The organism is Aggregatibacter sp., assembly GCF_057314075.1.
Genome location: NZ_DBHLAR010000004.1, coordinates 173,014 through 230,684 on the forward strand (window position 1 = coordinate 173,014; position 57,671 = coordinate 230,684).

Annotated in this window: 49 protein-coding genes and 1 other RNA gene (2 of these 50 only partly in view); 38 read left to right on the forward strand and 12 right to left on the reverse strand. The window is 41.7% G+C overall.

The window, feature by feature from the left end:
• Positions 1 to 713 carry the 3' end of a glycogen/starch/alpha-glucan phosphorylase gene (locus ACO5E4_RS02540; RefSeq protein ID WP_485861973.1) on the forward strand. The gene continues 1,753 nt to the left of window position 1, outside the view, so only the last 713 of its 2,466 coding nucleotides appear in the window; its start codon lies off the left edge, out of view; its stop codon occupies positions 711 to 713.
• Positions 714 to 889: 176 nt separating this feature from the next.
• Here the strand turns inward: ACO5E4_RS02540 and ACO5E4_RS02545 are convergent, their stop codons facing one another.
• Entirely contained in the window at positions 890 to 1,498 is a 609-nt protein-coding gene (locus ACO5E4_RS02545; RefSeq protein ID WP_314955293.1) for a VTT domain-containing protein, read from the reverse strand.
• A 215-nt stretch (positions 1,499 to 1,713) separates the two neighbouring features.
• Between ACO5E4_RS02545 and rplY the strand changes: the two genes are divergently transcribed.
• The 12 genes from rplY (at position 1,714) to ftnA (ACO5E4_RS02605) (ending at position 19,694) form a co-directional block, all read left to right on the forward strand.
• Positions 1,714 to 2,001 (forward strand): 50S ribosomal protein L25, encoded by a 288-nt coding sequence (rplY, locus tag ACO5E4_RS02550; protein WP_048750356.1) that lies wholly within the window; start codon positions 1,714 to 1,716, stop codon positions 1,999 to 2,001.
• Positions 2,002 to 2,133: 132 nt separating this feature from the next.
• Positions 2,134 to 2,715: a hypothetical protein gene (locus ACO5E4_RS02555; RefSeq protein WP_048750357.1), complete on the forward strand. Its 582-nt coding sequence runs from the start codon at positions 2,134 to 2,136 to the stop codon at positions 2,713 to 2,715.
• A 220-nt stretch (positions 2,716 to 2,935) separates the two neighbouring features.
• Positions 2,936 to 5,266, forward strand: a complete 2,331-nt coding sequence (locus ACO5E4_RS02560; protein WP_485861974.1) for an autotransporter outer membrane beta-barrel domain-containing protein — start codon at positions 2,936 to 2,938, stop codon at positions 5,264 to 5,266.
• A 159-nt stretch (positions 5,267 to 5,425) separates the two neighbouring features.
• Complete coding sequence (locus tag ACO5E4_RS02565; RefSeq protein ID WP_485861975.1) at positions 5,426 to 7,738, forward strand: autotransporter family protein; 2,313 nt, start codon at positions 5,426 to 5,428, stop codon at positions 7,736 to 7,738.
• 117 nt (positions 7,739 to 7,855) lie between these two features.
• Entirely contained in the window at positions 7,856 to 8,734 is an 879-nt protein-coding gene (locus tag ACO5E4_RS02570) for a D-alanyl-D-alanine carboxypeptidase family protein (RefSeq protein WP_485861976.1), read from the forward strand.
• 135 nt (positions 8,735 to 8,869) lie between these two features.
• Positions 8,870 to 10,192: a chromosome partition protein MukF gene (gene mukF, locus ACO5E4_RS02575; RefSeq protein ID WP_485861977.1), complete on the forward strand. Its 1,323-nt coding sequence runs from the start codon at positions 8,870 to 8,872 to the stop codon at positions 10,190 to 10,192.
• Positions 10,193 to 10,280: 88 nt separating this feature from the next.
• Positions 10,281 to 11,021 (forward strand): chromosome partition protein MukE, encoded by a 741-nt coding sequence (gene mukE / locus ACO5E4_RS02580; protein ID WP_485861978.1) that lies wholly within the window; start codon positions 10,281 to 10,283, stop codon positions 11,019 to 11,021.
• Entirely contained in the window at positions 11,021 to 15,514 is a 4,494-nt protein-coding gene (mukB, locus tag ACO5E4_RS02585) for a chromosome partition protein MukB (protein WP_485861979.1), read from the forward strand. The genes mukE and mukB overlap by 1 nt, the downstream gene beginning before the upstream one ends.
• 75 nt (positions 15,515 to 15,589) lie before the next feature.
• Complete coding sequence (locus tag ACO5E4_RS02590; protein WP_485861980.1) at positions 15,590 to 16,462, forward strand: EamA family transporter; 873 nt, start codon at positions 15,590 to 15,592, stop codon at positions 16,460 to 16,462.
• A 14-nt stretch (positions 16,463 to 16,476) separates the two neighbouring features.
• Positions 16,477 to 17,901: an exodeoxyribonuclease I gene (sbcB, locus tag ACO5E4_RS02595; protein WP_485862072.1), complete on the forward strand. Its 1,425-nt coding sequence runs from the start codon at positions 16,477 to 16,479 to the stop codon at positions 17,899 to 17,901.
• A gap of 793 nt (positions 17,902 to 18,694) precedes the next feature.
• Positions 18,695 to 19,180: a non-heme ferritin gene (gene ftnA / locus ACO5E4_RS02600; RefSeq protein ID WP_314955315.1), complete on the forward strand. Its 486-nt coding sequence runs from the start codon at positions 18,695 to 18,697 to the stop codon at positions 19,178 to 19,180.
• Positions 19,181 to 19,196: 16 nt separating this feature from the next.
• Entirely contained in the window at positions 19,197 to 19,694 is a 498-nt protein-coding gene (gene ftnA / locus ACO5E4_RS02605; RefSeq protein WP_314955316.1) for a non-heme ferritin, read from the forward strand.
• 60 nt (positions 19,695 to 19,754) lie between these two features.
• Here ftnA (ACO5E4_RS02605) and ACO5E4_RS02610 read toward each other — a convergent pair whose 3' ends face one another.
• Positions 19,755 to 19,925 carry a hypothetical protein gene (locus ACO5E4_RS02610; protein WP_314955317.1) on the reverse strand — a complete coding sequence of 57 codons (171 nt, stop codon included), beginning with the start codon at positions 19,923 to 19,925 and terminating at the stop codon, positions 19,755 to 19,757.
• A 107-nt stretch (positions 19,926 to 20,032) separates the two neighbouring features.
• Between ACO5E4_RS02610 and fnr the strand changes: the two genes are divergently transcribed.
• Entirely contained in the window at positions 20,033 to 20,806 is a 774-nt protein-coding gene (gene fnr / locus ACO5E4_RS02615; protein ID WP_314955319.1) for a fumarate/nitrate reduction transcriptional regulator Fnr, read from the forward strand.
• A 116-nt stretch (positions 20,807 to 20,922) separates the two neighbouring features.
• On the forward strand, positions 20,923 to 21,855 hold the full coding sequence (uspE, locus tag ACO5E4_RS02620) for a universal stress protein UspE (protein ID WP_485861981.1): 933 nt from the start codon (positions 20,923 to 20,925) through the stop codon (positions 21,853 to 21,855).
• A 164-nt stretch (positions 21,856 to 22,019) separates the two neighbouring features.
• Here uspE and topA read toward each other — a convergent pair whose 3' ends face one another.
• Complete coding sequence (gene topA / locus ACO5E4_RS02625; RefSeq protein ID WP_485861982.1) at positions 22,020 to 24,626, reverse strand: type I DNA topoisomerase; 2,607 nt, start codon at positions 24,624 to 24,626, stop codon at positions 22,020 to 22,022.
• 98 nt (positions 24,627 to 24,724) lie between these two features.
• On the opposite strand from topA, the gene ACO5E4_RS02630 reads away from it, so the two are divergent.
• On the forward strand, positions 24,725 to 25,621 hold the full coding sequence (locus tag ACO5E4_RS02630; RefSeq protein WP_485861983.1) for a LysR family transcriptional regulator: 897 nt from the start codon (positions 24,725 to 24,727) through the stop codon (positions 25,619 to 25,621).
• 46 nt (positions 25,622 to 25,667) lie between these two features.
• On the opposite strand, the gene ACO5E4_RS02635 is transcribed toward ACO5E4_RS02630, so the two are convergent.
• From ACO5E4_RS02635 to pepN, 3 genes are all read right to left on the reverse strand, one after another.
• Positions 25,668 to 26,504 (reverse strand): PHP domain-containing protein, encoded by an 837-nt coding sequence (locus ACO5E4_RS02635; protein ID WP_485861984.1) that lies wholly within the window; start codon positions 26,502 to 26,504, stop codon positions 25,668 to 25,670.
• 8 nt (positions 26,505 to 26,512) lie between these two features.
• Positions 26,513 to 27,532 carry a quinone-dependent dihydroorotate dehydrogenase gene (pyrD, locus tag ACO5E4_RS02640; RefSeq protein ID WP_485861985.1) on the reverse strand — a complete coding sequence of 340 codons (1,020 nt, stop codon included), beginning with the start codon at positions 27,530 to 27,532 and terminating at the stop codon, positions 26,513 to 26,515.
• Positions 27,533 to 27,608: 76 nt separating this feature from the next.
• Complete coding sequence (gene pepN / locus ACO5E4_RS02645; protein ID WP_485861986.1) at positions 27,609 to 30,218, reverse strand: aminopeptidase N; 2,610 nt, start codon at positions 30,216 to 30,218, stop codon at positions 27,609 to 27,611.
• Between the two features lie 152 nt (positions 30,219 to 30,370).
• Here pepN and purE point away from each other — a divergent pair, with 152 nt between their 5' ends.
• The 4 genes from purE to ttcA all read left to right on the forward strand — a co-directional run bounded on the left by purE (position 30,371) and on the right by ttcA (position 34,873).
• Positions 30,371 to 30,868 (forward strand): 5-(carboxyamino)imidazole ribonucleotide mutase, encoded by a 498-nt coding sequence (gene purE, locus ACO5E4_RS02650; RefSeq protein ID WP_442538885.1) that lies wholly within the window; start codon positions 30,371 to 30,373, stop codon positions 30,866 to 30,868.
• 140 nt (positions 30,869 to 31,008) lie between these two features.
• Positions 31,009 to 32,097: a 5-(carboxyamino)imidazole ribonucleotide synthase gene (purK, locus tag ACO5E4_RS02655; protein WP_485861987.1), complete on the forward strand. Its 1,089-nt coding sequence runs from the start codon at positions 31,009 to 31,011 to the stop codon at positions 32,095 to 32,097.
• 89 nt (positions 32,098 to 32,186) lie between these two features.
• Entirely contained in the window at positions 32,187 to 33,377 is a 1,191-nt protein-coding gene (locus ACO5E4_RS02660; RefSeq protein ID WP_006718228.1) for an amino acid aminotransferase, read from the forward strand.
• A 563-nt stretch (positions 33,378 to 33,940) separates the two neighbouring features.
• Complete coding sequence (ttcA, locus tag ACO5E4_RS02665) at positions 33,941 to 34,873, forward strand: tRNA 2-thiocytidine(32) synthetase TtcA (RefSeq protein ID WP_485861988.1); 933 nt, start codon at positions 33,941 to 33,943, stop codon at positions 34,871 to 34,873.
• A gap of 114 nt (positions 34,874 to 34,987) precedes the next feature.
• Here the strand turns inward: ttcA and ACO5E4_RS02670 are convergent, their stop codons facing one another.
• The 6 genes from ACO5E4_RS02670 to rnpB all read right to left on the reverse strand — a co-directional run bounded on the left by ACO5E4_RS02670 (position 34,988) and on the right by rnpB (position 40,899).
• Complete coding sequence (locus tag ACO5E4_RS02670; protein WP_485861989.1) at positions 34,988 to 35,470, reverse strand: C40 family peptidase; 483 nt, start codon at positions 35,468 to 35,470, stop codon at positions 34,988 to 34,990.
• Positions 35,471 to 35,536: 66 nt separating this feature from the next.
• A complete protein-coding gene (locus ACO5E4_RS02675) occupies positions 35,537 to 35,833 on the reverse strand; it encodes an integration host factor subunit alpha (RefSeq protein WP_006718254.1) in 297 nt (98 codons plus the stop codon).
• Positions 35,834 to 35,836: 3 nt separating this feature from the next.
• Positions 35,837 to 38,227 (reverse strand): phenylalanine--tRNA ligase subunit beta, encoded by a 2,391-nt coding sequence (gene pheT, locus ACO5E4_RS02680; RefSeq protein ID WP_485861990.1) that lies wholly within the window; start codon positions 38,225 to 38,227, stop codon positions 35,837 to 35,839.
• Between the two features lie 19 nt (positions 38,228 to 38,246).
• On the reverse strand, positions 38,247 to 39,236 hold the full coding sequence (gene pheS / locus ACO5E4_RS02685) for a phenylalanine--tRNA ligase subunit alpha (RefSeq protein WP_109128593.1): 990 nt from the start codon (positions 39,234 to 39,236) through the stop codon (positions 38,247 to 38,249).
• Positions 39,237 to 39,479: 243 nt separating this feature from the next.
• Entirely contained in the window at positions 39,480 to 40,349 is an 870-nt protein-coding gene (gene htpX, locus ACO5E4_RS02690; protein WP_296027350.1) for a protease HtpX, read from the reverse strand.
• A gap of 161 nt (positions 40,350 to 40,510) precedes the next feature.
• Positions 40,511 to 40,899, reverse strand: an RNA gene (gene rnpB / locus ACO5E4_RS02695) — RNase P RNA component class A.
• A gap of 124 nt (positions 40,900 to 41,023) precedes the next feature.
• Between rnpB and ACO5E4_RS02700 the strand changes: the two genes are divergently transcribed.
• The 18 genes from ACO5E4_RS02700 to ACO5E4_RS02785 form a co-directional block, all read left to right on the forward strand.
• On the forward strand, positions 41,024 to 41,959 hold the full coding sequence (locus ACO5E4_RS02700; protein ID WP_485861991.1) for a KpsF/GutQ family sugar-phosphate isomerase: 936 nt from the start codon (positions 41,024 to 41,026) through the stop codon (positions 41,957 to 41,959).
• Positions 41,959 to 42,513: a KdsC family phosphatase gene (locus ACO5E4_RS02705; RefSeq protein ID WP_485861992.1), complete on the forward strand. Its 555-nt coding sequence runs from the start codon at positions 41,959 to 41,961 to the stop codon at positions 42,511 to 42,513. The genes ACO5E4_RS02700 and ACO5E4_RS02705 overlap by 1 nt, the downstream gene beginning before the upstream one ends.
• A 30-nt stretch (positions 42,514 to 42,543) precedes the next feature.
• Positions 42,544 to 42,924: a hypothetical protein gene (locus ACO5E4_RS02710; protein ID WP_485861993.1), complete on the forward strand. Its 381-nt coding sequence runs from the start codon at positions 42,544 to 42,546 to the stop codon at positions 42,922 to 42,924.
• Positions 42,925 to 43,114: 190 nt separating this feature from the next.
• Entirely contained in the window at positions 43,115 to 44,662 is a 1,548-nt protein-coding gene (gene trpE / locus ACO5E4_RS02715) for an anthranilate synthase component I (RefSeq protein WP_485861994.1), read from the forward strand.
• Positions 44,663 to 44,672: 10 nt separating this feature from the next.
• Entirely contained in the window at positions 44,673 to 45,257 is a 585-nt protein-coding gene (locus ACO5E4_RS02720) for an aminodeoxychorismate/anthranilate synthase component II (protein WP_485861995.1), read from the forward strand.
• A 181-nt stretch (positions 45,258 to 45,438) separates the two neighbouring features.
• Entirely contained in the window at positions 45,439 to 45,831 is a 393-nt protein-coding gene (locus tag ACO5E4_RS02725) for a tautomerase family protein (protein WP_314956652.1), read from the forward strand.
• A gap of 11 nt (positions 45,832 to 45,842) precedes the next feature.
• Positions 45,843 to 46,844, forward strand: coding sequence for an anthranilate phosphoribosyltransferase (trpD, locus tag ACO5E4_RS02730; protein ID WP_485862073.1), 1,002 nt, complete (start codon positions 45,843 to 45,845; stop codon positions 46,842 to 46,844).
• Between the two features lie 34 nt (positions 46,845 to 46,878).
• Complete coding sequence (trpCF, locus tag ACO5E4_RS02735) at positions 46,879 to 48,309, forward strand: bifunctional indole-3-glycerol-phosphate synthase TrpC/phosphoribosylanthranilate isomerase TrpF (protein WP_485861996.1); 1,431 nt, start codon at positions 46,879 to 46,881, stop codon at positions 48,307 to 48,309.
• A 294-nt stretch (positions 48,310 to 48,603) separates the two neighbouring features.
• Positions 48,604 to 49,752: a hydrogenase 2 small subunit gene (gene hybO / locus ACO5E4_RS02740; protein ID WP_485861997.1), complete on the forward strand. Its 1,149-nt coding sequence runs from the start codon at positions 48,604 to 48,606 to the stop codon at positions 49,750 to 49,752.
• A gap of 1 nt (position 49,753) precedes the next feature.
• Positions 49,754 to 50,794, forward strand: a complete 1,041-nt coding sequence (gene hybA, locus ACO5E4_RS02745) for a hydrogenase 2 operon protein HybA (RefSeq protein ID WP_485861998.1) — start codon at positions 49,754 to 49,756, stop codon at positions 50,792 to 50,794.
• Positions 50,787 to 52,013 carry a Ni/Fe-hydrogenase cytochrome b subunit gene (hybB, locus tag ACO5E4_RS02750; protein WP_485861999.1) on the forward strand — a complete coding sequence of 409 codons (1,227 nt, stop codon included), beginning with the start codon at positions 50,787 to 50,789 and terminating at the stop codon, positions 52,011 to 52,013. The genes hybA and hybB overlap by 8 nt, the downstream gene beginning before the upstream one ends.
• Positions 52,013 to 53,722, forward strand: coding sequence for a hydrogenase 2 large subunit (gene hybC / locus ACO5E4_RS02755; RefSeq protein ID WP_485862000.1), 1,710 nt, complete (start codon positions 52,013 to 52,015; stop codon positions 53,720 to 53,722). The genes hybB and hybC overlap by 1 nt, the downstream gene beginning before the upstream one ends.
• Positions 53,722 to 54,246 carry a HyaD/HybD family hydrogenase maturation endopeptidase gene (locus tag ACO5E4_RS02760; protein ID WP_485862001.1) on the forward strand — a complete coding sequence of 175 codons (525 nt, stop codon included), beginning with the start codon at positions 53,722 to 53,724 and terminating at the stop codon, positions 54,244 to 54,246. The genes hybC and ACO5E4_RS02760 overlap by 1 nt, the downstream gene beginning before the upstream one ends.
• 91 nt (positions 54,247 to 54,337) lie before the next feature.
• Positions 54,338 to 54,847 (forward strand): hydrogenase-2 assembly chaperone, encoded by a 510-nt coding sequence (hybE, locus tag ACO5E4_RS02765; RefSeq protein WP_485862002.1) that lies wholly within the window; start codon positions 54,338 to 54,340, stop codon positions 54,845 to 54,847.
• Between the two features lie 30 nt (positions 54,848 to 54,877).
• Entirely contained in the window at positions 54,878 to 55,153 is a 276-nt protein-coding gene (gene hybG, locus ACO5E4_RS02770) for a hydrogenase maturation factor HybG (protein WP_315542159.1), read from the forward strand.
• Between the two features lie 343 nt (positions 55,154 to 55,496).
• Positions 55,497 to 55,763, forward strand: a complete 267-nt coding sequence (locus ACO5E4_RS02775; RefSeq protein WP_230621320.1) for an oxaloacetate decarboxylase subunit gamma — start codon at positions 55,497 to 55,499, stop codon at positions 55,761 to 55,763.
• A gap of 16 nt (positions 55,764 to 55,779) precedes the next feature.
• Positions 55,780 to 57,570, forward strand: a complete 1,791-nt coding sequence (gene oadA, locus ACO5E4_RS02780; protein ID WP_485862003.1) for a sodium-extruding oxaloacetate decarboxylase subunit alpha — start codon at positions 55,780 to 55,782, stop codon at positions 57,568 to 57,570.
• Between the two features lie 10 nt (positions 57,571 to 57,580).
• Positions 57,581 to 57,671, forward strand: partial view of a sodium ion-translocating decarboxylase subunit beta gene (locus ACO5E4_RS02785; RefSeq protein ID WP_485862004.1) — the beginning only. Its footprint extends 1,214 nt past the window's final position; the window shows 91 of its 1,305 coding nt (coding positions 1–91); it begins with the start codon at positions 57,581 to 57,583; the stop codon falls past the right edge of the window.

Genomic DNA, 57,671 nt, shown 5'->3' on the forward strand with positions numbered 1-57,671 from the left:
GGCAACCTCGTGTGTTTATCTTAGCCGGTAAAGCGGCATCGGCGTATTACGCAGCGAAACAAACCATCCATTTAATTAATGATGTGGCGAATATTATTAATCACGATACCCGTTTGGGTGGCCGCTTAAAAGTGGTCTTCATTCCAAACTACAGTGTTAGTTTGGCTCAATTGATCATTCCGGCTGCAGATATTTCTGAACAAATTTCTTTAGCCGGTACAGAAGCCTCCGGTACCAGTAACATGAAATTTGCGTTAAATGGTGCATTAACCTTGGGGACATTGGATGGGGCGAATGTTGAGATTTTGGAAAATGTCGGCAAAGACCACATCTTTATTTTCGGCAACACCGTTGAACAAGTCGAGAAGTTACGTCGTGATGGTTACCATCCATTTGATTTTTACCAAAATGATGGAGAACTGAGAAACGTTGTAGATCAAATCATTAATGGGTACTTTTCACCGAATGATCCAAATCGTTATCAGCAACTATTACAGGGTTTACAATATCACGATTTCTACCAAGCGTTTGCGGATTTCCGTAGCTATGTAGAAACCCAAAAAAGGGTAGATGAAAAATATAAAAATCGTGATGCATGGATTGACAGCACGATTCAAAATATCGTCAACATGGGGTATTTCTCTTCTGACCGTACCATTAAGGAATACGCTGAAAATATTTGGCACATTAAGCCATTAAATCTCGAGAAGTAGTTTCCCGATAAAATAAACCCCATTCGAATTTGAATGGGGTTTTGTTTTATGGGGTTATAAAGTTAAAGAGAATACGTTTTTTATCCTTACTCATAAATAATGGACGTGATTTATTCGCTCTTTCGCAGCTATTAACAAACTAACATCCAAAATTCTTGAGATTTTGTGACCGCACTTTATGCTTTTTTGCTGACCTTTTTACGTCCTTTGCGCCATTTCCAAACCAAGTAGAGTGCCAAAAGCGCAATTAAAATATAAATAATGGATTGTCCTTTCTTGATTTGTTCATGTAGCCAATCTAAGTTACTTGCCCCCAAATCTCCTAAATAAACCCAAATAGGCACAGAAATAATGGCGGCAAAAAAATCTAATAAAAGAAAGCGAATAAAACTCACGCGACGGGTAATGCCGGCAACCATATAAATGGGGGCGCGTAATCCCGGTAAGAAACGGGCTACAAACAAAACGCGATTACCATATTGTTCAAATTTACTCCGAACCATACGTAAACGATCTAAGGTTAAAAAACGGCGAATAGGGCGGAAACGTAAAATTTTCGTGCCATAAATACGTCCCAACCAATACATCGTGCTATCACCCAAGAGGACGCCAAACAAGCTCACAACCAACATAATATGCACATTGGTATAACCCAAACCGGAAATAACACCACCGGAAACTAAGGTAATGTCTTCCGGAATCGGCACGCCAAAACCACAAATAATCAAAACAAACAGCACGGCAAAATAACCGTAATCACTAAAAAAGCTAATTAAAAATTCCATCGAATACTCTTTAACTCTATAAAAAATAACGCTCTATTTTAGCCCGTTTTTTAGCCTGATATCTAGGAAAATTAACAAGATTTTCGTTTGCTTTAGCGTCACAAATTCATTATAATGCAGCACCTCAAAGTTCATGCTTTGAGCAAATTTTATGGAAATCGCTGGGTCGCCTGCGATTTTTTAATTTTAATCTTTACAATAAAGAGAACATAAAAATGGCATTTAAATTTAACGCTGAAGTTCGTACAGCGCAAGGTAAGGGTGCGAGCCGCCGCCTGCGTCATAACGGTCAAATTCCTGCTATCGTTTACGGTGGTAGCGAAGCACCGGTTTCTATCATCTTAAATCATGATGAAGTTAACAACGCTCAAGCACACGATTCATTCTATTCTGATGTGCTCACCCTAGTTATCGACGGTAAAGAAGTTGCAGTAAAAGTACAAGCAATGCAACGTCACCCGTTCAAACCAAAATTGGTTCACGTTGACTTCAAACGCGTTTAATCATGAAAAACTCCGAAATTCTCGGAGTTTTTTTATATTTAAATATTGAACGAATCATTGCATGCTATGTCTAATGCCCCGTCTTTTGCTCGTAATAGAGTAATTTTCATCAACAATTAATAAGGATTTTTCATGAACAAATTTACAAAAATTAGCGCTACCGCATTATTGGCTCTTTTCTTAACAGCTTGCGACAAACCGGCAGACAAAGCACCAGAAGCGAAACCGGAAGCAGCACAAACACAAGCCGCATCAGAAGTAAAAGTAGATGAAAAGGGTGATTATCAAAAATTAGTCGATTGGAACAAGGCACAAGAACAAACACAGTTACAATCACAACAAAAATTCCAACAAGATTTGGTGGCTGCAGTTCAAGCTCAAGATGAGAATAAAGTGAAAGAAGCGATTGAAACATTTAATCAATCAGTAAAAGATACAATTACAAGCTTAGATGCATTAGATGTAAAAGCCGAATCAATTAAATCTATCAAAGAGCAAACCAAAAATGTATTAAGCTTGGCGAGTGGTTTATTGGTTGATCAAGCTAATATGAGTTTCACTAACCCGACACAAACACCGGAGCAACAAAAAGCTTATGCTGAAAAAGCTGAAGCATTAAGAAATGCGATGGCCGAGTTACAAAAACAAAGTATCGAATTAGAACAAAAATTTAATCCTGCACCGGTCGCAGCACCAGCACAAGACGCCAAATAATATTCTGACTTATTTATCTAAAAATAAATTGCCTTATTGTTCCGCAGTAAGGCGATTTTTTATATGAAATATACCTTGAAAAATTACCGCACTTTTTTGATTTAATTAGAAAAGCGTGGTGAGTTTTTTGTCAGTTTTTTCGAAACAATTCTTTGATTTGTGTTGGGGTATATGCCGTGCTAAAATTCGAGCCCTGTTTAATTAAAAACGAGGATATAAAATGGAATTCAAACTAAATAAACTTACATTAGTTTTATTATCAGCTCCGCTTATTGCTAATGCGAGCATCACTCATAACGGAAGTGAATATAATCTTCTTCCTTCTAATCTGGCTACAAATATAACCGATAATCAAGAGCACACTATAAATGGGCCTTTATCTATTGGGGAAGGTGGTCGAACAACCCCAACCGGACAAGCCAATGGCGAAATGACCATCGACAATGGTTCCAAATTAAACTCTACAGATGCAGTTTATATTGGGAATCAAAACAATGACGGTTTCGGTGGTAAATTGACTGTCACTGGTGCTGGAAGTGAATTAAATGTAGGCGGGGTATTAAATATCGGTAACTACAGTAATGCGAATCTCTCTATTTTAGAGGGTGGAAAGGTGACCTCAACATTTCATGGTGCTCCTAACGCGCCTCACTTTTGGGGATGGTTTCTTCATAATGGAACGGCTCGAACAGCGATTAACACATCAATTGTTATTGATGGTGAAGGTTCAGAACTTTCTTATCATAAAGACTCATTAATTCGTGTAGTGGGCGGAGGTCACAAGGCAACAACCCTCGATTTGTTGATTTCTAATGGTGGTAAACTCAGCACAGGTGTGTTGCAATTAGAATATGGCACAGCCAATATCCAAATTGGGAACAAAAGTAAAGGTGGAACGCTAGATGTTAGACGTTTTGCTATTGGTCGTGCAGATGTAAAATTCACCTTTGACCAAAATGATATGTTTAATTTTGCCTCTATTATTCATACTCATCCATCCCTGGCAGAGTCTCATGTTAATTTCGTACAAAGTGGTTCTGGCACAACCTTATTTGCACCAATAAGCATGAAAAATGTAAATTCTAAGGTAGATATTACTGATGGTACATTAAAAGTCGGTAGAAATAATGCCTTCGGTGATGATTCTGTTACCACTGAAGTGAATATTGGTGAGAAAGGTACATTAGCGTTAAACAATTTTAATGCCTCTGTTAGCACCATTAACAATCAAGGTACACTTGATCTTACTTCAGATAATGCGGATAAAAAGCTTACTGTTCGTGGCGACTACAGTGGTAACGGTAAACTATTAGTAAAAACAATTTGGAATAATGCTAATAACTCTTCTGATGTGCTAGATATTCAAGGCACTGCAACAGGTAATACCGTTGTTTCTACCTTAACCGGTTTCATTGAAGGCGATGTGCTTCGTCAAGCGAATAGAGATATTTATTCTGCAGATGTAGTTAAAGTTGCTGATACAGATCATTCAGGCACCTTTACCGGCACAGCGAAAACAACTAATGCAGGTGAGGCACAATTAGCTAAAAAAGATGCTAATACTTATGCATGGACCTTAAAAGCACTCGATCAAAATATTTATATTGAGCCAGCTACTGCTTATATTCAAATGCCTCGTGTCAACATGGAATTAGGTTATAGCGTGTTGGATACCTTACATCAACGTCGTGGTGAAATTAGCCAATCGCCAAATTCTTCCGTTTGGGCGCGTGTTTCCGGTAAACGTTTAGAAACCGAGGGTCGTACCCGTTTAGACGTTGACAGCTCACAATATGTCGCACAAGTGGGTTATGATTTTAACCGTAGCGAAATGCAAAATGGTCTGCCGCAATCTCTAAGTGGGGTATATTTTGCTTATTCTCGTGCAGATAGCCGTTTCTACGACCAATATCGTGCTGAAAACGGCGTTGTAGCTGCGGATAAATATACCGGTAAAGGTAAAACAACAGCAGCAAACATCGGTGTATATCACTTATACCGTGCAGTAAATGATGCTTACGTGGATACAGTGGCTCAATTCTCTTACTTAACTAACAAATACAATTTTGTATCTAATCCAGAAGTAAGACAACATGGTTGGAGCGGTGCACTATCTGTTGAGGGTGGTCACAGCTTTGCATTGGGCAACTCCAACTGGCGTATTGAACCTCAAACCCAATTGATTTACCAACGCTTAAAACTTCAATCGTTCTATCATGATGCAGATCGTCGTGTTGAACAAGGTACTGATAACAACTTACGTGGACGTATCGGTGTGCGTTTAAGCCACAGCAAAGACTTCCAACGTAACCCAACCGTGTATTTTGTTGCAAACGTATGGCATGATTTTGTTACTGCAAAATCTGTCTTAATCGGTGACACCAAATATAACGAAAATGATGCCCGCACTTGGTTAGAGGGTGGTGCAGGTTTAAATGTGCCATTCGGTAACCACGCTATTCATGCTGATCTTCGTTTAGAACATTCTCTAGGCAATAAAGGTAACCGTTCCGGTGCGAAAGCCGTGTTAGGTTATAGCTACGCTTGGTAATTCAAATAACAAATATATAAAACAAAAACCACCTTCTTCTGAAGGTGGTTTTTTATTAGATGTTTTGGTTCTTATAATATGGTTGCTAATTTGTTTCAGCAATAAAAAAGTGATATGATCGCGCCCCGTCTTAATTCTGAGACAGAGAGGAAAAAAACTATGAAATTTAAACTTAATAAACTTACGTTGCTTATATTAGCCGCGCCATTGGCTGCGAATGCAAGCGTTACTTGGTCAGGGACTAATGACGGAATTCCGGAAACCCTTGGGAAAGTAAACCCAGATACGGTTAACGGCTTAGTTCAAGTTGGTAGTGGTAATGGTAATGAAGGTAATCTTAGAATTGATGGGGGCTCTGTTGTAAATATACAAGGGACATTACATATAGCCAACCATCGCCAGTCTAAAGGAACTGTTGTCGTTGACGGGCAAGGCAGTAAACTCATTGTAACCAGTGATGCCAATAATCCAATGAATATCGGTAACTTTGGTAGTGGTAATTTATATGTTTCCAATGGTGGGCAGGTAATCGGTGAATTTGAAGGGACTGAACCGACACCTCACTTTTGGGGATGGCTTCGTGATACCCCGGAAGATGTCACCAATACGGTAATTTCAGTTACTGGTAAAGGTTCATTGCTTCAGTACCCGAAAAACGCCGAAATTCGTGTTGCCGCAAGTGATTGGAGCTCTAAAACCAATACTGTTAATGTATTAGTTGCAGATGAAAGTAAACTTACTGCGGGGACATTAAGAGTAGGAAATGGTACAACCAACATCCAAATTGGTGATAACAACAAAGCAGGCACGTTTGATGTAGAAAAAATTAAACTTGAAGAGAATCCTCAAAAGGTCAAATTTGATTTCGCACAAACAGATGATTTTAACTTCACGCCTGAAATGACCTCAGCTTCCCCTACTACTAAGATTGTTGACTTTGTTCAAAGAGGGAGTGGCACCACTTTATTTGCCCCAAGAAGTATGAATAAAATTAATTCTAATATAGGTATTACAAACGGTACATTAAAAGTTGGTAGAGATGATGCCTTTGGGGATAATTCCGTTACTAGTAATGTTAATATTGGTGAGAACGGTAAATTAGCATTAAACAACTTTAATGCAACAGTGACCAACCTAAATAACAAAGGTACGCTTGATCTCACTTCAGATAATGCAAATAAAACCCTAACTGTTGAAGGCGACTATCATTCTGATGGCGGTAAATTAATCGTGAAAACGACTTGGAATAATAACAATAGTAGTAGTTCTGATACTTTACATATTAAAGGTAAAGCAACAGGCCATACCGTTATTTCAACCCAAAATGGTTTTATTGAAGGAGATGTACTTCGTCAAGCAAGAGAGAATATTTATTCCGCAGATATCATTAAAATTGACAATCCGAATCATCAAGCAACCTTTAGTGGTACAGCTAAAACCAGAAATGCTGATGAAGCGCAGTTAACCAAGAAAAATGGCACAACTTATGCTTGGACCTTAAAAGTACTTGGTCATGATATTTATATCGAGCCGGCCACCGCGTATATCCAAATGCCTCGTGTCAACATGGAATTAGGTTATAGTGTGTTGGATACCTTACATCAACGTCGTGGTGAAATTAGCCAATCACCAAATTCTGCTGTCTGGGCGCGTGTTTCCGGTAAACGTTTAGAAACCGAGGGTCGTACCCGTTTAGATGTTGATAGCTCTCAATATGTCGCACAAGTAGGTTATGACTTTAACCGTAGCGAAATGCAAAATGGTCTGCCACAATCTCTAAGTGGTGTATATTTTGCTTACTCTCGTGCAGATAGCCGTTTCTACGACCAATATCGTGCTGAACACGGTGAGATTCTTGCAGATAAATATAGCGGTAAAGGTAAAACCACTGCGGCAAATATCGGTGTATATCACTTATACCGAGCACCAAATAATGCCTATGTGGACACAGTGGCTCAATTTTCTTACTTAACTAATAAATACAACTTTGTATCTAATCCGGCAGTAAGACAACATGGTTGGAGCGGTGCACTATCTGTTGAGGGTGGTCACAGCTTTGCATTGGGCAACTCCAACTGGCGTATTGAACCTCAAACCCAATTGATTTACCAACGCTTAAAACTTCAATCGTTCTATCATGATGCAGATCGCCGTGTTGAACAAGGTACTGATAATAACTTACGTGGACGTATCGGTGTGCGTTTAAGCCACAGTAAAGATTTCCAACGTAACCCAACCGTGTATTTTGTTGCAAACGTATGGCATGATTTTATGACCGCAAAATCCGTTTTAATCGGTGATAAAAAATATGGCGAAAATGACGCCCGCACTTGGGTGGAAGGTGGCGCAGGTTTAAATGTACCATTCGGTAACCACGCCATTCATGCTGATCTTCGTTTAGAACATTCTCTAGGCAGTAAAGGTACCCGTTCCGGTGCGAAAGCCGTGTTAGGTTATAGCTACGCTTGGTAATTTAAATAACGAATATATAAAAACAAAAACCACCTTCTGTTGAGGGTGGTTTTTTATTTAATCTGACTTTGAAAAACTGATAGAATAGTGCTGTTGCTTACTTCTTTGAATCATCCTATGTTATCAAAAACCTTGCCTTTATTATTTTTGCTACCCACTGTTGCCGCTGCGCAATCTTATGTTGTGTATGATTTTACCCACAATAAAATATTGGAAAGCAACTCTGCCCATAGCGTACGCCCCATTGCTTCTGTGACCAAACTAATGACAGCAAATGTGTTTTTGGAACATAACAAAAATGCCCGTTGTACGGCCTCAATTACTGCTGAAGATACGGACTACATTAAAGGCACAAGTACAAAATTGCCCAAAAACACGCCGATATCTTGTAATGAATTATTGAAAGCCATGCTGGTACATTCCGATAATTATGCCGCGCACGCTTTATCCCGTTCAGCCGGCATGAGCCGTTCGCAATTCATCCAAAAAATGAATGAAAAGGCGAGAATACTCGGTATGACATCAACCCGTTTTATCGACAGTTCCGGTTTATCTAATGGCAATGTGTCCAGCGTAATGGATTTGGTGAAACTGGCTAAATATTCCTTAAATAAGGCGGAAATTAAACGTCTTTCCAATATTTCGTCCACCTATATTCAAACAGGAAAGCGCAATATTTTTGTGAAAAACACCAATAAACTCGTGCGTGACGAAATATTTAGTGCAGCGATCAATAAAACCGGCTATATCCGTGAATCAGGATACAATTTGGTGTTCGTCAATAAAGTGCCTTGTAATCGAGCGACCATCGGCGTGATAAGCCTCAATAATGTCTCTTCAGCATATCGTTCCAGTTTTACTAAAAGTAAATTGGAAAAATACGGTTGTACCGCATTAAATAGCAAAGTGCTGAGAGATTTTGTCGAGGATATGCAGTATGAAGAAGGCTATGATGAAGAAGGCATGAACGAGTTAATTAAAAAACTCGCGGGTTAAATTCAAAGTTATAATTTACCTAAAAAAAGCATTATTTTTTTGACCGCACTTTCCATTTTCAAGCTGTTAGAAAAGGCAAATTCCTGTATAATTCCCACAATTTTTTGTTGAAATTAACCTGTTGTGAGATCCCTCATGCTTGACACATCACAAACCATTCCCGAACTGGTCTCCTGGGCGAAAGAACGTGAGTTTTCCTTAAATTTGCCGACGGAACGTTTGGCATTTTTATTGGCGATTGCCATTTATAACAATGAATGTTTTGACGGCGAAATGTTAGAAGCTGATTTAGTCGATATTTTCCGTCACATTTCTACCGCCTTTGAACAATCTCAAGAAACAATTGCCGTTCGCGCGAATAACGCGATTAATGAACTGGTTAAACAACGTTTTCTTAACCGTTTTAGCAGTGAATTTACCGAAGGTTTAGCGATTTATCGCTTAACGCCGTTGGGTGTTGGTGTATCCGATTATTACATTCGTCAACGTGAATTTTCAGCCTTACGTCTTTCCGTTCAACTTTCCATTGTGGCCGATGAAATCCAACGTGCCTCTGATGCCGCTGAAGAAGACGGTGATGAGCATTATTGGCGTCGCAATGTGTTTGCGCCGTTGAAATATTCCGTTGCAGAAATTTTTGACAGCATTGATTTGTCACAACGCGTAATGGATGAAAATCAACAAAGCATTAAAGAAGATATCGCCGCCTTGTTAACCAAAGATTGGCAAGCCGCAATTTCCAGTTGTGAACAATTATTAGATGAAACCTCCGGCAATTTACGGGAATTACAAGACACCTTAAATGCTGCCGGTGACAAATTACAGGCGCAGTTATTGCGTATTCAAGATTGTGTGATCGGTCGCCAAGAATTGTATTTTATCGAACAATTAATCATTGATTTGCAAGCCAAGCTAGACCGCATTATCAGTTGGGGACAACAAGCTATCGATTTGTGGATCGGCTACGACCGCCACGTACATAAATTTATCCGTACCGCCATTGATATGGATAAAAATCGTGTCTTTTCACAACGTCTCCGCAATTCTATTCATCATTATTTCGACAACCCTTGGTTCTTGTGGACAGCGCAAGCAGAGCGTTTAGTTGATTTGCGCGATGAAGAATTAGCGCTGCGTGAAGAAGATGCCTTGGGCGAATTGCCGGAAGAATTACAATTTGAATCTTTAGCCGATATTCGCGAAAAAATCGTCGAACACATGCAAGGCTTATTAATTGATTACCGCGAACAAAATCTCCCGATTAATTTAAGTTTAATGTTGAAGCAACAATTAGAAAATTATCCATTGGCACAACATTTTGATGTGGCGCGAATTATCGTGGATCAGGCTGTGCGTTTAGGTATTGCAGGCGATGACTTGGCTGGTATCTATCCGCACTGGACAGAAATTAACGATTACGGCGCAGAAGTTCAGGCGCATATCATTGATAAATATTAAAAGTGCGGTCGAAAACCTACGCGTTTTTAAGTCGTCTCTATCGCACGAACAAGACAATAACAGAGCAATTCAGTTAGAGAAAAAAATAATGACAGACAACCTTCAAGATGTAATTTCACCGAAATTGGCAGCTGCCATTGCCAACCCGTTATTTCCCGCTGTGGACAGCCAGTTGCGTTCCGGCAAACATATCGGCACAGAACATTTAGATAACCACGCTTTTTTACTTGATTTTCAAACGGAACTGGATCTGTTCTATCGTCGCTATAACGTCGAACTGATTCGTGCCCCGGAAGGTTTTTTCTATTTACGCCCGAAAGCGACAACACTCATTGCCCGTTCTGTGTTAACCGAATTGGAAATGTTAGTGGGTAAGGTGTTGTGTTATTTGTATTTAAGCCCGGAGCGACTAGCTCAACAAGGTATTTTTAGTACTCAGGAAGTGTATGACGAATTGCTGAATTTAGCGGATGAAAGCAAATTGCTAAAAGCGGTGAATCAACGTTCTAGCGGTTCCGATTTGGATAAACAAAAATTGGCAGAAAAAGTGCGTGCGGCAATCGGTCGCTTGCGCCGTTTAGGCATGATTTATACCGTAGGCGAACCAAACAGCGGAAAATTTACCATTTCTGAATCAGTATTCCGTTTTGGTGCGGAAGTACGTGCCGGTGATGACCCGATTGAAGCACAATTACGCTTAATTCGCGATGGTGAAGCGGCAACGCCACAATCTTTACAAGCTGAAAAAGCAGCATTACAACGCGATACAGAAAGCACTGAAAACGATACTGACGTTGAAGACGAATTCATAGAAGAGGAACAAGAATAATGACTGAAGAATTATCTCTGGAAAATGAAGTAATGGATACGGTATCCTCTGATGTAGCGCCGGTTATCTTTAACCAAAACAGTGGAGTAGAACGCGGTAAATTCCGTTCTTTAACACTCATCAACTGGAACGGTTTCTTTGCCCGTACCTTTGATTTAGACGAATTGGTGACCACACTTTCCGGTGGTAACGGTGCTGGTAAATCTACGACCATGGCCGGATTTGTGACAGCGTTGATTCCGGACTTAACCTTATTGCACTTCCGTAACACCACGGAAGCCGGTGCCACAAGCGGTTCGCGTGATAAAGGTTTACATGGTAAATTGCGTCCGGGCGTGTGTTACGCGGCGTTGGATACCATCAACTCCCGTCATCAACGAATTATTGTGGGTGTCCGTCTGCAACAGGTGGCAGGGCGTGATAAAAAAGTGGATTTAAAAACCTTTTCTATTCAAGGCGTAGAATTATCTGTCAATCCGACCGCACTTTTCACCGAAACCATTAACGAACGTCAAGCGCGCGTACTGACGTTAAATGAACTAAAAGACAAGGTTGAGCAGGGTGGTGCCCAATTTAAACAATATCACTCCATCACCGATTACCACGGCATGATGTTTGATTTGGGGATTATTCCAAAACGCTTACGTTCTTCTTCAGACCGCAGCAAATTCTATAAACTTATCGAAGCCTCTTTATACGGCGGTATTTCCAGTGCCATTACCCGTTCCTTGCGGGATTATTTATTGCCGGAAAACTTAGGCGTGAAAAAAGCCTTCCAAGACATGGAAAGTGCGTTACGTGAAAACCGTATGACGTTGGAAGCCATTAAAGTCACCCAAGCAGATCGCGATTTATTCAAGCATTTAATCACCGAATCCACTAATTATGTGGCGGCGGATTATATGCGAAATGCCAACGAGCGTCGTGGCAATATTGAAACCGCATTAAATTTCCGTCAGGAGTGGTATAAAGCCAAGTCTGAACAGAATTTATCACAACATCGTTTGGTTGAATTAAGTCGTGAAGCCGCCGAGTTAGCCGAAAGTGAAAGAGTCCTCGAAGTGGATCACCAAAGTGCGCTTGATCACTTGAATTTGGTGTTAAATGCGTTACGCCATCAAGAAAAAATTTCTCGTTATCAAGAAGATGTCAGTGAACTGACCGAGCGTTTGGAAGAGCAAAAAATGGTGGTTGAAACCGCCAACGAACAATTGGAAGAAAGTCAGGCGCAATTTGAACAAACAGAACAAGAAGTTGATAACCTGCGTTCCCAATTAGCAGATTATCAGCAAGCTCTTGATGCACAACAAACTCGCACATTGCAATATCAGCAAGCCATTCAAGCCTTAGAAAAAGCCAAGACCTTGTGCGGATTAGCCGATTTATCGGTAAAAAATGTGGATGCGTACCATGAAGAATTTGAAGCGCAAGCGGAAGCATTGACGGATAACGTGCTTGAACTAGAGCAAAAGATGTCTATTTCCGAAGCAGCGAAAACACAATTTGATAAAGCTTATCAATTGGTTTGTAAAATCGCTGGAGAAGTGCCACGTTCTACCGCGTGGGAAAGTGCCAAAGAATTGTTACGCGAATATCCGACACAAAAACTCCAAGCGCAACAAACGCCGCAATTACGCGCTAAGTTACATGAATTAGAACAACGCTTAAATCAACAACAAAGTGCGGTGAGATTATTAAATGATTTTAATCAACGTGCGAATCAAAGCTTAGAAACGGCGGATGAATTGGAAGCGTTTTATGGCGATCAAGAAGCCTTAATTGAGGATTTATCTACCGAACTTTCTGATCTAGTTGAGCAACGTTCAACGCTACGTCAAAAACGTGAAAATTTGACCGCACTTTATGATGAAAACGCACGTAAAGCGCCAGCTTGGTTAACAGCGCAAGCCGCATTGGAACGCTTGCAGGAGCAAAGCGGAAAACAATTCGCAGACAGTCAGGATGTGATGAATTTCATGCAATCACAGCTGACCAAAGAGCGCGAATTAACCATGGCACGCGACCAGCTAGAACTTCAACGTCAGCAATTAGACGAGCAAATTAGCCGTTTAAGTCAGCCGGATGGTTCGGAAGATGCCCGTTTGAATGTGCTGGCAGAACGTTTTGGTGGCGTGTTGCTGTCTGAATTATACGATGATGTGCCGATCGAAGATGCGCCTTATTTCTCTGCCTTATACGGCCCAGCACGCCACGCTATTGTTGTACGTGATTTGAATGCGGTGAAAGAGCAACTCGCTAATTTAGAAGATTGCCCGGAAGATTTGTATTTAATCGAGGGCGATCCGGCGGCATTTGACGACAGCGTACTGTCCGCGCAAGAGTTAGAGCTTGGTGTGGTCGTTCAGGTGTCCGATCGTGAATTACGTTATTCCAAATTCCCTGAAATTCCGTTGTTCGGCCGTGCGGCTCGTGAAAAACATTTGGAAGAATTACAGGCTAAACGTGAGGAAGTGGCGGAGCAGTACGCGCAACGTGCTTTTGACGTACAAAAATGCCAGCGTTTACATGAGAATTTTAGCCAGTTTGTTGGCCTGCATTTAGCCTTGGCATTCCAAGCCAATCCGGAACAACTGATGGCGCAGACCAATCAACAACGCAATGAAATTGAACGTGAGCTTAATCAATTGGTGATCGGCGAGCAACAAATTCGTCTTCGTTTAGATGATGCGAAAGAAAGAATGCAGTTGTTGAATAAATTAATTCCGCAATTGCCATTATTGGCTGATGATAGCTTAATTGATCGCATTGAAGAATGCCGTGAGCAATTAGATTTGGCAGAGCAGGATGAATTATTTATCCGTCAGCACGGTGTCACGTTGTCACAATTAGAACCGATTGCTAACACGTTGCAAAGCGACCCGGAAAATTACGAACATTTAAAAGCCGATTATGAACAAGCCATTCAGCTACAAAAACAAGTGCAACAAAAAGTCTTTGCCTTGGCGGATGTGGTGCAACGTAAAGCGCATTTCAATTATGCGGAAAGCGTACAAACGGAAACCTCTGAATTAAACGAACAATTACGCGCGCGTTTAGAACAAATGCAGCAACAACGTGAAATTCAGCGCGAACAATTACGTCAGGTTCAAGCGCAATATGCTCAGTACAATCAAGTGTTGATTCAATTGCAAAGTTCTTTCAACAGTAAAAATCAAATGTTGCAGGAATTGATGCAAGAAATTAGTGAATTGGGTGTGCGTGCTGATGATGGGGCGGAAGAGCGTGCCAAAATTCGTCGTGACGAGTTATATCAACAACTTTCTACTAATCGCCAACGCCGTTCTTACATTGAAAAACAACTCACCCTTATTGAAAGCGAAGCGGAAAATCTGACTCGTCGTATTCGTAAAGCAGAACGTGATTATAAAACCCAGCGTGAGTTGGTGACGGCGGCGAAAATGAGTTGGTGTGTGGTGCTTCGTTTATCCCGTAATTCTGATGTAGAAAAACGTTTAAATCGTCGTGAATTGGCCTATTTATCCGCAGATGAATTGCGTTCCATGTCAGATAAAGCGCTAGGTGCGTTGCGTACGGCAGTTGCTGACAACGAATATCTGCGTGATGCTTTGCGTTTATCAGAAGATAGCCGTAAACCGGAAAATAAAGTGCGGTTCTTTATCGCCGTATATCAACATCTGCGCGAACGTATTCGTCAGGATATTCTGAAAACCGATGACCCGATTGATGCAATTGAACAAATGGAAATCGAGCTTTCCCGCTTAACGGAAGAATTGACCGGCCGTGAACAAAAATTGGCGATCAGTTCTGAAAGTGTAGCGAATATCATGCGTAAAACCATTCAACGTGAACAAAATCGCATTCGTATGCTAAACCAAGGTCTACAAAATATCGCCTTTGGTCAGGTGAAATCGGTACGTTTGGTGGTAAATATTCGTGATACGCATGCCATGTTGTTGGATGCGTTATCCGGCAATCAGTCTGATTATCAAGATCTGTTCAGCGATAACCGCATGACTTTCTCTGAGGCAATTGCGAAACTATATCAACGTCTCAACCCGCATATCGATGTGGGGCAACGCACTGCGCAAACTATCGGTGAAGAATTATTGGATTACCGTAATTACCTTGACTTAGAAGTGGAAGTTTACCGTGGCGCAGATGGTTGGTTGCGCGCAGAAAGCGGCGCATTATCCACTGGGGAAGCTATCGGTACCGGTATGTCCATCCTCTTAATGGTGGTACAAAGCTGGGAAGAAGAAAGCCGTCGTATCCGCGGCAAAGACATCGTGCCGTGCCGTTTATTATTCCTAGATGAAGCGGCTCGTCTTGATGCGAAATCCATTTCTACTTTATTTGAGCTATGCGAACGCCTGGATATGCAACTATTGATTGCAGCACCGGAAAACATCAGCCCAGAAAAAGGTACCACCTATAAACTGGTGCGTAAAATCTCCGGTAATCACGAACACGTTCATGTGGTCGGATTACGCGGATTCGGCGCAACAGAGTAGTTTAATAAATAAAAAAGTGCGGTTAAAAAATGAAGTGTTTTTTGACCGCACTTTATTTCGTTAAAAGGAAAATAAATGCACAACCTTATTATCGCCGTTCTCTGTAGCGTTGCGGTGTCTGTATTATTAAAAGTTGCCCGTAAACGTAATATCGCTATTCAGCAAGCCATTGCCTTTAATTATATTGTGGCGTTGTCACTTAGTTGGTTTTTATTGAAACCGGATTTCAAAGGGCTTGAGTTTACTGACTTTATCGCACAAAGCGAAAATACGCCGATTTTCTTAGCATTAGGTATTTTATTGCCAAGCGTGTTTATTATTATGTCTAAAGCCGTAGAATTCGCCGGTATTGTACGTTCTGACGCGGCACAACGCTTATCCTTATTTTTACCCATTCTCGCTGCGTTTTTAATTTTCCACGAAACCCTAAGCCAATCAAAAGTCGTTGGTATTGTGTTGGCATTTGTCGGGTTGTTTTGCCTTTTAAGCAAACCGAATCAAAAAAGTGCGGTCGATTTTCGAGGTGTTTTAGGCTTAATCGGCGTGTGGTTTGGTTATGGCATCATCGATATTTTGTTTAAACAAGTCGCGAAAAGCGGGGGAGCATTCCCAACGACGCTATTCATTGCGTTTTCCTTGGCTTCATGCATTATGTTTATTTACTTATTATTCAAACGAACTCAATGGAATGTCGCCAGTTTTGTGGGCGGCATTATTTTAGGTGTGCTAAATTTCTTCAATATTCTGTTTTATATTAAAGCTCACCAGAGTTTTGGCTCGAATCCGACATTAGTTTTTGCCGGCATGAACATTGGAGTGATTTGTTTAGGTACGATTACCGGTGCATTAATCTTTAAAGAAAAAATCAGCAAAGTTAACTGGTTAGGTATTGCGTTCAGTTTGTGTGCAATTTTCTGTTTGTATTATCTAGATAAAATCTTGGCTTAAATTTGAGAAAAATGATGGCAAAAAACGATTTCAGCTTTTTCATTTACGACTATGAAAGTTTTGGTGTCAATCCGGCAACCGATCGCCCGGCGCAATTTGGGGGTATTCGTACAGATGCGGATTTTAATATTATCGGCGAGCCCGTTGTGTTGTATTGCAAGCAAACCAATGATTATTTGCCTGCTCCGGAAGCGGTGTTAGTGACAGGTATTACACCACAGGAGTGTAATGAAAAAGGCCTGCCGGAACCGGATTTTGCTACTCGAATTTTACAGGAATTCAGCCAACCAAATACCTGTGTCATGGGCTTTAATAATATTCGTTATGACGATGAAATGACACGCTATACCTTTTATCGTAATTTTATTGATCCTTATGAATATAGCTGGAAAAACGGTAATTCCCGCTGGGATTTATTGGATTTAGTGCGTGCGTGTTATGCTTTGCGTCCCGATGGCATTGAATGGCCTTTAGATGATGAAGGTATGCCGAGTTTTCGTTTGGAAAAACTGACGGCAGCGAATGGAATAGAACATACAAATGCTCATGACGCCATGTCTGATGTGTATGCTACTATCGAAATGGCAAAATTAATTAAGAAAAAACAGCCGAAGTTATTTCAATATTTCTTTGAAAATCGTGGAAAAAAAGAGCTTGAAAAGCTGATTAATACCGCAGAAATGACGCCGTTAGTGCATGTGTCGGGAATGTTAGGCAATTATCGTGGAAATACGACATTAATTGCGCCTTTAGCTTGGCACCCAAAAAACAAAAATGCAGTGATCGTATGTGATTTAACAGGCAATATTGATGATCTGCTAATAAAATCGGCAGAGGAGTTGCGTGAAAATCTTTATACGAAGAAAGAAACGTTGTTGGAGGCTGGCGTGCTTCCTGTTCCGTTAAAGCTCATTCATATCAATAAATGCCCAATTGTAGCGCCGGAGAAAACCTTATTGCCTCAAAATGCCGAACGTTTAGGGATTGATAGAGCATTATGTATGCAAAATAAGCAACGTTTGTTGGCATCTCAGGATATTCGCCAGAAAGTCATGGATATTTTTCAACAAGAACGTGAATTTGAGGCATCTGATAATGTTGAAACCGAGCTTTATAATGGCTTTTTTAGTGATGCCGATAAAAACAATATGGCGATTTTACGCACTTTGGAGCCTGAAAAGCTTGCTGAACATAATCTGAGTTTTCAAGACCCAAGAATCCCTCAATTGTTATTTCATTATCGTGCCAGACATTTTTATCGCACCTTAAACCGTTCTGAACAAATTAAATGGCAAAAATATTGTCGGAAAAAACTAGACTCTGAAATTTTACAATTTGAGCAAAGTCTTCAAGCATTAGCCGCACAACATGAAAACAATGAAGAGAAGCTGATTTTATTACAAAAAATTTATGAATATGGCAGTAAACTCATTGGTTAGAAAGTGCGGTTAAATTTTTTAATGTTTTTAACAGTATAAAAGAGACAACGTCACTAAATAGCCCGTAATCAGAAAACACGCTGGATAACATTCAGCGTGTTTTTTATGTATTTTAAAAATCTCACATAATCAATCTACCAACCGACTCAGATTTTACGTAGCGCAATCTATATCTAATATTATTTTTAAATGAATTTTATCTTGAAAGAAAATTGACAATTCAAAATGAAAGTCTATAACTTTATTTTTTATTTGTGACATACCTTATTAAAACAAGATTCTGTCTAGTTTAACTAGCACGTGTGACTTGTGCATAACTGTGTGATTTATTTAATTCGTAGTTTTCGCTAACCCGATAACTAATTTCGCATAATGTATATTATGTTAAATAAAATATTATTAAAGTCACGATTTGCTTCGCCACTCTTATTACCGTGTAACATTATCGTATTGAGATTTTTGAGGTTTTTAATCATTAAACATCGTTAGACATTAAAATCTATTTTCAGGAATGAAGAATTGGGGAATGGATATGCATACAATCAATATAGATGTTTACCATCTTCTTTTTATCGAAATACATAATCTGTTAATCTGATTGCAATTGAGAATTCATTTCAAGAAAATTCTATAAATGAGAATAGTTGTTGTTACAAATACATTTAAAATTAATAAGTTATCACGTATAAATGAAAAAATAGTTTGACGATTATCAATTAGGTGGATAGAATGCGCTCAGCAAATTAAGTTGTATTGTGATTGTCTTATAAATCATTAAGGAAAGGAGTTAGTTATGCTTAGCAAAGCAATTACGACCAAATTAAACGAACAAATTAATCTTGAGTTCTATTCATCAAATGTTTATTTGCAAATGAGTGCATGGTGTCATAAAAATGGTTATGAAGGTGCGGCAGCGTTTTTACTTCGTCATGCTGATGAAGAATTAGAACATATGCAAAAACTATTTACTTATGTCAGTGAAACCAGTGGAATGCCTTTGTTAGGTAAAATTGACGCGCCTAAACACAATTACGCTTCATTAAAAGAAGTTTTTGAAACAACACTTGAACATGAAAAACTAGTGACATCTAAAATTAACGAGTTAGTTGAAAGTACTTTTGCAGAAAAGGATTACTCTACTTTTAACTTCTTACAATGGTATGTGGCGGAACAGCATGAAGAAGAAAAATTATTTAACAGTATTGTTGATAAATTCAAACTTCTTGGTGAAAGTGGAACCGCACTTTATTACATCGATCGTGAATTAAAAACTTTATAAGAATAGGAGAAATAAAATGTTATCAAATAGCGTAATTAAACTATTAAATGATCAAATGAATTTAGAGTTTTATTCTTCTAATTTATATTTACAAATGAGTGCATGGTGTGAACAACAAGGTTTCGAGGGGGCCGCAAAATTTTTATCAGATCATGCGGCTGAGGAAATGCAGCACATGCGTAAACTCTTTACTTATTTAAATGAGACTGGTGCATTGGCTATCATCACACAAATTGATGAACCACCTCATCAATTTTCATCATTGAAACAAGTACTTGAATTAACTTATGAACATGAGAAGTTAATTACCTCTAAAATCAATGAATTAGTTGGTAGAACTTTTGAAGAGAAAGACTACTCTGCTTTTAACTTCTTACAATGGTATGTAGCTGAACAACATGAAGAAGAAAAATTATTTAGTGGAATTTTAGATAAATTAAATCTTCTTGGTGAGGATGGTAAAGGTTTATTCTTGGTTGATAAAGATTTAGGTGCATTAGCAACAAACAACTAATCAAACCTGATGATAAGAAGGCTAAGTCATTATTGATTTAGCCTTTTTTATACCAAAAATCTAGCTACTCTTTTCTAAAAGTGCGGTACTTTTTTCAGATATTTTTGACGGATATTGAGGTTGTTGTTTTTTTTCATAATTAAACGTACGATGAAAAAATACGATAAGAAGAACTATTAATACTAGTAAAATTTGAATTAAGCGTTTTTTAGTTAGTTTTTCAGCAGCCATACATCCTCGCCAATGTTTGTACTTTTTAAATTAAAAATTTAGTGATATTATTGAGATAGATCAATTTTACACAATTCTTTTCCAATTTTCTGGAATTTGGGGAATAAATGAAAATTTTAGCGACAGAAACAAAATTAGGACGTCGAGTTCAATCTGGTGGATGCGCAATACATTGTCAAAATTGCAGTATTAGTCAGCTATGTATCCCTTTTACTTTAAATGAGCATGAATTAGATCAATTAGATAATATCATTGAACGTAAAAAACCTATCCAGAAATCTCAGGTGCTTTTTAAAGCGGGTGATGAGCTTACATCGCTCTATGCTATTCGCTCTGGTACGATTAAATCTTACACAATTAGTGAAACCGGTGAAGAACAAATTACTTCTTTTCATTTACCGGGAGATTTAGTCGGTTTTGATGCGATTATGAATATGCAACATCCAAGTTTTGCTCAAGCGCTAGAAACTGCTATGGTGTGTGAAATTCCGTTTGATATTTTGGATGATTTATCCGGTAAAATGCCGAAATTACGGCAACAAATAATGCGTTTAATGAGTAATGAAATTAAAAGTGATCAAGAAATGATTTTATTACTCTCAAAAATGAATGCCGAAGAACGCCTTGCCGCTTTTATTTATAATTTATCGCAACGCTATTCTGCACGCGGTTTTTCCGCACGAGAATTCCGTTTAACGATGACACGTGGCGATATTGGCAATTATCTTGGTCTCACTGTTGAAACAATCAGTCGTTTACTTGGTCGTTTCCAAAAACTAGGTGTTTTATCCGTACAAGGAAAATACATTACGATTAATAATATGGCTGAATTAATCGAGTTATCCGGCATGAATAAAACCAAAATTAAAATGGTTATCTAACCCATCTCTTTCCGGCGCATAGAAATTGCGCCGGATGTCTTTTTAAGTCTCTCACCTTGTCATTTATTCAAGAATGTTCTACCCTATTTAGAGTCAATAAATGGAGGAGGTTGTACATGAAATTCAATAACATACTGGTGGTTTTAAATCCTGAAAATGATAAACAATATGCCCTTGCTAGAGCTGTTCGTTTGGCGCAAGAACAAAAAAGTCAATCTCCAGTAAAAATAACGCTTTTCCTCGCAATTTACGATTTATCTTATGAAATGTCAGCGTTACTTTCTTCAGAGGAACGCTCAGAAATGCATAAAAATGTCATTGAACAACGTAAATTAGCAATTCAACCCTACATTGAAAAATATGCTTCTGATGGAATTGAATTTGCTACAACCGTTGTTTGGAACAGCAATGAGGCAGAAGCCATTGCTACTGAAGTAGAAAATCAAGGATATGATTTGGTAGTCAAATATACTAAAGCGGAAGAAAGCCTGGCATCATTAATCGTGACACCGGTTGACTGGCAATTGCTGCGTAAATGTCCGGTACCTATTTTAGTAGTGAAAGATGGCGATTGGAAACACCAACGCCGGGTTTTAGTCGCTGTCAACGTATCTGATGATGAAAATGAAGCGCATAGCTCGTTTAATGATGAATTAGTCTCATTAAGTATGGATTTAGCGGCGTCTTTAGATCGTGGCAATGTTCATCTTGTTACCGCTTATCCACCAACACCAATCAATATGGCCATAGATTTACCGGAGTTTAGTTCTAGTGAATACAATAGCGGTTTACGTGGACAATATTTAATTAATATGAAGTCATTGCGCCAAAAATACGGTATTAATGACGATCATACCCACGTGGTTGAAGGTTTCCCGGAAGATGTGATTCCACAAGTTGCTAAAAAAATAGAAGCTGAACTCGTGATTTTAGGCACCATTGGTAGAACGGGGCTTTCTGCCGCATTTTTAGGGAATACCGCGGAACATGTCATTAGCAAACTAAACTGCAATTTATTAGCTATTAAGCCATCAAAGAAAGAGAATTAATTTAATCTCTTTCAGCTTAATGATTTTTTCTTATTGCAGAAAAATTATGGGTATTCTGATAAAACAAAAACCACCTTTACAGGTGGTTTTTTTAATAAGAAAAGTGCGGTCTAAAATTTAAATATTTTTTCAACCGCACTTTTAAACTTCGACGAAAAAGAAAATTACTTTTTCCGCTCTATCCATTTTCCGTCGACAAAATCCACAATCCATTTCGTGGCTTTGCCATTCTTTTCAGAGGTAACATATTGACGTTTTTCCTTACGGCTAAAGCGAATAATTGCCTCATTCCCCTCCGGATCGACTTGTGGTGCATCGGCTAAGTAGCGCAATTTCTCCGGTAAACGCTCACGATACAACGCCAATTCTGCCACTTTTGGGGCGCGCGTTTCGCGGGATTTCGGGAAATTATGCGCGGACATAAACACACCGCTGGCACCATCGCGTAATACAAAATAAGCATCCGATTTTTCACATTTCAATTCGGGGAAATGAATCGGATCTTCTTTTGGTGGCGCAACTTCACCATTTTTCAAAATTTTACGGGTGTTATCACATTGCGTACAGCCCATGTATTTACCGAAACGGCCTAATTTGAGGTGCATATCGCCACCGCACTTATCACATTCGACAACCGGGCCGTCATAGCCTTTAATCTTAAATTTACCCTCTTCGACTAAATAACCCTCGCAATTTGGATTATTACCGCAAATATGCAATTTACGATGTGGATCGATAATATAACTATCCATCGCCGTACCACATTTTGGACAACGCTTACGGTCCATCAACGCTTTCGTTTCCGACGCCTCATCCAACACATTTAACAATTCCGCTTCCGGAATCAAATTAATAGTGGTTTTACAACGTTCTTTCGGCGATAAAGAATAGCCTGTGCAGCCTAAGAAGACGCCCGTGCTAGCCGTTCTAATAGCCATATTGCGTCCGCAAGTCGGACAAACAATATCTGTTTCGACCAAATTATTCGGGCGCATTCCGCCTTCTAATTCATCTAATTCTGCCTTGGTCAATTGTGTTGAGAAATCTTTGAAGAATTGATTTAATTCGGTTTTCCAATTTTTCTCACCGGACGCGATTTGGTCTAACACATCTTCCATATTGGCAGTGAAATCATAGCTCATCAAATCAGCAAAAGACTGATTTAAGCGATCGGTCACAATTTCGCCCATTTTTTCCGCATAAAAACGGCGATTTTCTGTACGCACATAACCACGTTCCTGAATCGTAGAAATAATGGCAGCATAGGTAGAAGGTCGGCCAATCCCCCGTTTTTCCAGCTCTTTTACTAGTGCAGCTTCAGAAAAACGAGCCGGTGGTTTTGTGAAATACTGTTGAGGTTCCACACTTAACAAATTCAGTATGGTATTTACGGCCACATCAGGCAAGGCCTGATCTTCCGCTGATTTTCCGGATTGTGGCAATACTTTGGTCCAACCATCAAAGCGTAAAATACGCCCTTTGGCCGTTAAGGTGTAATCCCCTGCTCTGACTGTTAAAGTAGTGCTGTCATATTGAGCCGGAGGCATTTGGCAGGCTACAAACTGGCGCCAAATTAAATCATATAAACGCACAGCATCTTTTTCCATCCCCACTAAATCATTCGAACTAACCAGAATATCTGATGGACGAATCGCCTCGTGGGCTTCTTGTGCGTTTTCTTTGCTGGAATAGAAATTTGGCTTGGTCGGTAAATAAGGTGCGCCATAGTGTTTTTCAATATAACTGCGCACCATATTTAACGCATCTTGGCTTAAATTAGTGGAGTCCGTACGCATATAAGTAATGTAGCCTGCTTCATATAAACGTTGTGCCAACATCATGGTTTTCTTCACACCAAAGCCCAAACGGGTACTTGCCGTTTGTTGTAGCGTAGACGTAATGAACGGCGCTCTTGGTCGGGAACTTGTCGGTTTCGTTTCTAAATCAGAAATGACATAATCCGATTTAGTTAAAAAATCCACCGCACTTTGCGCTTGTTCTGCATTTTTCGGCTCAAATTTTTTGCCTTTAAATTGCGTGACATCTAACTGAATTTCATCACCTTTCGGTGTGTTAGTAAGAACGGAAACTTCCCAATATTCTTGCGGCACAAACGCCTTAATCTCACGCTCACGTTCTACAATCAATTTCACGGCGACCGATTGCACACGGCCGGCAGATAACCCACGCGCCACTTTTTTCCAAAGCAACGGTGACACCATAAAACCGACGACACGATCTAAGAAGCGGCGAGTTTGCTGCGCATTCACCCTATCCATGTTCAAATTTTCAGGATGTTCAAAGGCTTGTTTAATGGCGTTTTTGGTAATTTCGTTAAAGACGACACGGCTATAGCGTTCATCCTCACCGCCAATCACCTCACGTAAATGCCATGCAATGGCCTCTCCTTCCCTATCCAAGTCGGTGGCGAGGTAAATATGCTCGGCTTTTTTTGCGAGGGATTTCAGTTCAGCAACGACTTTTTCTTTACCGGGTAAAATCTGATAGTTGGCTTTCCAACTGTGATATGGGTCGATCCCCATGCGTTTAACTAAAGCATCTTGTTCTTTTTGTTGTTTTATCGCTTGCTTTTCTTCTGCACTGAGACCTTTGGTGGAAATAGGTTTAGCTTTCTCTCCTGTCGCGGAACCCACCGTTGGCAAATCACGAATATGGCCCACGCTGGATTTCACTACATAATTGCTTCCTAAATATTTATTAATGGTTTTCGCCTTTGCCGGCGACTCCACAATAACCAAGGATTTTGTCATTATTATTACCTAATATCGATTAACTTGTATAAAATTGCCCGCTATATTGCTAACTATCTTCAAGTAGGTCAACTACTTTTTTCCAAAAGGCATAAGAAATGGATAAACTCAACGCAATTTCAATTTTTTGCAAAGTGATTGAAACTCAAAGTTTTACCAAAGCGGCTAGCCTGCAAAATATCTCCGTTGCCATGGCAAGCAAATTAGTTTCTCAATTAGAAGAACAGCTAAAAACACGCTTGTTACAACGAACTACCCGTAAGATTGTGCCCACAGAAGCCGGCAACCTCTATTATCAACGTTGTCAGCCCATTTTATTGGAATTGGAAGAGGCTGAATCCAGCATCAGCAATCTCTCTACCTCCCTTTATGGCAATTTAACGGTTTCCGTGCCACGCGATTTCGGTTTGCTTTTTATTACGCCCAATTTAGCGAGTTTTGTTAAAACGCATCCCAATTTACATATCGATATTGAGTTTAATGACCGCGTTATTGATCTGGTGAGTGAAGGATTTGATTTGGCCTTACGTATTGGTTATTTGCAAGATAGTTCACTGGTTGCACGAAAAGTCGCAACCTCTTCTATGCATTTTGTCGCTTCGCCGGCATACCTTGCCAAACACGGCACCCCACAAACGCCGGAAGAATTAGAACATCACGACTGCCTTTTATACAAAGCCACAGGAAATCAAATTTATTGGGAATTTAACAAACACAATCAAATTCAGCGTATAAAAATGCGTTCTAAACTGGTGTGTAATAATGGCTTAACCCTTGCTTCATTATGTGTTGACGGTGTTGGCATTATTAACACACCACGCTTCTTTATTGAGGAAGAATTGGCTTTGGGGAAATTGGTTGAGATTTTAGCGGATTACCGACAACAAGAGTTGGATTTACACATTGTGTATCCGCACCGTCGTCATTTGTCCGCCAAAGTCAAAGCCTTCATTGATTTTATTAGTCAGCTGGATTTATGTAAGACAAAACCGTAAAAGTGCGGTCGTTTTTAAGTGTGTTTTAATGTTAATGGCCTTGCAATTAAGCAAGGTTATTTTTTATGTCTAAAACAAAAGGAATATGCGCCGGCAACGGTGCCAGTCTGCCTAACTCTACCCATGCGCAGGGGAAGTGAAAATCAGAGCCCATGGAGCCGGCAAGTTGGTGTTCTTCCGCAAGTTTTACTAACAGCTGATACTGATCGCGACTTTGTCCACAGCCTGAAATTTCCATCGCATCACCGCCCCATGCTTTAAAACTCTCCGTCAGTTTTCGTACCCACTTCATAGTCATGGTATAACGCAACGGGTGGGCAAACACGGCAACCCCACCGGCTTGATGAATAATGTCGATGGTTGTTGGAATATCAACCCATTGCGCTTTGACATACGCCGACTTCCCCTGCCCCAAATAACGTTTAAAGGCTTGACCATCATTAGAGACTTTACCGATTTGCACTAAATGACGGGCATAATGGGCTCGGGTCACTTCTCCGTCGCCGGCTAATTTTTTTGCCTCTGAATAGGCATGTTCCACACCGATTTTTTCTAATTTCGCCCCGATTTCTTGCGCTCGAATCTCGCGTAATTTCGCTTGCTCTGCTAAAAGTGCGGTCATTTTTTCATGTGAAATATCAAACCCTAACCCTACAATATGAATGGAGTGATTTTCCCACAACGTGGAAATTTCCACCCCATTAATGAGCCTCATGCCCAAAGCTTCTGCCTGCTGTCTCGCCTCTGCAACCCCGGCAACGGTGTCATGATCTGTCAATGCCAATACATTCACGCCTTTTTCATGAGCACGCAAAACTACCTCAGACGGTGTCAAAATACCGTCGGAGGCAGTGCTATGGCAATGTAGGTCATATTTGATCATGCTTTTCCTTATTTAATTGCTTGAACTAATTCTTTCACCAATTTTGGGCCATGGTAAATCAAGCCTGAATACACTTGTAAAAGCTCGGCGCCGGCTTGGATTTTTTCTTGCGCATTTTGCACACCATCAATGCCACCGCTACCAATAATTGGGATTTGGCCTTTGAGTTCTTGGTGTAATCGTTTAATGATTTCCGTGCTTTTCTGTTGTAAGGGTTTTCCGCTTAATCCGCCCTGCTGTTCGGCATTTTTTAAATGTGTGACGTTGTCGCGTGAAATCGTTGTATTTGTCGCAATAACGCCATCCATTTTGTGGCGAATTAATGTATCCGCAATTTGCACAAGTTCGGATTCCGTTAAATCCGGTGCAATTTTTACCGCAATCGGCACATATTTTCCGTGCTGTGAAGCCAGTTCTTTTTGACGGGATTTAATGCTTCTCAACAAATCATCGAAATAATCACCATATTGTAACTGACGTAAATCCGGCGTATTAGGCGAAGAAATATTCACGGTGATATAACTGGCATAGTTATAGGCTTTGTTTAAACAAATCAGATAATCATCTTTCCCTTGTTCTAAGGGCGTCAGTTTATTTTTACCGATGTTGATCCCCAACACGCCGTCATAGTGGGCTTTTTTGACATTTTCAATCAGCTGATCGATACCATAATTATTAAAGCCATTACGATTAATGATGCCTTCGGCTTCGACTAAACGAAATTGGCGTGGTTTGGCATTGCCCTCTTGCGCTAATGGCGTCACTGTGCCCACTTCAATAAAACCAAATCCCATGGCACCAAACCCATCAATTGCTTCCGCGTTTTTATCTGCCCCTGCTGCCAAACCAATAGGATTTTTAAATTCAATGCCCATGACGGTTTTCGGCGTGCCTTGTGGGCAATTTAGAAGTTGTTTTAAAAGAAAATGAAATGGTGGGTATGCCGCTAAACCAAGGGTTTTTATCACTAAATTATGGGCATCTTCAGGATCAAGGGAAAAAATTCCTTTACGAATGAAAGAATACATACTCGTTTATCTCTCCGGATAGTTAACTGTGAAAAGAATAGAAAAAGTGCGGTCAAATTTAACCGCACTTTTATATTTACTGTAACGCTTTTTCGATTTTCTCAAACAAATCTCGAGATAAATCTTCTGTCTCACTGATGCGTTCTAGCGCTCGTTTCATCAAGGTTTGGCGTTGTGCATCATAGCGTGCGAAACGAATTAACGGCTCAATTAAACGAGAAGCCACCTGTGGGTTGCTTTTATTCAGTTTAATCAAAATATCTGTTAAAAAACGGTAGCCTGAACCGTCAATCGCATGGAACGCTTTTAGGTTCTGCCCCGCAAAGGCACCAATGAGAGAACGCACGCGGTTCGGGTTATTAAAATTAAAGCTTGGATGATCCATCAACTGCATCACGTTTTGTAATACATTTTCTTCCGGACGCGTCGCTTGTAAAGCAAACCATTTGTCCATGACTAAACCGTCATGCTGCCATTTTTGTTCAAAATCAGCCAATAAACTGTCACGACAAGCCAATTTAGCTTGGGTTGCAGAAGTTAAAGCTGCAAGCGTATCGGTCATATTATTGGAATACGTATAATGCTTATTCACCAAGTTATTGCCAATATTACTGTATGCCAAGTAACTTAAGCACACATTGCGCAGTTTGCGTAAGGCAATGTCTTGACGATTAATTTGATATTCATCCAAACGAATTTGATTGTAAGTTTTCAGTAATAATTCTTTTAAATTATCGGCAATCGTTTGTGCCATAAATTCCCGTACTGCACTGATCGCATCCGGATCAATGGTTTTAAATAGTTCGGCAAATTCTATCGCTTTCGGTAAGGTGAGAATTAAACTGGTTAACTCGATATCTTTTTGATAATTATCTAGGACTTGATAAAGCACTGCCGCCGTTTCCGCAGATAAATCGAGCGGTTGCCCTTGCTGATAGTTGGTAACGTTACGTCGTAACTCAGCAGCAAGTAACATCTGTGCAGCATCCCAACGAATAAAGCCATTTTCAGCAAATTTTAATAAAGTAATCAGTTGTGAAGTGGAATAATCGTAATCTAATTTCACCGGCGCTGAGAAATCACACAATAATGCCGGAACAGGCTTAGTATAAATATTGTGGAACTCAAAGATTTGGTCTTTTTGAATAATGTTCAAGACATTATCCACAACGCCATCGGCATCATAGAGCGTTTGTACTGCACCTTTTTCATCATATAACGCAATTTTTAACGGAATGTGTAAATTCACTTTTTCCATTTGATCGGCTGTCGGTGGCGTTAATTGAGAAACCTGTAATTGATAAACATGATTTTTTTCATCATAACGATCACTGATGGTTAACTCCGGCGTGCCGGATTGACTGTACCAACGGCGGAACTGGGTTAAATCCAAATCATTGGCACGTTCCATAGCTGACACAAAATCTTCGCAAGTTGCTGCTTTACCATCATTTTCCGCAATATATAACTTCATGCCCTTTTGGAAGCCCTCTTCGCCCAATAAGGTATGCAACATACGAATCACTTCCGCACCTTTTTCATACACGGTAACCGTATAGAAGTTATTCATTTCAATCACTTTTTCCGGGCGAATCGGGTGCGCCATCGGACCGGCGTCTTCAGCAAACTGTACGGTACGCAAAAACTTCACGTTATTAATGCGATTTACCGGGCGAGAACCGGTGTCAGAGGAAAACTCCTGATCACGGAAGACCGTTAGGCCTTCTTTTAGACTCAATTGAAACCAATCACGGCAAGTGACTCGGTTCCCCGTCCAGTTATGGAAATATTCGTGCGCAATCACGCTTTCAATGGCTAAATAGTCATCATCTGTTGCCGTTTGTGGATTTGCCAACACATATTTGTCGTTAAAAATATTGAGCCCTTTATTTTCCATGGCCCCCATATTGAAGAAGTCCACCGCAACAATCATGTAAATGTCGAGGTCATATTCCAAATCAAAACGTTCTTCATCCCATTTCATGGCACGTTTTAAACTTTGCATTGCCCAATCTGCGCGATCTAAATTGCCACGATTAACATACAATTCTAAAGCGACTTCACGGCCACTTTTGGTGATGAATTGATCTTTCAGTACATCAAAATTGCCTGCCACTAACGCAAACAAATAACTTGGTTTCGGGAATGGGTCATTCCATTCAACCCAATGGCGACCATCCTCTAAATCGCCGCTGTTAATGCGATTGCCGTTAGAAAGTAAAAATGGGTATTTCGTTTTATCCGCCGTGATTTTCGTGGTGTAACGCGCTAATACATCCGGGCGATCTAGCATGTAGGTAATTTGACGAAAGCCCTCGGCTTCGCATTGTGTACAAAAAGCTTCACCGGATTGATACAAACCTTGCAATGAGGTGTTGGCGGCTGGGCTTAAAATAGTGGTAATTTCCAGCTCAAATTGGTCTGCCTCTACTCGCGCCAAATCCAACGTTAAACTTTCGCTATCCTGCTGATATTGAGAGAACGGTTTGCCATTTAATTTAATGGAAGAAAATTGAAAATCATGCCCGTCTAACCGTAATGTCGTACTTTCTTTGTTAAGACGTTGATATTGACTGGTTGCTACAACAACAGTTTTTTCAGGTTCCAATTGGAAATCAAGATAAATGTCGGTAACAGTGAAATCGGGAGTTTGATAATCTTTTCTATATTTGGCTTTAGCGTACATAAAACAACCTAATTCTAAGGGCTAAAAAGTGCCGTTAAGGATATGATTTTTAGCCTTAAGTTGCAAATGGATTTTCTTTGGCAAACTTATCGCAAACGTTTGCGTATTATGCTATTCTAGCGCCGTTTTTTATCTCCAAGAATGAGGCAAAAATGTCTTTAACATCTCCTAAAATTGCCATTGTAATGGGATCCAAAAGTGATTGGGCAACCATGCAAGAAGCTACGCAAATCCTCGATCAATTACATGTTCCTTATCACGTCGAAATTGTTTCAGCACATCGCACGCCTGACAAACTCTTCCAGTTTGCCGAAAACGCACAACAAAACGGTTATGAAGTAATTATTGCCGGCGCCGGCGGTGCAGCCCATTTGCCTGGCATGATTGCAGCCAAAACCATCGTCCCCGTGCTTGGTGTACCGGTGAAAAGCTCAATTTTAAGTGGTGTCGATAGCCTCTATTCTATCGTGCAAATGCCCAAAGGGATTCCTGTCGGCACCTTAGCCATCGGGCCTGCCGGTGCGGCAAACGCAGGCTTATTAGCCGCACAAATTTTGGCAATGAATAATGCCGAATTAGCCCAACGCTTGCATCAGTTCAGACAGGCACAAACACAAAGTGTATTGGACAATCCGGATCCTCGAATTTAGAAACAGCTAAAATATCCACCGCACTTTAAACAGACAAATATAAAAAAGTGCGGTCGTTTTTTTCCGTGTTTTTTTAATGAATCACTGAAGGTAGCGCAAGCCTGAACGTTTGTGCATCCCTAAAAATCAATGAGAAAACTATGCAAAAATCAGCACTCTATCCAACTATTTATGTTCTTGGCAATGGACAGCTCGGCAGAATGTTACGCTATGCCGGTGCGCCTTTAGATATTCACGTTCAACCGTTGCCTTTCGATGCGCCGGTGTTTGACTTGTCGCCGAATGACATTATTACGGCAGAAATCGAACGCTGGGAAAAAACACCACTAACCACGCTCCTCGGCAATCACGCCAATTTCGTCAATCAAAAAGTCTTCGCTCAATTAGCTGATCGCTTAAGCCAAAAATCCTTATTAGATAAATTACATCTCCCGACCTCGCCTTGGTGTCTATTGAAAGAACCATCACAATGGGACGAAGTATTTCAAGATATCGGTGAAAAAGTCGTTGTTAAACGCCGTATGGGCGGTTATGACGGCCGTGGGCAGTGGATTGTGTCTGATGAAAACAAAGCACAAATCACTGAAGACCTGTTTGGAGAAACCATTGCGGAAAAATTTATTCCCTTTGATTACGAAGTGTCTCTCGTGGGCGCCCGTTTCCGTAACGGTGACACTCGTTTTTATCCGGTCACTCACAATTTACAACAAAATGGTATATTACGTTACAGTGTCATGGACGTCACTTTCCCACAACAATCCACACAGCAACAACAAGCTGAAATGATGTTAGGCAAAATCATGAATGAACTGAATTATGTGGGCGTGATGGCGATGGAATGTTTTGTGGTGGGCGATCAGCTTTTAATTAATGAGCTCGCACCACGCGTACACAACAGCGGACACTGGACACAACTTGGCTGTGCTGTGAGTCAATTTGAATTGCATTTACGCGCATTGTTGGATTTACCTACACCGGAATTAAAAGTATCCGCACCAAGCGTGATGGTCAATTTGATTGGTACTGAGCACAACCCACAGTGGTTAAACACCGCCTTTGCACAATTACACTGGTATGGCAAAGAAGTTCGCCCGGGGCGCAAAGTAGGACACATTAACCTTTCGCATCCGGATAAAAAGGTCATTATCGTGCAATTAGACAAACTCGCCACGGAGTTGCCGGAAGACTATCAATCCGGTTTGCTATGGGCAAAAAATAAGTTGATATAGTTAACATTTTCGCAACATATTGCTTGTCAAAAAGAAGCCCGAGCAGTATAACTAAAGAGATTTTTCACCCACCATCCGAGGATAATACTATGTTTGAAAAGATTACTGCCGCACCGGCGGATCCCATTTTAGGTTTAGGCGAAGCATTTAAATCCGAAACCCGTAGTAACAAGATTAATTTAGGCATCGGCGTATATAAAGACGCCAAAGGCAATACCCCGATTGTTAAGGCGGTAAAAGAAGCGGAAAGACGTTTATTAGAACAAGAAAATACCAAAAACTATTTACCGATTGACGGTGTTGCCGATTTTAACGCTCGTACCAAAGAATTATTGTTCGGTGCAAATTCCGATATCGTGAAAAACAACCGTGCCAGAACCGCACAAAGTTTAGGTGGCACCGGCGCGCTACGCATTGCCGCAGAGTTCATTAAACGCCAAACGAACAGCCAAAATGTATGGATCAGCACGCCAACCTGGCCAAACCACAATGCAATTTTCAAAGCGGTGGGCATCAACATTCGCGAATATCGTTACTACGATGCCGAACGCAAAGCCTTAGATTGGGACAACCTCATTGCGGATTTAAGCCAAGCCGGTGAAGGCGATGTGGTTTTACTTCACGGTTGCTGCCACAACCCTACCGGTATCGACCCAACCCCGGAGCAATGGGACAAACTGGCTGAAATGTCTGCACAAAAAGGCTGGTTGCCATTATTCGACTTCGCTTACCAAGGCTTTGCTCATGGCTTAGAAGAAGATGCTTACGGTTTACGCGCTTTTGCCAAAAACCACAAAGAACTTTTAGTGGCAAGCTCCTTCTCTAAAAACTTCGGTTTATATAACGAGCGCGTTGGTGCATTCACTGTCGTGGCAGAAAATTCGGATATTGCTGCAACAGCATTAACTCAAGTGAAAGTCATTATCCGTACCCTCTACTCCAACCCGTCTTCTCACGGGGCAAATACCGTTGCATTGGTATTAAATGATGCAAAATTACGCCAAGACTGGGAAAACGAGCTCACCGAAATGCGCGACCGCATTAAAAAAATGCGTCACCGTTTTGTTGAGTTGCTTAAAGAATACGGTGCACAACAAGACTTTAGCTTCATCATCAACCAAAACGGGATGTTCTCTTTCAGTGGCTTGACCGCAGAACAAGTTGACCGCTTGAAAGAAGAATTTGCCATTTATGCCGTGCGCTCAGGCCGTATCAACGTTGCCGGCATTACCGAAGACAACATTCGCTACCTCTGCGAAAGCATTGTCAAAGTGTTGTAGTTTTTAACCGCACTTCAAAAGAAAACGGCATCGAAATAGATGCCGTTTTTGTTTTCTGAAAAACAGTCTCAAAACTGACCGCACTTTTATCACTCAAAAACAAAAGTGCGGTTATTTTTCCTCACGTTTTGACTTACTCCCTCAATTTCATTATATAAAATAAATTATAAATATATATAATTTCATATATAATGAACCGCATTAAAACTAACCGCGCTTTTCTCATGAATAAAAACACATTGATTTTTATCTTACTCATTTTGTTACTTTTTGTGCTTGCCTTGTTTTCTTACTACTACTATCATGCAGGTTATCCGGAGGAAGGACGCGTTTATTTCTCAAATTTGAAATACAGCTTCTAACCCCCTTCTTAATGAGGTTTTATTAATAACAAAGCCCTGTTTAACAGGGCTTTATTTTTGACTTAAATTGGCAAAAATACCATTAGAAAGCACCGCACTTTGTATTTTGCGGTGTATTTTTTCGGTGTTTTTCAATTCATTTATGCAAAAATTGAGGCTTCGTATATAATGAGCCGCTTTCCAGATAACTGAATAGAAACAATGAATACAGCAAGCCAAACAGAAAAGAAACAAAGTTACAATTTCAATAAGTTACAAAAACGCCTACGCCGTAATGTGGGCAACGCCATTGCCGATTTCAATATGATTGAAGAAGGCGACAAAGTAATGGTATGCCTTTCCGGTGGGAAAGACAGCTATACCTTACTGGATATTTTGCTCAATTTACAACAAAATGCTCCGGTCAATTTCGATATTGTGGCAGTGAATCTAGACCAGAAACAACCGGGCTTTCCGGAGCATATTTTGCCTGAATATTTACAATCTATTGGTGTGGATTACAAAATTGTAGAAGAAAACACGTATGGTATTGTGAAAGAGAAAATCCCGGAAGGAAAAACCACTTGTTCTCTTTGTTCCCGTTTACGTCGCGGGATTTTATACCGTACAGCGACCGAACTTGGCGCAACCAAAATTGCGTTAGGGCATCATCGCGATGATATGTTGGCGACGTTGTTTCTGAACATGTTCTACGGTGGAAAATTAAAATCCATGCCGCCAAAATTGATTTCTGACGATGGCAAACAAATTGTGATTCGTCCGCTTGCCTATTGCAAAGAAAAAGATATTGAGAAATACGCCGTTGCGAAACAATTCCCAATCATTCCTTGTAACCTGTGCGGTTCACAGCCGAATTTGCAACGACAAGTGGTGAAAGACATCTTGAACACTTGGGATCGCCAATATCCGGGACGTTTGGAAACCATGTTTAGCGCCATGCAAAACATTACCCTTTCTCATTTATGCGATCCGAAACTTTTCGACTTTAAAGGCATTAAACACGGTCAAGCGCTTGAAGGCATCGAGGGCGATACTGCATTTGATGAGCAAAATATCACACCAATGCAATTTGACGATGAAGATCAGACTGATTTCAGTGAACAAGAGATGATTGCATTTAAGGAAGTGAAGTAAAAAACGTGGCTAAAAACCACCGCACTTTTAGTGCGAGGTACCTAATAAAAGGCTATTGAAGACAAATAAAAAGGTGCATTTATACGCACCTTTTTATTTTATCTTCTACATAGCTTAAATACGTCTCGCCTGCCAATAGGCTTTGCGCCAATAATCGCTATTCATGGAAGAATAAACGACACCACCTTTGGTTGAGGCATGGAGAAATTTATCCTCTTTCACATAAATTCCCACATGGTAGCCATTTGGTCCTAAGCCTGTTTTAAAGAAGACTAAATCCCCGGTTTGAATATCTGATTTTTCGATATATTGTCCGTATTTAGCTTGATCTTTGGTTTGGCGTGGTAATTTTATACCAAAGCGATCAAAAAACGTGGTTTGCACAAAACCGGAACAATCCACCCCATTACGACCAAGCCCACCAAGCACATAAGGCGTTCCCGCCCATTCATGTTGTTGTTCGCTTAATAAAGCAATCGCCATAATGGGATCGTTAATTTGTCCTTTGTAATTAATGCGCGAGGATTTGTATCCGCCGGAACAGGCAGCTAACGCCAACACACAACCACAAAGCAATAAAAATTTTAAAACACGCATTGATAGAACATCTCAAACTAAAAAGCTATCAACAAGGGCATTATTGATAGCTTATTTTTATACTTATTAGGCTTTCGGTTTGACTTTCTCTACCCGATTACGCAATTTTTGTCCCGGTTTAAACACCACTACACGGCGAGCAGAAACCGGCACGCTTTCACCGGTTTTCGGATTACGCCCCGGACGAGAGGATTTATCGCGTAACTCAAAATTACCAAACCCGGATAATTTCACATCATTCCCTGTTTCTAACGCAATTCGGATTTCTTCAAAGAAACTTTCGACTAAATCCTTGGCTTCACGTTTACTGAGATGGAATTTCTCAATAAGATTCTCGGCGAGTTCTACTTTAGTTAATGTCATAGTTTAATCTCTCAAGTAAGCATTAAAACGTTGTTTTAACTCAGATAATACCGCTGAAATTACTGCGTTAATTTCATCTTCTTCAAGGGTTTTTTCATTGTCTTGAATCACGAGGCTTATCGCTAAGCTCTTATGACCTTCTGCGACGCCACTACCTTGGTAAACGTCAAATAAATTCACTTGCGTTAATTTATCACCGCCTGCAACACGACAAGCGTATAATACATCGTCTGCTGCAACACTATCCGCAACCACAAGGGCTAAGTCACGGCGGTTCGCCGGGAAACGGGAAATTTCTTTTGCTTTCACAATATCACGACGAGAAATATGCGCAATGGAAATTTCACATACAAATGCCTTGCCGTTGATACCGATTTTTTGTGCGATCATCGGATGAAGTTGACCGATAAAACCGATTTCTTCTTCGTCTAACATAATCGCAGCAGATTGCCCCGGATGTAACGCTGTGTATGATTTTGCTACAAATTTTGCTCGATTTCCAGCAGAACTTAATGAAAGTAAGTTTTCAATATAACCTTTTAAATCATAGAAATCGGCAGGCGCAGCTTTTTCGCTCCAGTGTTCATTTGCTTTCGAACCGGTCATCACAGCCGCAAAAACTTGCTCTTGGCGTACGCCAAATTCGGCTTTTTCATCCGGCATAAAACGTAAACCAAATTCAAACAAACGCACACGATTTTGTTGACGATTTTGGTTATAACTTACCGCCCCTAGTAATCCGGTTAATAGTGAAACGCGCATCGCGGACATTTCAACAGAAATTGGGTTAGGTAGAATAAACGGTTTAATTTCCGGATGTAGTAAACTTTGAATTTTCGGATCAACAAAGCTATAAGTAATGGCTTCATAAAAATCACAACTTACTAATGCCGCTTTGATATGGGATAATTCAATATCCGCTTCGCTATGTTCACGCATACGCAAATGCGCTAACGGTGCATTATTTGGAATACTGTTATAGCCATAAATACGCGCGACTTCTTCAATTAAATCTTCTTCGATTTCAATATCAAAACGCCAAGATGGCGCAACGGCCGTCCAACTGTTGTTAGCGTAAGAAACCTGTAAACCAAGGCGTTGTAAGATATCGGTTACCGTTTCTGTTTCAATATGATGACCAAGCAACGCATCTAATTTGTGACGTTGTAATGTAACTTGTTGACGTTTTGGTAAATGGGCTTCATGAGTGACCTCACAAATTTCACCGGGTTCACCACCGCAAATCTCTAATAAAAGTGCGGTCGCTCTTTCCATTGCTTTACGTGGCAATTCGAAATCCACACCACGCTCAAAACGATGAGAAGAATCTGTATGCAAACCATATTGACGCGCGCGACCGGTAATCGCTAACGGCGCAAAAAATGCTGCTTCTAAAATCACATCTTTTGTGTTTTCTACATTCACACCACTGGCTTCACCACCAAAAATACCGGCCATCGCCAATGCACCATTTTGGTCGGCAATCACCAAAGTATTCGGTTGAAGTTTCGCTATTGTGCCATCTAACAATACAAGCTCTTCATTTTCTTTCGCCATGCGAACTTGTACCGGCTGTGCCACTTTTGCCATATCAAAAGCATGCATTGGTTGGCCGAGTTCAAGCAAAATATAGTTCGTGACATCCACAATTGGATCGATAGAACGAATATCGCAACGACGCAATTTTTCTTGTAACCACATCGGTGATTGCGCTTTAACGTTGACATTCTTAATCACGCGTAATAAATAACGCGGACAGGCTTCGGCAGCTTGAACATCAATTTGCACTTTATCGCTAATGGTCGGTTTAACCACATCAAAGTGCGGTGGATTTTCGTTAAGTTTATTCACCACAGCCAATTCACGTGCCACGCCGGCGATACTCAGACAGTCCGCACGGTTTGGCGTTAAGCTGATTTCAATAGCGCTGTCGTCTAATATTAAATAATCACGTAAATTAGTACCGATAGGCGCATCTTGTGGCAATTCGATAATGCCATTTGCATCAGATTCAATACCTAATTCGCTGAATGAGCAAAGCATCCCTTCTGAAGGTTGTCCGCGTAATTTGGTTTTCTTGATTTTGAAATCACCCGGTAATTCAGCGCCTTCTACTGCACAAGCGACTTTCAATCCTTGACGACAATTCGGTGCACCACACACGATGTCTAACAAACGCTCGCCGCCCACATTCACTTTGGTCACGCGTAATTTATCAGCGTCAGGATGTTGTGCACATTCCACAACTTCGCCCACCACAACCCCGATGAAATCGCCAGCCACTTTTTCTACACCATCAACTTCCAAACCTAACATGGTAATTTGTTCACAAAGTTGTTCCGTAGAAATCGCCGGATTAACCCATTCGCGTACCCATTGTTCACTAAATTTCATACTTATCTCTCACTCAAAATTATTTAAACTGTTTCAAAAAGCGCAAATCATTCTCGAAGAATGAACGTAAATCTGTGACGTTGTAGCGTAACATAGTTAAACGCTCTACCCCCATACCCACTGCGAAACCTGAGTATTCGTTCGGGTCAATGCCAACATTACGTAACACGTTAGGATGCACCATACCGCAGCCCAACACTTCTAACCATTTACCGTTTTTCCCCATGACATCCACTTCGGCAGAAGGCTCGGTGAATGGGAAGTAAGACGGACGGAAACGCACTTGTAAATCTTCCTCAAAGAACGCACGCAAGAAATCGTGCAATAAGCCTTTTAATTCGGTGAAATTCGCATGTTTATCCACATACAACAATTCGATTTGATGGAACATCGGTGTGTGGGTTTGGTCGTAATCGTTACGATACACGCGTCCCGGCGCCATAATGCGAATTGGCGGTTGCTGTTTTTGCATGGTGCGAATTTGCACGCCGGAAGTTTGCGTTCTTAACAATAATTCAGGATTAAACCAGAAGGTGTCGTGATCGGCACGCGCAGGGTGATGTTTAGGAATATTTAAGGCATCAAAATTATAATAATCGCTTTCGATTTCAGGGCCGGATTCCACAGAAAAACCCAGTTCAGAGAAGAATTTGGTCACGCGCTCAATGGTAATAGAAACCGGATGTAAACAGCCCATTTCCACTTTGCGTCCCGGTAAACTCACATCAATACGTTCATTTTCTAATTGTGCATTTAACAGGGCTTGTTCCCATTCTGCTTTTTTCGCATTTAAGAAATCTAATGCGGCTTGTTTGGCTTCGTTAATTTTCGCGCCCATTGCCGGACGTTCTTCCGCCGCCACGTTGCGCAATTCTTGCATTAATTGGGTAAAATGACCTTTCTTACCAAAATATTCCACGCGAATTTCATCAAGCGCTGCAAGGCTTTTATCTTCAATGTTGTCTATGGCATTTCTTGCTTTATCCACAAGATCTTTAAGATGCTGCATAAATATCCTCTGTGATGATTAATTTATCTAAAATTCTGTCAATAATAATACTAACTGTTTAGAAAATCACGCAATTTATCCATTGCCGCAGAAATTATTCTGTCATAAAACGAAGATTTATCGAGAAAAATGACCGCACTTCATTCGTCCATTTGCCTTTCTCATGAAACTTTTCAACCATTTTCTTTTGGCAAAAAAATAGAGGCTTAAAAAGCCTCTATTGATTAAAAATACATTTTATTATTAAGGTAACTGTTGCAACGCTTCAATCCGTTTTTCCAACGGCGGGTGACTTAAGAATAATTCTTTTAAGCCGCCACCACGTTTACCGTTAATGGCAAATGCCGCCAAGGTGGAACCTTCCAGCTCTTCCGGCTCATGCAAGTTTTGTAAGCGTTTTAGCGCATCAATCATTTTTTGCTTACCCACTAAATTCGCCGAACCAGCATCAGCTCTGAATTCGCGTTGGCGAGAGAACCACATGGCGATCATGCTTGCCAAGAAACCGAAGACCACTTCCAACACCATCGAAACTAAGAAATAGATCCCGGAATTGCTTGAGCTTTCACTGCCCTGATTACGAGAATTCGCCACCACATTTGCAATGAGGCGTGATAAGAAAATCACGAAGGTATTGAGAACGCCTTGTAGTAACGCCATGGTCACCATATCGCCGTTTTTAATGTGGCTAACTTCGTGCGCTAAGACCGCTTCGGCTTCGCCACGGGTCATTTTATTTAACAATCCGGTACTCACCGCCACTAACGAATTGTTTTTGCTTGCACCGGTGGCAAACGCGTTTACATCAGCAGAATGATAAATTGCTACTTCCGGGCGCGGCAAACCGGCACGATCCGCTTGTGAATATACCGTATCCAATAACCAACGTTCTGTTTCGTTGCGCGGTTGTTGAATCACTTCGGCACCCACAGAACGAATTGCCATGGTTTTGGACATAAATAACGAAATAATCGAACCCGCAAAACCAAATAGTGCAGCAAACAGCATTAAACCGCTCGCATCGCGAGATTGAATGCCGGTTAACGATAAAATAATGTTAAAAACTAACAATACAGCCATGTTGGTCGCGAGGAAAAGTAAAATGCGCATCATCGATGAAAAACTCCTAAATAAAACAGTAATAAAAACACGCTTGGCTATAATGGCGGCAAAAAGAGAAAAATCAAGTATGCCAATGAATTCAATGAGAAAAAATGTTGTTTTATTAAAAAAGAGAAAAGTGCGGTGGGTTTTAACCGTGTTTTTGAAAAGAAAAAGGGAGTTGGTCGATAAGCCGGGTTCTGTCGTGGACAATCATTCATCTAGGCGCATATTTACACATACGCTCAAGCAACCTACCCGAATCCTGAACGGGCCATTCATTGGATTCCTATTTGGTCTTGCTACGAGTGGAGTTTACCCTGCTGCCAACCGTTACCGGCGGCACGGTGCGCTCTTACCGCACCCTTTCACCCTTACCTGATCCCTTACGGGCCATCGGCGGTTTGCTCTCTGCTGCACTTGTCGTAGGCTCTCGCCTCCCGGACGTTATCCGGCACTCTGCCCTGTGTAGCCCGGACTTTCCTCCCGCCTACTTGTCCCCTAGGTTACGCTTGCGCGAATTTGAGGGCTTCAATAGACCGGCGATTGCCTGACCAACTCAGGCGCGCAGTATAGCGTAAATTCAAGGTAAAATATAGTGTTACGTAAAAAGTTGGGCTAGAATGAACGCCATAAAAAAACAGGCCTAAAAAACACCGCACTTTTGTGCCAATAAGGAAACTTCCATGGATTATTTACAAATTGCTCGGGAAACGCTGGGCGTTGAAGAAAAAGCCCTCGGGCAACTCAGCGAAAAGTTAGACGACACCTTCACGGAGGTTGTTGATTTAATTTTAAATTGCAAAGGACGCTTAGTGATCGGCGGTATCGGTAAATCCGGCTTGGTGGGCAAAAAAATGGTCGCCACCTTTGCTTCCACCGGCACACCGAGTTTTTTCCTACACCCCACAGAAGCCTTTCACGGTGATTTAGGCATGCTGAAACCTATTGATGTGGTGATGCTCATTTCCTATAGTGGCGAAACTGATGATGTCAACAAACTCATTCCAAGCTTAAAAAACTTCGGCAATAAAATCATTGCGCTCACTTCCAATAAAAATTCTACGTTAGCACGTCATGCGGATTATGTGTTGGACATTCGCGTAGAACGGGAAGTCTGCCCGAATAACCTTGCACCGACCACTTCCGTGGTTGTGACTATGGCATTGGGCGATGCGTTGGCTGTTTGTTTAATGCGCGCGCGCGATTTCCAACCGGAAGATTTTGCGAAACTCCATCCGGGCGGCAGCTTAGGTCGCCGTTTGTTATGCCGCGTGAAAGATCAAATGCAAACCCGTTTACCGATTGCCGCCTTAACGACCTCCTTCACCGATTGCTTAACCATTATGAATGAAGGTCGTATGGGCGTAGCGTTAGTCATGGAACAACAGCAACTACGAGGCATCATCACTGATGGCGATATTCGTCGTGCATTAACGGCCAACGGTGCTAACACGCTGAGCAAAACCGCACAGGAATTGATGACCTCTCATCCGAAAACCATTCATCAAGATACCTATTTATCTGAAGCGGAAAATTACATGAAAGCACATAAAATTCACTCTTTAGTTGTGGTGGATGATGCACAAAATGTGGTCGGTTTAGTGGAGTTCTCAAGCTAATGACAACAGAATTACAAGAAAAATTAAAACGGGTGAAATTCGTTATCACCGATGTGGACGGCGTATTAACGGACGGTTTACTGCACTACGATGCTAACGGCGAAGCGCTCAAAAGTTTTCATGTGCGCGATGGTTTAGGCATTCGGATGTTGATGGAAGCCGGCATTCAGGTCGCTGTGTTATCCGGTCGTGATTCGGCAATTTTGCGCAAGCGCATTGCCGATTTAGGCATTAAACTCGCCTTTTTAGGCAAGTTGGAAAAAGAAAGCGCCTGTTTTGAATTATGCCGCCAAGCCGGTGTTGCGCCGGAGCAAACGGCTTATATTGGCGATGACAGCGTTGACCTCCCCGCTTTCGCTGTTTGTGGACTTTCCTTCGCGGTTGCCGATGCGCCGGAATATGTCAAAAACTGCGCTGATTACACCCTAGGCTTAGGCGGTGGCAAAGGCGCCTTCCGTGAAATGTCCGATATGATTCTCAACGCCCAAGGCAAGGCGGAAATTTACAATTCAGCGCAAGGATTTTTGAAGACGGCGAAAAAGATGGCGCAGTGAGAAATATCTGTTTGAAAAGAAATATTTTTTATGAAAATAGAAAAAACTAAACGAGATTGCCTTCCTCTCGCAATAACTATTACATACTTAGCTATATCGCTTATCTTGCTAGTGTGGTTAGGATTAACATACCAGTTATACCTAATTTTACTTATGGTAGGTATTGCCTTATGGACTGCCTACAAAAGAAAAGCTGATTTAAAAGATGAATCAACTCTATATATTATTGCGTTATTATTTTCTAGCGGTTTAATAACAATAACTAATCTTAGTTTTGAAGAAATAAAAATATGGTCAGAAAATTTAACATTTGATGATTATTTTTTTATAAAACTCATTTCTAATTTAGCGGGTTGGTCATTTTTACCTTTGAGTGCTGCGAAGTTAGCTACTCGGCGCGACATAGAATAAATTGAATATTCAAAAATTCAAAGAAAGTACCTAAAAAAGCAAACTCATCTGACGGACGCATGCAATGCGTCCCTACCTTTTTTCTTAGCAACTCCCATAATCCTTTAACAAAATGTTGATTTATTCTTGACTTTCATTTCTTGCACTAGTTTAATAGTGCAACTTTATTTTATGTTTTAAGGAAATGAGAATGTCTTCCGCTTTTATTCAAACTTTTATGCAAAACGTACCTTATCACAGCGATCCTACCGCCATTTTCGCCACCTTATGTGAAAGCCAACCGAACACCCTACTGTTAGAATCTGCCGAAATTTCCAACAAAAACAGTCTGAAAAGTTTATTACTCGTTAACGCGGCCATGAAAATTTCCTGTTTGGGACAAACCGTCACTTTTCATGCATTGACCGACAACGGTGCCAATGTGTTACCGTTAATTGCGCAAAAGCTTTCGGCACAGGTAAACGTAACATCCCAAACAAGCACCGAACTGCAAGTAGCATTCAAACCCACCGACAATAATGCGGACGAAGACAGCAAATTATTGGCACACGGCATTTTTGATGGGTTGCGTTGTTTCACCGAACTTTATCAGGCAAGCTCGTTGCCGGTTTTTTTAGGCGGGTTATTCGCCTATGATTTGGTGGCAAATTTTATTCCGATGGAAAATATCACTTTGCAAGATGATGGCATTACCTGCCCGGATTATTGCTTTTATTTAGCGGAACAATTACTGGTGATCGACCATCAATTGCAACAAGCGGAATTACAAACCTTTTGTTTTGCACAAAATACGTTGGCGATACTGCAGCAGAACGCCCAAGACATTGCCAAAAAACTCTTGGAAATTCGACCGCACTTGAGCCTCAAACCGGCTTCTACCGAGGTTGCCATTAATTTAGATGATGATAAATTCAAGAAAATTATTGAACGCCTGAAGCAACATATTTATTGCGGCGACGTGTTCCAAATTGTGCCGTCCCGTCGTTTCTCTCTGGAATGCCCGAACACGTTGGCGACTTATCGTCAGTTAAAACAAAACAACCCAAGCCCGTATATGTTTTTTATTCAGGACGAAGATTTCACTCTATTCGGTGCTTCACCGGAAAGTGCCTTGAAATATTCGCAAACTACCCGTCAGTTGGAGATCTACCCGATTGCCGGTTCGCGTCCGCGCGGTTTTGATACTGACGGCAATATCGATCCCGAATTAGATTCCCGTTTAGAACTGGAATTGCGTTTAGATCATAAAGAACAAGCGGAACATTTGATGTTGGTGGATTTAGCCCGTAACGATATCGCCCGCGTGTGCGAAAGTAAAACCCGCCATGTGAAAGATTTAATGCAGGTGGATCGCTATTCGCACATTATGCATCTCGTCTCTCGCGTTGTAGGTAAACTTCGCCCTGAACTGGATGCGTTACACGCTTATCAAGCCTGTATGAACATGGGCACGCTAACCGGTGCACCGAAAATTAAAGCCATGCAGTTAATTTATCAATTTGAACAACAAAAACGCCACAGTTACGGCGGCGCCGTAGGCTATCTGCAATCTGACGGTAATTTTGATACCTGTATCGTGATTCGCTCTGCCTTCGTGCAAAACGGCATTGCCTATGTGCAAGCCGGTTGCGGTACGGTGTTGGATTCCGACCTGCAAATGGAAGCCGATGAAACCCGTCACAAAGCCCGTGCGGTCATCAACGCCATCGTACAAACCAATAAGAAAGCGAATCAATAGGAGTAACATCATGGCAACCATTTTATTTTTAGATAACTTTGATTCCTTTACTTACAATTTGGTGGATCAATTTCGCGGATTAGGGTATCAGGTCAATATTTACCGTAATGATTGCGATTTAGCGCTATTGGAAAAAACCGCTCTGGCACAACCGGATACCATTCTCGCCCTCTCTCCCGGGCCGGGCACGCCGAATGAAGCAGGAAACATGATTCCGTTGATTAAACGCTTAATCGGCAAAGTACCGATGTTGGGCATTTGTTTGGGGCATCAAGCGTTAATCGAAGCCTTCGGCGGCAAAGTCGTTCACGCAGGTGAAATTTTACACGGTAAAGTGTCCCGCATTGAACACGACAATGAAGCCATGTTCAAAGGTTTGACCAACCCGATGCCGGTCGCGCGTTATCATTCTCTCATGGGAATTAATTTGCCCGATGAATTGATTCCGAATGCTTCTTATAATGGTATTAATATGGCAATTCGCCACCGCACTTTACCCATTTGTAGCTTCCAATTCCACCCCGAGTCTATTTTAACGGTGCAAGGGGCACAGTTATTGGCGCAATCGGTGGAATGGTTGTTGAAACGGAATTAATTTACCACTTCCCCTCTTTAGCAAAGAGGGGTTAGGGGAGATTTGGCAGTCTTAATACTGAGTAAGTTAATAATCAAAATATGGTTAATTTCATTTGATTTTTATTCAATAACAATATTTTTCCAATCTCCCCAGTTCCTCTTTTCTAAAGAGGGAAATTTTAAATAAAAAAGGACAAAACATGATCACAGTATATGGTTTAAAACGTACCCTTTCCCCTCGTAAATCGGCTGTCGCAGACGTGATTTATAACTGCTTGGAGCTGGGTTTAGATGTTGCCAAAGGCAAGCATGCATTACGTTTTATTTGCCTTGAAGATGACGATTTTTATTATCCGCACACGGCAAACCGTAGCGACAATTACATGGTGATTGAAATCAATTTAATGCAAGGTCGTTTAGAACAAACCAAAAAACGTTTAATTAAAATGTTGTTCAGTGAATTTGAATATAAATTAGGCATTAGCCCGTTTGACGTGGAAATTACCATCAAAGAGCAACCGGCCCATTGTTGGGGCTTCCGTGGCATGACCGGCGATGAAGCACGCGATTTGGACTACGATATTCATAAATAAGGACAAGGATGATGGAAAACCAAGCTCTATTAGAAAAACTTTATAGCGCACAAACCTTAATCACTGCAGAAAGCGAAGCCTTATTTAATGCCATCATGTTGGGTGAATTAAGCAACGAACAAATCTCCGCCATGTTAGTGGCACTCAAAGTGCGTGGCGAAACCATCGATGAAGTCAACGGTGCCGTATTAGCCGCCATTAAAAATGCCAAACCGTTTCCAACACCGGATTACCCTTTCGCCGATATTGTCGGCACGGGCGGTGACGGCGCCAATACCATCAATATTTCTACGGCGTCCGCTATTGTCGCAGCCGCTTGTGGTGCCAAAGTAGCGAAACATGGCAACCGTAGCGTTTCCAGCAAAACCGGTTCAAGCGATTTATTAACCGCCTTGGGTGTCAATATCGCGATGTCACCAGAACAAGCCCGTCAAGCATTGGATGACATTGGCATCTGTTTTCTGTTCGCACAGCAATATCACCCGGGTTTCAAATATGTGGTGCCGGTACGCCAAGCCTTAAAAACCCGTACGCTCTTTAATATTCTAGGTCCATTGATTAATCCGGCACGTCCGAAACGTCAATTGCTTGGCGTTTATTCTCCCGAACTGATTGATATTTACGCTAAAACCGTTGCCCAATTAGGGCACGAACACACCATTATCGTGCATGGCACTGGCTTAGACGAAGTGGCAATTCATGGTGCGACAGAAGTCGCGGAAGTGCGTAACGGCAAGATTGAACGTTACACCTTAACGCCACAGGATTTTGGTTTCCAGGTCAAATCGTTGGAAAGTTTACGCGGTGGCGAACCGACAGAAAATGCGCAAATGATTACCGCACTCTTACAAGGCAAAGGCAAAGCGGAACACCATCAAGCCGTGGCCATGAACACCGCCCTCTTACTGAAATTGTTCGGACAAGAAGACATTAAAGATAATGCACAACGGGTATTGGATGTGATTACACAAGGCAAACCATTTGAAACCTTACAGAAATTAACAACTTATTAATTTAAAGACCCGTTTTCAAAAATAAGACATAAACATGATCACACAAGACTTTTCCAAACCCCTTGAAACTGCGACGATGTTACAAAAAATCGTGCTCGATAAAGCCGAATGGGTAAAAAATAAAGAAGCGGAATTTCCGTTAAGTGAATTTGAAAAAAACATTCAAAAATCCGACCGCGCTTTTTATGAGGCGTTAGCAAAAGGCACGCACCAAAAGCCGGCGTACATTTTAGAATGTAAAAAAGCCTCGCCGTCCAAAGGATTGATTCGCAGTGCATTTAAACCGACAGAAATTGCGCAGGTCTATAAACACTATGCCAATGCGATTTCTGTGCTGACCGATGAAAAATACTTCCAAGGGGATTTTTCCTATATCAAACAAGTTCGCGACGTTGTCACACAACCGGTATTATGCAAAGACTTTATGATCAGCGAATATCAGGTTTATTTGGCGCGGTTTTATCAAGCCGACGCGATTTTACTCATGCTTTCTGTGGTGAACGACGAGACTTATCGCATCTTAGCCGATTTAGCGCATTCTTTCGGCATGGGCGTATTGACTGAAACCAGCAACGAAGAAGAATTTGAACGCGCCTTGGCGTTAGGAGCGAAAATTATCGGCGTAAATAATCGTAATTTGCACGATTTAAGCGTAGATTTAAACCGCGTAGTAGCATTAACCCGCGGATATGCCGACCGCATTCCTGCCGATGTACGAATCATCAGTGAATCAGGCATTTACAACCATCAGCAAGTACGCGAATTGCAACACGTTGCCCACGGTTTCTTAATTGGCAGCAGTTTAATGGGCAGTCCCGATTTAAACAACGCCGTGCGTGAAGTCATTTTCGGCGAAAACAAAGTGTGCGGTTTAACCCGTGCGCAAGACGTAAAAACCGTTTACGAAAGCGGCGCATTGTACGGCGGGCTGATTTTTGTGGAAAACTCCAAACGTTGTATCAGTTTACGCCAAGCTCAAGAATTGGTAACCGCCGCGCCACTTCGTTTTGTGGGTGTGTTTCAAAATCAAGACATCGATTTTATCGTGAAAATCGCACAGCAATTACAGCTCTACGCCGTTCAGTTGCACGGTGATGAAACGCCGGAATTTATCACCGCACTTCGCACCGAATTACCTGAAAGCATTCGCATTTGGAAAGCCATCTCCGTGGATGTAACTCATCAAAGTGCGGTGGTTTTTGACGACGTTTCTGAGATTGATCGTTTTGTTTTCGATAGCAAGTCAGGCGCACAACAAGGCGGTACGGGTGAGACTTTCAATTGGTCATTGATTCCGGCGCAACTAAAACATAAAATCCTGTTGGCAGGCGGTATTAATCCAAACAATATTGATGCGGCATTAGCACAACATTGTGTCGGTGTGGATCTGAATTCCGGTGTGGAAAGCGCCCCCGGTTTGAAAGACGCTGAAAAAGTGCGGTCGGTTTTTACAAAGATTTTATAGCGTCACAAAACCTCACAATAAATATGGTGCACAACGTCCAATGTGCACCTTTTTCTTTTATTAAGTAAACTTTTTCCCTCCAACTCTCAACCAATCAAACACCACTTATAATTAAAACAATTCATAACCCAATAAATGAGAATGCATATCAATTAACAACAAAAACAAAGGGTTACCATTTATATTCGGATAAAAAATAGGGATATTCTTGATGACGATCAAATAATGTTCCTCTTGATGAGCATATCATAGCGCCGATAACCCTATATAAAATGTGTGATTTGGAGTGATGATATGCAACGAAGTGATGGATTATTTTCTGCCTTAGCCGATGTTTCTCGTCGGGATTTTATGAAATTATGTACCGCACTTGCGGCAACAATGGGACTAAGCAGTAAAGCCGGTGCGGAGATGACCAACGCCTTAACGGCACCGGCACGCCCACCGGTGTTATGGATCGGGGCGCAAGAATGTACGGGATGTACGGAATCGCTACTACGCGCTACCCATCCGACAGTGGAAAACTTGGTATTGGAAATGATCTCCTTGGAATACCATGAAACGCTTTCTGCCGCATTTGGGGAACAAGCTGAAGAGAATAAACACAATGCAATTAAACAGTATTATGGAAAATATGTTTTAGTCGTAGATGGTTCTATTCCGGTGAAAGACGGCGGCGTCTATTGTATGGTCGCCGGTAAACCGATTGTAGAACACATTCGAGATGCAGCGAAAGGAGCAGCTGCCATCATTGCGATCGGTTCTTGTGCCGCATGGGGCGGCGTTCCTTCCAGCGGTGGTAACCCAACCGGTGCAAGCAGCTTATCCGAAGTATTACCAAAAGGCACACCGGTGATTAATATTCCAGGTTGTCCACCAAATCCACACAACTTCCTTGCAACCGTTGCTTATATTCTGACTTATAAGAAGCTGCCTGCAATGGACAAATTGAATCGTCCATTATTTGCTTACGATCGCTTAATTCACGAAAACTGCTATCGCAGACCGCACTTTGATGCCGGGCGCTTTGCCAAAGAGTACGGCGATTATGGTCACCGTAATGGATGGTGCTTATATCATCTCGGTTGTAAAGGCCCGGAAACTTACGGCAACTGCTCTACCTTAGAATTCTGTGATGTTGGTGGTAATAACTGGCCGGTCGGTATTGGGCACCCTTGCTATGGTTGTAACGAAAAAGGCGTGGGCTTTACCAAAGGCATTTTCCAATTAGCCGGGGTAGAAAACCCAACACCACGCGTTGAAAAACCGGATGTCAACAACACCGAAGGTTCAGGGGCGACCATGACAGCCATCGGTTTATTAGGCGGTGCTGCGGCAATACTCGCCGGCGTGAGTGTGGTGACTTTACGCGAATTAAGCATTCAACATAAAGCCCGTGTCGAAGCCAAAGCGGCAGAAAAAGAACAACATACAGGTAAATAACATGGATAGACGAAAATTTCTAAAAGCCGGTGTGCTTGGCGGAATTGCTTCCACCTTGCCTGTATCGAGTGCACAGGCATCGGAAGTGGTTGAGCCCATTCCCGGTGCGCTTGGAATGCTTTACGACTCTACCCTTTGTGTAGGTTGTCAGGCATGCGTGGCGGAATGTCAAAACGTGAACCTCACACCGGTAAACCCAAAAGGTGATCAAACTTGGTCAAATAACGACAAACTTACGCCGTTCACACGTAATATTATTCAAGTGTGGACCGATGGTGACGGTAAAAATAAAGACCAAACAGAAAACGGCTATGCTTACGTAAAAAAACAATGTATGCATTGCGTTGACCCAAACTGTGTTGCCGTTTGCCCGGTTCAAGCCCTTACCAAAGATCCTAAAACCGGTATCGTGAAATACGATCCTGATATTTGTACCGGTTGCCGTTATTGTATGGTGGGTTGTCCTTTTGATGTGCCCAAATATGACTACGACAATCCGTTCGGCGAAATCAGCAAATGTGAGCTCTGCAACCAAAAAGGCGTTGAGCGCTTAGATAAAGGTGAGCTACCGGGTTGCTGCCATGTTTGTCCGACAGGTGCCATTATTTTTGGTACACGTGAAGAATTATTGGCTGAAGCGAAACGTCGTTTAAGCTTATTACGTGGTACTGAATATGATTACCCTCGTCAACACGTTAATAGCACAGATAAATACCGTGCTACCGTGCCGGCATATCAATATCATATCTACGGTGAAAAAGAAGGTGGTGGTACACAGGTACTTGCCTTAAGTGGTGTGCCTTTTGCTAACCTTGGTTTACCAGACTTAGATGAAGTCGCAACAGGTTCTCGTGCGGCGCATTTACAACACTTCTTGTATCGCGGTTTAGCATTGCCATTAGTCGCACTGGCTGGTTTAACCTTTATGACTTACAAAAATATACATGGCGATAAAATCGCTGAGCGTATTGCAGCACAAAAAGAAGCCATGCGTCAGGCACGCAAGGAAATCGAAGAAGCGGAGGATGAGCATCATGAGTAATCCACGTCCGGTAGGCGGTCGCCTGATTTCTGCCGCCATTCTCTTTTTTGCGCCCCTTGCCGTGCTTTGCGCTTTATTAATTTTAAAACGTTTGGTTTTTGGTATCGGTTCCGTGACCGCACTTAATGGCGGTTATCCTTGGGGCTTATGGATTGCCTTTGACTTACTTGTCGGGACCGGATTTGCCTGTGGCGGTTGGGCTCTCGCTTGGACCGTGTATATTTTCAACAAAGGGAAATATCACGCCCTCGTGCGCCCGGCATTGCTTGCAAGTTTATTCGGCTATTCCCTCGGTGGTTTATCTATTACCATTGATATGGGACGTTATTGGCATTTACCCTATTTCTACGTTCCGGGACAGTTCAATACCAATTCCGTGCTATTTGAAACGGCGTTTTGTATGACCGTCTATATCATCGTGGTGACTCTCGAATTTGCCCCGGTATGGCTTGGTTTCCTTGGTTTGAAGAAATGGTTTAATAAACTCAATAAAATCATGTTTTTCATTATTGCCTTGGGTGCCTTATTGCCAATGATGCACCAATCTTCAATGGGTTCCTTGATGATTGTAGCCGGTCACAAAGTCCATCCGGTATGGCAAAGCTATGAAGTGCTACCGATTCTCTCCTTGCTGACAGCTTTCATTATGGGCTTCTCTATTGTGATTTTTGAGGGTTCTCTAGTTAAAGCAGGTCTTGCTGGAAAAACACCAGATGAACGTCATTTATTTACTCAATTGGCACGCGTTACCGCAGGCTTAATTTTCTGTTTCTTAGCGGTGCGTTTTGGTGAATTGATTTATCACGACAAACTGCAAATGGTTGTAGGTTTCGATAAATTAACTCAATTTGAAGCATGGATGTTCTGGATGGAAGTCTGGTTGATGGTATTACCGTTACTGACCCTCTTCCTCGGGGAGAAAAAATCCGATTCCCGTTGGTTATTTATTTCGGCATTAAGCATGTTACTCGGTGCGGCATTATGGCGGATGAACTACTCGCTTATCATGTACAATCCGGGCAACGGCTATCAATATTTCCCATCTGCGGAAGAATTGCTTATTTCAATCGGCTTCGTTTCTATTGAAGTATGTGCCTATATTTTAATCATTCGTTTATTCCCTGTATTACCGGTATTTAAAGAAAAACATACCGAAGACTCAGAAAAAATTATTGCCGAAAAAGCGGCATTCAGCAAAAAAGTTAGCGGAGCAGAATAATGTCAGAAAAAAAACGTATCTCAATTGACCCAATTACCCGTATTGAAGGGCATTTACGTATTGATTGCGAAATTGAAAACGGCGTTGTCACCAATGCTTGGTCATCCGGTACCATGTGGCGCGGTATGGAAAATATCGTAAAAGGTGCCGATCCACGTGATGCATGGATGATTATGCAACGTATCTGTGGCGTATGTACTACAGTTCACGCGATTATCAGCGTACGTGCCGTAGAAGATGCTATCGGTGCGAAAGTCCCCGTCAATGCACAGTATATTCGTAACATGATTCTTGCTGCCCACAGCATTCACGACCATATCGTGCATTTCTATCAACTCTCCGCGATGGACTGGGTGGATATCACCGCTGCACTAAAAGCTGATCCTGAAAAAGCGGCAGATATGCTAAAAGGTGTCTCTACATGGTCATTAAACGGTGCTAACGAATTCCGCAACGTACAGAAAAAAATCCAAGCATTAGTAGATAGCGGACAACTTGGTATTTTTGCTAACGGTTACTTCGGTCATGCTGCAATGAAACTTCCACCGGAAGTCAACCTCATTGCCGTCGCGCACTATTTGCAAGCTCTTGAATGTCAACGTGATGCTAACCGCGTGGTGGCATTGCTCGGTAGTAAAACCCCCCATATTCAAAACTTGGCGATTGGTGGCGTAGCAAACCCAATTAACTTAGATTCCCAAGCGGTACTAAACCAAGAACGTCTCCTGTTCGTGAAAGCGTGTATCGATCGCTTAACTGACTTCATTAACCAAGTGTATAAAGTAGATGCGGCAGTATTTGCGGCTTACTATCCTGAATGGTTAAGCTTAGGTAAAACATCAGGCAACTACTTATCTGTGCCTGAATACCCAATTGATGCAGATAACTCTAAATTCATGTTGAAAGGTGGTTATATCGAAAATGCCGATTTATCGACTTTCCGTGCAATCGACCAACAAAAAGATGAGTTCGTTGTAAAAGGAATTAAAGAAAGTGGTAAACACGCTTGGTACGAAGATGATGAGCCATTAGAACCTTGGGCTGGCTTAACTCGTCCGAAATATACCGGCTGGCAAGATGATGGCAAATATTCTTGGGTAAAAGCCCCAACCTTCTACGGAAAAGTTGTCGAAGTGGGTCCTCTCGCCTATTTAATGTGTGGTTTGGCTGCGAATGACACGCCAACTGTCAACCACTTCAATGAATTGAAAGGCATTTACGAAAAATTAACCGGTAATACCTTAACCACCGATCAATTACATTCTACCCTTGGACGTATTATCGGTCGTACCGTGCATTGCTGTGCAATCAACGACATTTTAAGTGCGCAATGGCAAATGCTCATTGATAACATCGCGAAAGGTGATATGACGGCGTATATTAAAACGGATATTCCGGCAAGCGGTGAGTTCCGTGGTGTTGGTTTCGGTGAAGTGCCGCGCGGTATGCTTTCTCACTGGGTTGTCATTAAAGATGGTCGCATTGAAAACTATCAAGCAGTTGTACCATCCACATGGAATGCTGGCCCGCGTAATGAACAAGACCAAATGGGCCCTTATGAGCTTTCCATTATTGGTACACCGGTGGCAGATCCAACTAAACCGTTAGAAGTCGTGAGAACCATTCACTCTTTCGACCCTTGTATGTCCTGTGCCGTGCACGTAGTTAATACCGAAAACGGCGAAGTGACTGAAGTGAAGGTGTTGTAATGAAGCCGTTAATTCTTGGCGTTGGCAATATTTTGTTAAGCGATGAAGGTATCGGTGTGCGCGTGGTGCAGGAGCTTGAAAAACGCCCTGAAATTCAACCGCACTTTGATGTCATCGATGGTGGCACTTGTGGCATGGAATTACTGGATGCGATGGCAAATCGCGAGCATTTGATTATTGTCGATGCCGTGCTTGCTAATAAACAGCCGGGTGAGATTGTCGTGTTACATGACGAGCAAGTGCCAGCCTTTTTCTCCCGCAAAATTTCGCCACATCAACTTGGCATTTGTGATGTGCTTTCTGCCCTCAAACTGACGGATGAGTTTCCACAAAATCTTTGCCTCATTGGCGTCCAACCGGAATCGTTAGAGGCTGGCATTGGATTAACAGAAACGATACAGAAAGCGATGCCAAAGGTTTTTGCAACCTTAAATCAAGTGATTGCTAAATATGGTTTAAATCTAGACTCCCTCTTTAGAAAAGAGGGGCGGAGGGAGATTTTAATAAATAGAGACAAGTGCTAAATCTCCCCTAACCCTCTTTACGAAAGAGGGGGAACTTTCTTTAAGATTTCGCCTGCTCTTCTTTAATTCTTATTAATATTGACAAACAACCATGTATCGACACGAAAAAACACTAGAAAATCCGACCGCACTTTTAACCTCTGTTACCGGTTTTGAAGAAAACCCAACGGATCTCTTTCTTACTGAAATGCAAAAAATTGTGCCTGAAATGCAAGAGCTCCCCTTCTTTCACCACAATATTGAATGTTTCTGTCCAAAATTCGTTTTATTTGAAGGACAATGGGTCGGCTCGGTGTTAACCCCATGGATGATTAGCGTCGTTATTCTGCCGGGCCCGCAACAAACGTGGGAACCGCGTGAATTAGGGGATAAAATCACTGTTCAACTGCCTTACAAAGCCCTGACTTTTACGGTCAGTGGCATTGAAACCGTACCGCAATATTTAAGCTGTTCCTTGCATTCCCCGCTTGATCCAAACCTTACCAACGAACAAGCAATCCAACTGGCACAGGATTGCCTACGCATGATTTTATCCATGCCGACCAAACAAGCGACCTTTGATCCAGATCGCCGCAATTTATTTAAAGCAATGGTAAAATAGACGCAAATTTTTAATCGGAGTAAATGAAATATGTGTTTAGGTGTGCCCGGTCAAATTGTCAAAATCGGCGACAGCGCATTACAACTTGCCACCGTGGATGTTTGCGGCGTGCAACGTGAGGTGAATATTTCCCTTATCTGCAGCGATGATCCCAAACCTCTGCTTGGCAAATGGGTTCTCGTGCACGTTGGTTTCGCGATGAGCGTCATTGATGAAGAAGAAGCCAAACAAACCCAAGAAGCCCTACTTGCCATGAGTCAGTTAGAACATGAAGTGGGGGATTTTGGGGGATTGAATCAACAGTAGATAGATAAAAGTGCGGTCGAAATTTGAGGTGTTTTTCTAGGTGAAAAATGGTCGGGAATTTGACCGCACTTTTGTTAATAAATTAAAGAAGATCAAATCAGATAGCGAGTGTCTCCTGACACGTGCTTTATAATTCATTAAACTTACAGGGCACGCATCGGGAAATGCCCATCATCAATCAACCACCTTTATATTTAGAGTAATCTAAAATCCACCTTAATACCTCACCGCACCTTTCCCTTTCCTTCTCTCCTATTTCACTCAATTTATGATCTCAATCACGGTTTTGTGAAAATGACTTGGGTAGAATAAAAATCCCATATTAAATATAAGGATACGACTAATGACTTCGGCAGAACTTTTCGGTGAAGGAATTAATCTGATGTTTTCAGGGATGGGTTTTGTATTGGTCTTTTTGCTCATTTTAATCTGGGCAATCGGACTCATGTCAAAGCTGATAAACAAATATTTTCCTGAGCCTCAACCCTCACCAAAAACGCCTTCAAATGCCACCGCACTTTCTGCGGCACCTACTGACGATTTTGAGCGTTTGCGCCCTGTAATTGCAGCGGCTATCGCGCACCATCGCCGTACCCAACAGTTCAAATAAAAATAAGGATTTTACTATGACTAAAAAAATTAAAATGACCGAACTGGTACTTCGTGATGCTCACCAATCGCTTTTTGCGACCCGTTTACGTCTCGATGACATGTTACCGATCGCACAAGAATTAGACAATATCGGCTATTGGTCGTTAGAAGCTTGGGGCGGCGCAACGTTTGACAGTTGTATTCGTTTTTTAGGGGAGGATCCGTGGGTACGTTTGCGTGAATTGAAAAAAGCCTGTCCAAAAACCCCGTTACAAATGCTGTTACGTGGTCAAAATCTCTTAGGTTATCGCCACTATGCCGATGACGTGGTAGAACGTTTCGTTGAACGTTGCGTAGCAAACGGTATGGACGTGTTCCGCGTATTTGATGCACTCAACGACCCGCGTAATATGAAAGCGGCGTTGCAAGCCGTGCGTAAATTCGGCGGTCATGCACAAGGGACATTAAGTTATACCACCAGCCCGGTACACACCATGCAAACTTGGCTTGATACCACCGAACAATTATTGGAAATCGGTATCGACAGCTTAGTTATCAAAGATATGTCAGGTATTTTAAACCCGATGGCGGCGGCAGACTTAGTGCGCGAAATTAAAAAACGTTTCGATGTCGAATTGCATTTACACTGCCACTCGACCACCGGCATGGCAGAAATGGCACTGTTAAAAGCCATTGAAGCAGGCGTAGATGGGATTGATACTGCAATTTCCTCTATGTCCGGCACCTACGGCCACCCAGCAACAGAATCCATGGTGGCAACCTTACAAGGCACCGAATATGACACCGGCTTAGATATTCCGCGCTTGGAAAAAATTGCTGCGTATTTCCGTAATGTGCGTAAAAAATATGCCAAATTTGAGGGGCAGCTACGTGGCGTAGATAGCCGTATTTTAGTCGCACAAGTGCCGGGCGGCATGCTTACCAACTTGGAAAATCAATTAAAACAACAAAATGCCTCCGATAAATTGGATTTGGTTTTAGAAGAAATTCCACGCGTACGTAAAGACTTGGGTTACATTCCGCTTGTTACCCCAACCTCTCAAATTGTAGGCACACAATCGGTCATTAACGTGTTGACAGGCGAACGCTACAAAACCATCGCGAAAGAGACAGCCGGCATTTTAAAAGGTGAATACGGCAAAACACCTGCACTGGTAGATAGCGCATTACAAGCTCGTGTATTAGAAGGTGCTGCTCCGGTGACTGACCGTCCTGCTGATCACATTGCGCCTGAAATGGCGAAAATTGAAGCTGAAGTTGCCGAACAAGCCAAAGCGAAAGGGGTGAAATTAGCAGATAACACCGTGGACGATGCCTTAATCGTAGCGCTTTTCCCTCAAATTGCTTGGAAATTCTTAGAAAACCGCAACAACCCGGCTGCCTTTGAACCGGCACCCACCGGCAATGAAAGTGCGGTGGAAAATAAACCTGTTTCTAAAGCAGCACCTGCGGCGTCCGGCTCCGCCGTTTATACTGTGGAATTGGAAGGCAAAGCCTTTGTGGTGAAAGTCAGTGAAGGCGGCGACATTTCACATGTAGCGACAACCACAGCACAAGCGGCGCCACAAGCAGCACCAGCACCAACCAGTGGTGGCACACCGGTGACTGCACCGATGGCGGGTAACATTTGGAAAGTGGTGGCAACAGAAGGTCAAACTGTCGCTGCAGGTGATGTGTTATTCATTCTTGAAGCCATGAAAATGGAAACCGAAGTGAAAGCGGCACAAGCCGGTACCGTGCGTGGTATTTGTGTCAAAGCCGGCGATGCCGTCGCGGTGGGTGATACCGTCATGAACCTGGTCTAAGGAGTTACCTATGGATAGCATTATTGCATTAATTCAGGGTATGGGACTGTTCCATTTGCAATGGGGGCAAGCGGTGATGATCGCTATCAGCTTACTCCTGT

Excerpts from the sequence above, each read along its gene's own strand:
- ACO5E4_RS02545 (WP_314955293.1), bottom strand. The coding sequence starts at position 1,498 with ATGGAATTTTTAATTAGCTTTTTTAGTGATTACGGTTATTTTGCCGTG.
- rplY (WP_048750356.1), top strand. The coding sequence starts at position 1,714 with ATGGCATTTAAATTTAACGCTGAAGTTCGTACAGCGCAAGGTAAGGGT.
- ACO5E4_RS02555 (WP_048750357.1), top strand. The coding sequence starts at position 2,134 with ATGAACAAATTTACAAAAATTAGCGCTACCGCATTATTGGCTCTTTTC.
- ACO5E4_RS02560 (WP_485861974.1), top strand. The coding sequence starts at position 2,936 with ATGGAATTCAAACTAAATAAACTTACATTAGTTTTATTATCAGCTCCG.
- ACO5E4_RS02565 (WP_485861975.1), top strand. The coding sequence starts at position 5,426 with ATGAAATTTAAACTTAATAAACTTACGTTGCTTATATTAGCCGCGCCA.
- ACO5E4_RS02570 (WP_485861976.1), top strand. The coding sequence starts at position 7,856 with ATGTTATCAAAAACCTTGCCTTTATTATTTTTGCTACCCACTGTTGCC.
- mukF (WP_485861977.1), top strand. The coding sequence starts at position 8,870 with ATGCTTGACACATCACAAACCATTCCCGAACTGGTCTCCTGGGCGAAA.
- mukE (WP_485861978.1), top strand. The coding sequence starts at position 10,281 with ATGACAGACAACCTTCAAGATGTAATTTCACCGAAATTGGCAGCTGCC.
- mukB (WP_485861979.1), top strand. The coding sequence starts at position 11,021 with ATGACTGAAGAATTATCTCTGGAAAATGAAGTAATGGATACGGTATCC.
- ACO5E4_RS02590 (WP_485861980.1), top strand. The coding sequence starts at position 15,590 with ATGCACAACCTTATTATCGCCGTTCTCTGTAGCGTTGCGGTGTCTGTA.
- sbcB (WP_485862072.1), top strand. The coding sequence starts at position 16,477 with ATGGCAAAAAACGATTTCAGCTTTTTCATTTACGACTATGAAAGTTTT.
- ftnA (WP_314955315.1), top strand. The coding sequence starts at position 18,695 with ATGCTTAGCAAAGCAATTACGACCAAATTAAACGAACAAATTAATCTT.
- ftnA (WP_314955316.1), top strand. The coding sequence starts at position 19,197 with ATGTTATCAAATAGCGTAATTAAACTATTAAATGATCAAATGAATTTA.
- ACO5E4_RS02610 (WP_314955317.1), bottom strand. The coding sequence starts at position 19,925 with ATGGCTGCTGAAAAACTAACTAAAAAACGCTTAATTCAAATTTTACTA.
- fnr (WP_314955319.1), top strand. The coding sequence starts at position 20,033 with ATGAAAATTTTAGCGACAGAAACAAAATTAGGACGTCGAGTTCAATCT.
- uspE (WP_485861981.1), top strand. The coding sequence starts at position 20,923 with ATGAAATTCAATAACATACTGGTGGTTTTAAATCCTGAAAATGATAAA.
- topA (WP_485861982.1), bottom strand. The coding sequence starts at position 24,626 with ATGACAAAATCCTTGGTTATTGTGGAGTCGCCGGCAAAGGCGAAAACC.
- ACO5E4_RS02630 (WP_485861983.1), top strand. The coding sequence starts at position 24,725 with ATGGATAAACTCAACGCAATTTCAATTTTTTGCAAAGTGATTGAAACT.
- ACO5E4_RS02635 (WP_485861984.1), bottom strand. The coding sequence starts at position 26,504 with ATGATCAAATATGACCTACATTGCCATAGCACTGCCTCCGACGGTATT.
- pyrD (WP_485861985.1), bottom strand. The coding sequence starts at position 27,532 with ATGTATTCTTTCATTCGTAAAGGAATTTTTTCCCTTGATCCTGAAGAT.
- pepN (WP_485861986.1), bottom strand. The coding sequence starts at position 30,218 with ATGTACGCTAAAGCCAAATATAGAAAAGATTATCAAACTCCCGATTTC.
- purE (WP_442538885.1), top strand. The coding sequence starts at position 30,371 with ATGTCTTTAACATCTCCTAAAATTGCCATTGTAATGGGATCCAAAAGT.
- purK (WP_485861987.1), top strand. The coding sequence starts at position 31,009 with ATGCAAAAATCAGCACTCTATCCAACTATTTATGTTCTTGGCAATGGA.
- ACO5E4_RS02660 (WP_006718228.1), top strand. The coding sequence starts at position 32,187 with ATGTTTGAAAAGATTACTGCCGCACCGGCGGATCCCATTTTAGGTTTA.
- ttcA (WP_485861988.1), top strand. The coding sequence starts at position 33,941 with ATGAATACAGCAAGCCAAACAGAAAAGAAACAAAGTTACAATTTCAAT.
- ACO5E4_RS02670 (WP_485861989.1), bottom strand. The coding sequence starts at position 35,470 with ATGCGTGTTTTAAAATTTTTATTGCTTTGTGGTTGTGTGTTGGCGTTA.
- ACO5E4_RS02675 (WP_006718254.1), bottom strand. The coding sequence starts at position 35,833 with ATGACATTAACTAAAGTAGAACTCGCCGAGAATCTTATTGAGAAATTC.
- pheT (WP_485861990.1), bottom strand. The coding sequence starts at position 38,227 with ATGAAATTTAGTGAACAATGGGTACGCGAATGGGTTAATCCGGCGATT.
- pheS (WP_109128593.1), bottom strand. The coding sequence starts at position 39,236 with ATGCAGCATCTTAAAGATCTTGTGGATAAAGCAAGAAATGCCATAGAC.
- htpX (WP_296027350.1), bottom strand. The coding sequence starts at position 40,349 with ATGATGCGCATTTTACTTTTCCTCGCGACCAACATGGCTGTATTGTTA.
- ACO5E4_RS02700 (WP_485861991.1), top strand. The coding sequence starts at position 41,024 with ATGGATTATTTACAAATTGCTCGGGAAACGCTGGGCGTTGAAGAAAAA.
- ACO5E4_RS02705 (WP_485861992.1), top strand. The coding sequence starts at position 41,959 with ATGACAACAGAATTACAAGAAAAATTAAAACGGGTGAAATTCGTTATC.
- ACO5E4_RS02710 (WP_485861993.1), top strand. The coding sequence starts at position 42,544 with ATGAAAATAGAAAAAACTAAACGAGATTGCCTTCCTCTCGCAATAACT.
- trpE (WP_485861994.1), top strand. The coding sequence starts at position 43,115 with ATGTCTTCCGCTTTTATTCAAACTTTTATGCAAAACGTACCTTATCAC.
- ACO5E4_RS02720 (WP_485861995.1), top strand. The coding sequence starts at position 44,673 with ATGGCAACCATTTTATTTTTAGATAACTTTGATTCCTTTACTTACAAT.
- ACO5E4_RS02725 (WP_314956652.1), top strand. The coding sequence starts at position 45,439 with ATGATCACAGTATATGGTTTAAAACGTACCCTTTCCCCTCGTAAATCG.
- trpD (WP_485862073.1), top strand. The coding sequence starts at position 45,843 with ATGGAAAACCAAGCTCTATTAGAAAAACTTTATAGCGCACAAACCTTA.
- trpCF (WP_485861996.1), top strand. The coding sequence starts at position 46,879 with ATGATCACACAAGACTTTTCCAAACCCCTTGAAACTGCGACGATGTTA.
- hybO (WP_485861997.1), top strand. The coding sequence starts at position 48,604 with ATGCAACGAAGTGATGGATTATTTTCTGCCTTAGCCGATGTTTCTCGT.
- hybA (WP_485861998.1), top strand. The coding sequence starts at position 49,754 with ATGGATAGACGAAAATTTCTAAAAGCCGGTGTGCTTGGCGGAATTGCT.
- hybB (WP_485861999.1), top strand. The coding sequence starts at position 50,787 with ATGAGTAATCCACGTCCGGTAGGCGGTCGCCTGATTTCTGCCGCCATT.
- hybC (WP_485862000.1), top strand. The coding sequence starts at position 52,013 with ATGTCAGAAAAAAAACGTATCTCAATTGACCCAATTACCCGTATTGAA.
- ACO5E4_RS02760 (WP_485862001.1), top strand. The coding sequence starts at position 53,722 with ATGAAGCCGTTAATTCTTGGCGTTGGCAATATTTTGTTAAGCGATGAA.
- hybE (WP_485862002.1), top strand. The coding sequence starts at position 54,338 with ATGTATCGACACGAAAAAACACTAGAAAATCCGACCGCACTTTTAACC.
- hybG (WP_315542159.1), top strand. The coding sequence starts at position 54,878 with ATGTGTTTAGGTGTGCCCGGTCAAATTGTCAAAATCGGCGACAGCGCA.
- ACO5E4_RS02775 (WP_230621320.1), top strand. The coding sequence starts at position 55,497 with ATGACTTCGGCAGAACTTTTCGGTGAAGGAATTAATCTGATGTTTTCA.
- oadA (WP_485862003.1), top strand. The coding sequence starts at position 55,780 with ATGACTAAAAAAATTAAAATGACCGAACTGGTACTTCGTGATGCTCAC.